Here is a 57,671-nt window from a genome sequence, read left to right on the forward strand (position 1 = left end):
GCATTGACCCCTTTATCAGTATTTTCCTGGTTTTCGCGCTTTTCCTGTTGATCGGTCGTGGGCTGGGCCCGCTGATATACCATGTCAGAACCAGCCGGTATGCCCGACCTGACCTGATGGCACTGGCCTTTACTTTCGGTATATTCCTGTTCATGCGTGGAGGCGCCCTCTGGCTCTGGTCCTACAACAGCCGCAGCGTCGACTCCGTATTGTCGGGTCAATTCCTGAGCCTGGGCCCCGTAACCATACCCTTGATGCGATTGTCTGCCTTTCTCCTGGCGATGCTATTCAGCCTGGGGCTGTTTATTCTGCTCTACCGGAGTCGCTTTGGCATGGCCGTCAGGGCGCTGGCACAAAACCACGACCATGCCGGCTTGATGGGGGTAGATGTAAAGCGGGTTTCCGCCTGGGTATATGGTATCTATACCGCTTTGACCGCATCCGCCGGAGTGCTGATTGCAACCATCTATTCCGTCAACCCCAGCGTCGGCATCCGCTACACACTCTTTGCATTCTTTGTCGCCGTACTCGCTGGTCTCGGTTCGGTTGGTGGCGTTCTGGTCGCCGGTCTGGCTCTCGGCCTGCTTGAAGCCTATGTCGCCACCTATATTGGGGCCCGATATTCCTTACTGATTGTTTTCGGAACCTTGTACCTTGTCCTTCTGGTTGCACCCAAAGGAGTTCTGGGACGTGGCATCTAAACCTGTTCTGACCCCGAAACTTATCGTCCGGGCACTCCTGATCGGCGCCGTGGTGATCGCCCTTACAGTACTGCCCGCCTTTATCGACTCTTACACTCTGAGAATTGCCACCGGCGCGCTTATGTGGGCCGGTCTGGCCTGTGCCTGGAACATTGTGGGTGGCTACGCAGGGTATATCAGCTTCGGGCACTCGGCATTCTTCGGAATCGGCGCCTACACCACGGCCATCCTGATGCAGTCCAATATTGGCGCCTCATTCTTTGTTACCCTGCTGCCTGCGATCATTCTGTCTATCGCCGTCGCTGTGGCCATTGGCGGGCCGACCATGCGGCTCAGGGGTGCCTATTTTGCCATCGCAACCTGGGCGTTCGCCGAAATGCTGCTACAACTGGCCACTGTGCTCGACTTTACCGGTGGCACAGCCGGGCTCTCCCTGCCGGCCTACCTGAATGAATTTTTCTTCTACTACACCATGCTGATCGCATCAGCAGCGAGCTTCATCGGCGTCTGGCTGTTAATCGAACGCTCACGCTTCGGATTCAGAATCAAGGCATTGCGGGATGATGAGCCGGCGGCCGAGTCACTTGGCATCCGGACAAACCTGGTCAAGGTCCAGTCATTCGCACTCTCGGCAGCGATCACCGCGCTTTTCGGAAGCATCTACGCCTACTGGACAACCTATATCGATCCCTATTCCGTCATGGGGCCGGAGATTACCGACCAGATGGTTGTCATGGTGCTTCTCGGTGGACTTGGAACTGTCTGGGGCCCGGCTCTGGGGGGTGTATTACTCTGGATCACCAATCGTTACATCTGGTCGACCTTCGGGGACACCGTCATTTACCTTCCCATCCTCGGCGTTATTATAGCGCTGGTGGTTCTGTTCCTGCCCAACGGATTGATCAGCCTTATCGTGGGACGCCAACGCGGCAAAGAACTTATTTCCCGAATTCTCGGCAAACTATAGGAGAGGGCTTCTGATGTCATCTGCGTCCCATAAAGCCGAGTCACCAGAGTATCCGCCACTGGCCATAGAGTCGGTTAGCAAGCACTTCGGTGGAATTACCGCAGTCGACGACGTTTCGCTCTCCGCCGATGCTGGTGAAGTCGTCGGGGTGATTGGTCCCAATGGCAGCGGCAAATCGACGCTGTTCAGTCTTGCGGCAGGCGGACAAAAGCCTGACACCGGAAAGATACGCTTGCAGGGAATCGACGTTACTGGCTGGCCCACCTGGAAAATCGCCCGTACCGGCATAAGCAGGACCTTTCAGATTCCCTCCCTGTTTCTCAACATGACGGTCAGGGACAACCTGCTGGCGGCCGCCGTCGAAGGGGACTGGAAGCGTGCCCGTGAGAGGATGGAAAGCACTCTGGAAATGCTGGAAATCAGTCACGTGGTCGACAATCTGGCATCGGAGCTTTCCGGCGGTCAGCAGAAACTTGTGGAATTCGGGCGGGTCTGCGTACGGGACCCGAAAGTGATTCTGCTCGATGAAGTCACCGCCGGCGTTCATCCGAACATTCGCCAGATAATTCTGGATGCCATACAGCGATTACGAAAAACCGGCATCACTTTTCTGGTGATTGAACACGACATGGAAATGGTAAAGGAAATCTGCGACCGACTTATGGTGATGGATCAGGGCAAAGTGGTTGCGGAAGGCGATTTCGACACCATCGCCAGCGACAGCAAGGTCCAACAAGCCTACCTGGGGCGCACATGAGCAACGAGCTGAGAGTCGACAACCTGGTTACCGGTTACGGCAAACAAGAGATAGTGCATGACATTACCGTCTCTGCACCGCCGGGGCAGATAACCTGTATTTTCGGCCCCAATGGCAGCGGAAAGTCCACTGTCATAAAGGCAATTGCCGGTCTCCTGCCAGCGTGGTCCGGGCGGATAACACTCGGCGGTACCGAGATCACCGGATTGCCGGTGCACACCATGGTGAGTAAAGGCATTGTGATGATGCCCCAGGGTGGGGGTGTGTTTCCGCGATTTACCGTCATGGAAAATCTCAGGATGGGCGGGTATGCGCTAAACAACAAGCAGCTCATCGAAGAGCGCATTGAATCCCTGATTGCCGATTACCCGAACCTGCAGCGCCGCAGAAATACCCCGGCCGGCTCCCTGTCAGGCGGGGAACAGATGATGGTGGCCATCGCACGGGCCCTGGTAACAGACCCTGCTTTCGTAATGCTGGACGAGCCATCCGCCGGACTCTCACCAGCGCTGGTCCACGAAACCATGGAGAGAGTCGTCGGCCTGAAGGAGCGAGGGGTCGGCGTCATCATGGTGGAGCAGAATATCCGTGAAGCTTTACCCGTCGCCGACAGTGTTTATATCTTTGCGGGCGGTAAACGTAAATTTGCAGGTACTCAAGAGGACATCAGAGACGATAATCATTTGATGTCAATCTATATGGGGGGCACCTGAAGGGAATCACTGCAATCTCTCCGAGACAATCTATTCCCATCAACACAGCGTACCATTCCTCATCCATATCTTTCGGTGAGGTTCTCTGATCTTGTCCACCCTCTACTGGTTTACACGGGACTTGCGACTTCATGACAACGCAGCCCTACTGGCCGCCTCGAAGTCAGACATGCTGCTTTGTGTGTATGTGGTGAACCCACGCTGGTTTAGCCCAGGCCCATTTCAGTGCAGAACCCTGGGCAGTCATCGCTGGCGTTTCATGTGGCAGAGTCTGATGGCGCTGGAGCGTAACCTGCGGCCACTGGGGCAACGGTTGCATATTGCCTTTGGTGATCCTGAAGAGGTGATTCCGGAACTGGTGCACAACCATCGTATCGGACGGGTGGTTCGCTCCCGCCTGCCCGGCACACGGGAAGCCGACCAATGGCGGGCCATCAGGGATAAGCTACCGAAAACCGTCTTCCAACAGTTCGAGACCCTGAGCCTGTTCACCGAAGGCACCCTTCCGATGGATCTGGAGGGCCTGCCGGATACCTTCTCCAGATTCCGCAAAGAGGTTGAAAAGGCCGGCGAGTGCAATTCTGAACGCCTGCGCATTCGCACACTGACAGCGCTGCCACCAGCGCCCGGTTATCCGGAAGACAACCGTGGTGAGTGCCCGGCAATTACCGATCCCCGGCACCCGGTCAGCTTCAGCGGCGGTGAATCGGCAGGCCTGGAACACCTGCACGACTATCTGTTCGTCAACCACCACATCGACCACTATAAGGAAACCCGCAACGCGCTGGACGCGGCCGGGGCATCGTCCCGTTTATCGCCCTGGCTGGCGAATGGCTCACTCTCTGCCCGCGAAGTCGCGGATACCATCAGCGAGTATGAGGAAAACCACGTTAAAAACGAGTCCACTTACTGGCTGTGGTTCGAATTACTGTGGCGAGAGTATTTCCACTGGTATGCACTGAAGCACGGCTCGGACCTGTTTCGCCGGGATGGCGTACAACAGAAAAAGCGCTCTGCTTCCTTCTATCCCCACCGTTTCAAGGCCTGGTGTGCCGGCAGCACGGAATACCCGCTGGTGAACGCAGCCATGAACCAGTTGCGGGAAACCGGTTATATCAGCAACCGCAGCCGGCAGATTGTCGCCAGTTGCCTGATCAACGAACTGGAACTGGACTGGCGTTACGGCGCTGCCTGGTTCGAAGAACAGCTGGTGGACTATGACGTCGCCAGCAACTACGGCAACTGGCAGTACCTGGCCGGTGTCGGCGCCGACCCCAAAGGCCCGCGGCATTTCAACCTGGATAAACAGGCACGCCAGTTTGACCCGGCGGGTGACTTCGTCAGACACTGGCGAGGCAATGCAGCCCAGCCGGTTGGTCTGCACACCGTCGACGCGGCAGACTGGCCCCTTTGATTCTCAGGAATCTAGAACGTGGACTTTACACAGTTCCTTCCGGACTCCTTGGCGTTGTAGAGTGCGGCATCGGCTCGCTGGATCAGCTCATGCGGCGTATCACCGGGCCGAAACGCCGAGACCCCCACGCTGACGGTGACCCGCTCGGGAATCGGGAAACGATGGCTTTCAATGCTGCCTTTCAAGCGCTCGGCAACCGGAACAGCAAGATCCAGGGAGGTTTCCGGCAGAATAATCAGGAACTCTTCACCTCCCCAGCGACCCGCAATTTCGGATTCACGAAGGCCGTTTCTGACCAGAGAGGAGACTCCCGACAGCACCGCATCTCCTTCATTATGGCCGAAACGGTCGTTAATGGACTTGAAGTGGTCCAGGTCAAAAATGATGAGGGAAAAGGTGCTGCCATACCGGGTACAGCGTGCTACCTCCTGGTCCATGAAACTTTCAATCTTGTGGCGATTGTACAGGCCGGTCAGTTGATCATGGACAGCCTGGTAGGTCAGCGAATTCAGCAACTGGCTGCGATCCAGCGCACTGCCAAACAGGTTGGCCATCAGTTCTGCCGTCTGCGCTCTCTGCGGCGTCCATGGGTTGACGACCGCGGTCATCTGAATCCCCAGGATGCCCGAGACCCTGTCGCCCCTGTGTACCACGGCCAGCAGTACCGACTGTTTCTGGCCCAACTCCAGCAGTTCCTGGAGAAACTCCAACTGTGGGGGAATCTCGCTTTCGTCCCGAAGTACGACTGTTGGTCTACCGTCGAAGACCTTATTCAGGCTGTTGGGAATCACCGGATGCTTTCTGACCGCCTCCTGACGCAGTGAACCAAAACCTTCACCTGCCCAATCGTGGCTGATCCAGAGCTGTCGGCTGACATCATCCAGCTGACACAGGAATACCCTGTCTGCCCGGTAGAATTCCCCCAGGGTCCGACAGGTTCTGGTCAGGCCCGTGTCGGTCTTGTCCGGATCCAGGGTCAATAAATCCGTACTGATGCGGCGAACCATTTGCTCGGAAAGCACCATCTGTTCCAACTGTACTTTCGCCTGGTGACGCTCAATGGCCAGACTCGCAATGGCGATAGGATCCGTCAGGGCGTCAATGTCGTCATCTCCCGGGGTCCATGGCTCATCGTGATAGACGTCAAAGGTACCCAGTAACTCGCCACCACTTCCAATAATCGGTTCCGACCAGCAAGCCCGCAATCCTGCGCTCTCGGCCTCTTCACGATACCCCTCCCAGCGGTCATCGGAATAGATATCCCGGGTTACTACCCTCCCGCGGATATACACCGCCGTTCCGCTGCTGGCTGCACCGAAAGCGACGGGCAACCCATCCAGGCTTTCCCGGAACGCTTCTGGAAGTAACCGCCCCCCAACCCAGCGCAGCCGGGCAGCCTCAACGTTATGTACCATGACGCCACAGCGTGCATTCGCCATGCGGGTTTCTGCCATCGCAGACAGGTGATCGAGAGTCACGTGCAAGCCATTGTCGTTGGCCATGGATATCATGGCCTTGTGGCGATAGTGGTCGGCTTTTTCGGCGTGTTTGCGGTCAGTGATGTTCACTCCGGTGAACATCAGTGCCTGACCGCCCTTATAGGAAATGATGGAGAGCGAGCTGTCGAGCCAGACCGGACGACGGCCTCGGGCTTCGAAATACCACTCGAATTTCTGCAGACCGGAACGGTCCGTCTTGTAAATGATGTCCTCGAAGTCCAGCAGGCTGAAGGGAGAACTCGACCAGGCGTCCGGCTTCTGCATCACCTCGGTCGTCAGTTGCTCTTCCGTTTTAACGCCAAAAGCCATCATGGCGGTCTCATTGGCGTACAGGACCGATTTGCTCGTTCTGTCCAGCAGCATTACCGCGATGGCAGACTGATCGAAAAGCGCCCGGAGATCCCGATCCGCATTGCGAAGGGACCGGCTGGCCGAACCCATTTCAAGGTTGAGCCCCTGAACCCGACGATTCAGGCGCCGGTACCCCAACAGGGAAAATACCAACAGCGCTGCCAGAATGGCCGTCAGAAGCAGAAGCGCAACTGCCAGGACATTCTCTGAAAATAGCGTCCAATAATCCGATACCGTTGAGCCCACGCGTGCGCCGTCCGTGCCTGAGAATGGGTTTATTGCTCCACTATAGACACATTTTCAACGAGTTGTGTTGTGTTTTGGTTAGCGTTCACAACCGTCACCGACATGTTGCCGGGATTCACACCGAGGGATGCCAGCAGGGGAGCAACCAGGCTTTCCACAACCTCACTGACAACATCGGTGACCGGTACCAGAAGGGTGTTCATCAGGGTAGTCAGATCACTGCTGCTGTCGCAGGTGAGGCTCAGTGAAGTAACCGTTACATCAGAACTGAACTCATCCGCAAAGCCATCGGATGTGGCTTTGCGGCTGGCACACTCTCCGTCCAGGCATTGAAGAGGATAGTTCTCAATCACCGACGGAGAAACACTCTCACTGTACAGATCAATGGCCAGCCCAACATCGGCACACAGCTTGGCCACAGATACACCAAGCAACTTGGCCTCCAGTATCTCTGCCTGAACCGGCTCGGGGTTCACCAGACCAGTAGCAGGATCCACCCTTCCCGTCTCGACATCCGCTGCGGTATCGATCATGTCAAAACCCAGGGAAACATCGTTGTCGTTGCCTCCAACGGCACACTCTCCGGAAACAAGACTGGCACTTCCGCCACCAGCCTGAACGGCCAGAGGGATAACAATGTTATCCAGAAGGTCGATGTCGACGAGACCGAGAGACAATGTCGAAACAAGGCTATTGATTCCACTCTTGCTCAGCCCTGCACTGACGATGGCCTCCAACCGGATATCCGCGGAACGGACACGGGTAACCCACTGCCCATCCGCGTCCTGGCGCGCCGGGCCGTACACCATTTTCGGGGCATCCGCCACATGCAGGCCCAGATCCACTTCCAGGTTTGCAAGTTCATCGGTTGAACTGACCAGGCCCTGCAACAGGGTCGATTCGGACGTATCGAGATCCAGCCCAAGAAGCGATCCGGAGCCACTCAAAACCCTGGCACTGTTCATGACAGTACTGATCACCAGATCGTACAGCGGGAAGCTGGCATCGGAGGACACATTTGTGCCCTCAACCACTTCAAGCACATCGCTCACATAAAGCCCGCTGATGCCAGCCGCAGCGGTCAGGTCATCCACAAGCATTCCGGCTGGCTGGGCCGACCCGCCAACAAGGCCTGTTACTTCCGTCAACAGATCAACGAGCGGTTCGTCGACCAGGTCAGCAACATCATTAACACCCATCCGTTCAAGCAGGTCTCCCACATTGATCAGGGTATCCTCGAGGCTATCCAGCTGCGTGGGGCTAAGGCTATAGGAGGGGTCGCCCAGCACCGCCCCGATCAGGCCACCCAACAACCCACCTTCTATATCAGCAGCAGAGCTGACTGCGCTGATCATGGCATTCACTTCCTTGCGCACAGCCGCGGACCTTTCCAGGGTAACAGTGCCGAACAGGCCGCCCGGGAAAAGCTTTGAAATGGGCTCCTCACGGGTTATGGAGACCCGGACACCATTGCTGCGATTCAGGGCCGATTCCGGCACACGGCGAAACACAAGATCCGTATTTTCGTCAGTGGACTCCAGCACACCGGGGATGACCGACAGCGCATCATCGGCTCCGTCGTATCCTGCGGCTTTGGCAGCGTCGAGGGCTCTCGACGATATGGTGGTCATTTCTACATCCGGGCCGCCACATGCCTGGGCTCCGTCTGCGGCCGCACTGGCAGCGGCGTTAACCTGGTTCTGCATTTCCGATTGCAGGGCCAGCAGACGAGCGCCATCCACCGCCAGCACCATCATCAGAACGATGACAGAAACAGCCAGTGGGGCGACAAAAATCAGCGCCCCACGCTGGCTCCGAAGGCTGTTAATCCTCACCACGGGCCGACCCCGCTATCCTGTCGGGAATAGCCCGGCGGAAGGTTTCAGCGATCCGTTCCTGGCTGTCCACATAGGACTGGACAGACAGTTCGCTTTCTTCCTGCGCGCCGGATTTTGCCTGGCGGTTCAGCCGGTCACGGGTTTCCGGCACCGGCTCATCCACAATAACAGAGCCAGAGAGACCATACTCCGGCTGGTCCTGGCTGAATACGGACAATGGCCACAACACCAGGCACAGCAATAACAGTGACTTCATTTTTCACTCCTGATTCTGGCGGCAAGTTTTTCAGCATGGGCAACTTCGTCCATGGACAGATCGTACTGATCCCTGAGCATGGCAAGACCAGAGCGGTCGTCGGTAATGATGTAGCCGGCTGCCAGGTTCTGGCGTACCGCCCCCTCGCCATTAGCCAGCTCAAACGCCGTACGCAGTTCGAACACTGCACTGTGGTATCCGCCGGTCAACAGGAGGGCGTATCCATAGTCGTTGCGAACGTCGGGTGATGATGGGCGCAACTTCCTTGCCTTCCTGAGTTCACTGACGCCTTGCTCGAATTTGTACTGCTTCAGGTAGACCAGCCCCAGCCCGTGATGCCCCATTGCGGAGTCACAGTTCGTGGCCAGCGCCTGGAAAACGTCTTCCGCTTCAGCAAGCTGATTGGTTGACGCCAGCAGTTGGCCACGCCTGATCCAGTGTTGCGCGGTCGCCAGACCTTCACTCTCCAGCTTCGCCAGCGCCGCGTACGGCTGGGACCGGGACATCAGGGAATCCACTGCATCCAGCTGCAGCTGGTGCTCCGGTTGCAGTTTTGTGGTGCAACTCACCGGTGGCAGCGAATCTCCGGATGGGCCGCCATCGGGTCCCAGTGTGGCGCAACCGGATACTGCCAGTGAGATAGCCAGCAGCAAGACTCCGCGACTGCTCGTGCTTTTGTGTGTTGCCATAATGTCTCCTGACAGGTTTCTTTTTCGCATTCGTTGAACTCGATCTGTTATCAGCGGTTTAACGTGTCGACTATCGACAGTACGGCCGGCCCGCCAATTAACAGGAACAGGCCAGGCAGGAGGAATACCATCATTACAATTGTCATCTTGGCGCCGACCCTGTTGGTCTCTTCGCTCAACCGGCTGCGTGCGGTCTGTTGCGCTTCCCGGATAATCTGGTCCAGGCTTGAAGTCACCCCTGCGCCCAGAGTTCCGCTCTGTTTCATCAGATTTACATAACTCCGCAACACCACGATGCGCCGGTTCCTGCCCAGCTCATCCAGTGCTTTTGAGCGATCCGCCCCGCTCTCCATCACCCGATTGAAGCGATCCAGCCGGCTCGCCAGATGAGGCATGATTGGCCTCGCCTGAACAGCAACCAGTCGCAGGGCACGCTCAATGGACAGGCCAGCTTCCATGAGCATCCGGGTCATATGGCACAGCTCAATGGCCTCAAGATTCTGTTTCTTTTCCGCGTTGGTCCCCATGGTGCGGATCACTCTGCGGGGCAGAAGAAACGCAGCGGCAGCGATGATCATTCCCGCTGCAGGGCCGGTAATCACAAACCCCAGCACAATCACAATCAAGGGAAGCAGCCAACACAGCATCATATAGGTTGCCTGGCTCTGTTGGCGGTTCCGTCCCGTGGTTTCCAGCGCAGCCTCCATATCCTCGTAGTCACCCTGTATTGCCGCCAGGCCGGTAAAGCTCTCCCCCAGTTCCGCCAGGAAACCGGAGATATCCTCGTCACCCGCCACCTTTACCCCCGCCCCCCGGTTTTTCAGGCGCTCATGAATCCGTGCCCTCAATGCCCAGCGCGGAGCCAGGTAGCCAGCCATCCAGAGCGCAAACAGGGCGGCTGCAGCGGATAGCAGAAACCAGAGATCAACCACGTCCCACCCCCTGTATCATTCGCCAGATCACAAACATGCCGATGAGCTGAAGAGCGCCAGCGGTTAACAGCAGCGAATGGCCGGTAGGCGTGTTCAGCAGCACATCGGAATACTCGTCATTGATCATTACCATGAAAGCCGCCAGCGCCGGAGGCAGAACGGCAAATGTAACCGCGGTAAAACGGGTTTCCGCGCTGGCCGCAAGGAACTCCCGCCTCATTGCCTGTTGCGACCTCAGGGATGCGGACACCTGCTCCAGCACGGGACGGATCGAGGAGCCAAATCGTGATGTGGTACGCAGGGCAATAGCCACCAGTACCATCGCAGGAACCTGATAGAGCTGGGCGAAATCCTCGAACAGGCGGGTGTAGTCCCGACCGGCCTCAACTGCGTTGCGCAGCCGGAAAACCAGGGGGTTGAAAACCGGCGATGATTCGTCGAAGGACGAGATCAGTGCATGCTCCAGGGACCGGCCAGCATCGATGTTTCTCATGACCGCGTCCACCACGCCGGGCAGTTCTTCATGGATGGTCTGGCGCTGCTTCTGGAAACGTATACGCCACCAGGCACCAATCGCAATGGCGACAAAGAAGACCACAACCAGTAACGCCACCATGCCCCGCGACATGGCGACAAACACCAGCGCCAACAGTAGCACCGTCGTCATCATGACCAGGCGCTGCATACTCCAACGGATATCCGCCTGCACCAATAGCCTTTCGACCGGCCCCAGATCCACCCTGGCTCCGCCCAGCCCGGCACTTTCAGTCGCCGGCATCAACCGGTTCCTGATCGCCCGGTTAATCTGCCGGTGACCACGCAGATACCCCCAGGCCAGCTGCACCATCACCAGCAGGGTAGCCAACGACCCCACGAACAGGGAGCCCGCGAACCAGATCTGGCTACTCACCTTACCCCCTCCCCGGTCAGTTTCACCATGCCATCGTCCGTCCCCTCTTCGGTGCGGTAGAGGGTCTCCATTCGGTAGGGATCATCCGGGGTGGCTTTCATCGCCACCACTTCACTGACGAACCGGCGGCCATTAGGCAGTCGGGAGAGCTGGACGATGACATCCAGTGACGAACCAATCAGGCGACCAATAGCCCTCTCTCCTGCGTCATACCCGTTCACCGCCAACAGGGTTTCAATCCGTACCAGCGCATCTTTGGCGCTGTTGGAGTGAATGGTACTCATGGACCCTTCGTGACCGGTGTTCATGGCCTGCAGCAACTCGATGATCTCGCCGGCCCGGACCTCACCAAGAATGATTCGGTCAGGGCGCATTCGCAGCGCATTGATCACCAGGTCCCTCGCGGTGATCTTTCCTGTGCCCTCGGTATTTGCCGGTCGCGTTTCGAGGCGGACAATATGGGGGTGATTGAGCTGAAGCTCTGCTGAGTCCTCAATGGTTACCACCCGCTCATCCCTTGGAATATACTGGCTCAGCAGATTCAGAATGGTGGTTTTGCCCGTGCCGGTGCCCCCGCTGATCAGGATATTCCGGCGGGTCTCAACCAGTGACGTCAGCACATCAAGACACTCCGCGGTCATGGATCCGCTGTTGACCAGATCCTGTGCAGTCAGGTGCTTCTGGGTGAATTTGCGGATGCTGATGGACGGGCCGTCCAGGGCAATCGGGGGAATAATGGCGTTGACCCGGGAGCCGTCCGGCAAACGGGCATCCACCATGGGGCTGGACTCATCCAGACGGCGCCCCAGGGGCGCCAGGATGCGGCGGATGACGCGGGTGACATGATCATCATCGATAAAGCGGGTGTGCGCCCGTTGCAGCACCCCTGCAATCTCAACGAACACGTCTTCAGGGCCATTAACCAGAATATCATTCACGCTGTCATCGGAAAGCAGGGGCTCCAGAGGACCAAAGCCGGCCACTTCGTCGAAGGTTTCCCGGGCCAGCAGAGTCAGGTCCTGAGCAGACAACGGCATCCGGTTCTGGGAAACAAAACTCTGCACATTGTCCTGAACGAAGCCATAAAGAGTTTCACGTCCGGACTTGCCGACTTCGACACCTTCTTCATCCAGCCGCTCCACCAGAAAATAGTGAACGCGCTTCTTCAGATCCTGGTATTCCTGGTCAACCCGGGTAGCCATCCAACCTTCTCCTTAACCAGCTCGCAGGAGCTTTCGTTTCGTAAGGCTTTGACCTTCCCTGTTTTCACCGGTCGCGTATCGCCTCATGATGGCTTCAAGCTGTTTCTGGTACTGGCTTCTCTGGGGCAGCTTATGCAAGGGTATACCGGCGTTGATGGACATCAGCCGGCTGGTCCAGTCCAGGGGCAGGTTGCCCATATAATCCACGCCAACCGCCCGCTCCAGCTCACCCAGTGCGGGGGAGCCTTTCTTCTCATAACAGTCGAGGACCAGCGATTTACGACAGTCCCTGGCCAGATGATCGCGCCAGCCATCCAGTTGCCGGCGCGCCTCGTGGGCCTGTTCGACAATAGGTTGAATAACCATCACCAGATCTTTGGCATGTAGCCCTACCGCACTGACCCAGAAGTCGGCAACCACCGGATCCACGTTGACGACGATGTAGTCGAACATGCTCATCAACTGGCTGACGGCAATGAACAGGTCCGCGTTGCGATCATCACCGAGGGCCTCAGGCGACAGATTGCCGGCCAGTAAACGCAGGTTCGGAGCGTACTCCTCCAGGGCAGTCTCGATCATTGCCTGGTCAAGTGATTCCGGGTTCTGCAACAGACTTTCCAGAGTGACCCGGTTATTACTGTCCAGGTAGAAGGCATGCCGATCCGTTGACGAGGTATCAAGAGCAAGAATGCGGGCCTCCGGAAACAGCTTATTGGTGGTAAAGGCCAGGTTCTGCGCGAAAAACCGTGTATCCACCACCGGGCTGGAGCTGGTCACCAGCGTAATCTTGTTCCGGGCATTTGCCGGCCGGGAATCAGCCGCCACCTCTACGGGTGTGGCCTGCAGGAATTGCTGGATTCGACTACGGAGTTCTTCACCGTCGCTGCTGACGATAAAACAGTCCCGTGCGCCAGCACGCATGCTCCGTAGCAGGAAATCCTGATTCACCCGACGGGCCAGTGAAACTACGGCCAGGTCTTCACGGGATTTGGTGAGAGCACTGATGATTCTGAGGGCTTTCTCAGCGTCATTTTCATCCGCCGCCACCATCACGAAACGACTACCGGTGGCTTCCACAAGCCGGCTGACACGGGAGAGGTCAGATGAAGCAACAAACTCCACCGGCCACATGCCGTCCAGCGCGCGCTCCAGCCAGGTCCGGATGCCAATATCGTCCGCCACACACACCAGAATGTCGTCTCTGTTCATAGGATTACCAGCTCAGTCCGTGTTTGATGGGGCGCTCGCCGGGGCTGGCGTCCGTCGCCATGTCCAGCCACCCGGTGCTGCTGCGATGATAGTCGCGGCCGATGGTTTCCAGCTTGCCACCACCCTGCTTGCCAGGGCTGACCAGACGGGGCGTTACCACCATGATCAGCTCACGATCTTCACGTGATACCCGGTCTGAACGGAACAATGCACCCAGTATCGGCAGATTGCCCAACCCGGGAACGCGGTCGCTGTTATTGAAGGTATTGCGGCTTACCAGACCACTGATAATGAAGGTCTCACCAGACCCCATGGCAACGGTGGTTTCAGTGCGACGAACCCGCAAACCGGGAATGGTGATGCCATTGGCGGTTACACCCGCCGTTTCATCCAGATCACTGACCTCCGGCGCAACCCGCAGAATAATCTGATCTTCGCCAACCACCGTTGGCGTCAGGCTCAGGCTGACACCGAATTCCTTGAACTCCACCTGAACACCGCTGTCGTCACTGCGCACCGGAATCGGGAACTCACCGCCCGAGAGAAAAGTGGCGCTCTGGCCACTCAGGGTGACCAGTGAAGGCTCCGCCAGGGTGTAAGCAAAACCGCCGGACTCCAGGGCATTAATGATGCTGAGAGAGTTTTCGCCAAACCGGAAAAAACTGAAGCCACTGGAGGTGATCGCCTGGCCCCTTCCGGGTATGGGTGCAGCCCTGCCTGTTCCCGCAAAAGACGCCTCAAAACGGCCGCCATCAAACAGTTTGGAGTAGTACATTCCCAGTTCATTCAATTCACTGCGGTTCACTTCCACAATGCGGATATCCGTCTGCACCTGGGTTCCGAACGGCAGCTTTTCCCCCAGGGTGGATGCAACCACAACGACGGAACGCAAGGGCTCAGAACGGCCCTTGAGCCAGACGGACAGAGTCGCTGTGCCCTGTGATTTGGCGGTCAGCAACAATTCCTTTTCTTCAGAAACCGACACACCGGCCACCTCAGGGTCAGACGTTGCCACCTTCGAAAGCACATCCGGAAATCTCAGCACCTTCTGTTCACCGTTACCCAGCTTGATCGGAGCGCCGTCCGCCATCTCATCGCCATGAGCCGCGGCGGGCAGGACCACCGCAATGCCACTCACCAGCAGCGCCACTAACCATACGGCGATCGGTTTACCGTACATAAACACTCCTTGATTGGGTTCCTTCAAAAACCTGTACGCGGGTAGAAGGTGGTGGCGCAGTGCGCCGGGTAGGCGCGGGCTTGGGTGGTGCCGGGAACAGATCTTCCAGGTAGACGGCCTTGATTGTGGAATCCTCTTCCTCTGCCTGTTCTGCTACCTCCTGCCTGGGAGAGACCGCCACAAGCCGCACACTGCCTTCACTGGAAGCGAGCAACAACCGCGATACTTTCGCTTCCGGAACGGATAACACCACCGTATTGTTGCGGCGGGGGTCATTGTCCTCCCCTGCTTCACCGTTATAGGGAACGCCCCTGACCGCCAGAACCAGCACATTACTCAACAGCTTCAGGGCTGCGGGTCTGTCGTTGTCAGCCCGACGAAATGACGCAGTCACGTCCACCCGGTCACCGGGCCGCAACAGGCCGCCCACACCCGACACTTCGTCCACGGCAACGGCCATGGCCTTATGGTCCTGCGGGACCAGGGTTTCCAACACACTGTCATTTCGCATGTTTGCTTCGGTCAGGGTCTGGCCGGCCGCCAGCGAGGTCTTGATGGTCTGTCCGAAAGGGGCGTCATCGGCACGAATGGCATCAGGGACAGGATCCAGGGACGACACCGAAACAAAGCCGTCTTTTTCCATCGTGTCCCCGGGAGACAGGGCCTCTATGGCCACCAGATAGCGATATTCCGGTCTCTCGGGCACCTGTTCCGCCGCGGCCACGGGATTCTGTGTCGGTTTGTCAGGCTGACCCTTTGCCGACAGAAGACCAACGATGGCAAGGCCAAGAGCCACCAACGCCAGTACCGTTGCCGGAAGTGCGTATATCAGTCTTTTATTCATTCTTGTGCCCTGTTAACAGAACTAGAAGGCCATGGTTGCTTCCGCACGCATGGCGTCGGGCATGGGGGGAAACTTGCCCAGAAAACCGAACGTCAACTGCGGCACCATGGGCGCTTCCTGATTATTGCGGGATATGACGCAGGTCAGGAAACTGATGCCGGCTGAGTCAACCACCTCGCAATCCCGGGAATCCGTTCCGGACGTCAGACTCTCGGATTTTGATGCCCAGCCCTGTTCCAGAGTCGCTTTGGCCGTGGCCACGATCTGGCTGGAAAGATCGTTTTCCGAGAGGCGGGATCGATCCACCCGCAATGCGGACGAAGCGGCCTGATCCACAACACTCTGCATTTCGTATTTCCCGAAGAAGAGCATGCCGTAGGCCGCCGCCGCATATAACATGGCTATCACCAGCGGAAAGAGGAACAGAAACTCCAGGGCTATTGCCCCCTTTTCCGATCTCATCAAGACGGCCCTCCAGTCCCGGGAGCTGTGCTCTAATCAGGCCCCGCCAGAGCCAGTGAGGTCATTCAACAGTGTGTCGAAGAAACCGCTCACATCGTCGCCGAACGCGGCAGCAGCAATCGCAATAACGACGGCTATCGCACCGGCAAGAACAATGTATTCAAGTGCGGAAGCGCCTTTCTGCTTCGACTTGAGTGACAATTTCCTGACCTGAATGTGGGCTGCAACGCGGACTGGTAAATCTTTGATGCTCATGGCTGGATTCCTTATATTTGTCTTTTATTTGATTTCAACCTAACGATATATCGCCTTCACAGCGACAGATTTTGTTTTGTTTTTTGTTACTGACAGTCACGTTTGTTTTCGGGCATTGATTAATGCAGTTGAAAAACACCAATCAAATCCGGTACGGGATCTGTCACCTCGCACAACAGTAATACCAGAGAGCTTTCCGAATATGGTTGCCCGAAATGACATGTAAGCTGGATATTCGGGCCAACCGGATGCGGTGGACTTGTGCCGGAAGCTAATGCAACTCCCTGAATGCTCGACTTATTGCCTTTGCGCAGTGGCCAATGGGATACTGGCCTTTAAATCCGACCCGGACCGTCTTATGACTACGCCCCATCAGGCCGTCGCTCGCATAGTGGACGCTATCGAGCCAAATACACTGCTGGTTTGCGGTAACCTGGCAGAAGAGGTGGGAAGGCTCTGGCAGTTACACAATGACACCACACGCCTGACGACCCTGTCAGAAACCACCCTCAGTACCGCATTCCCCCTGCCAGAAGTTCAGGACCTGGCACTGGTTACCGGCGTGCTTGAACAACTTCCGCGGGACGAGGGTGAGCTTCTTCTGGGCCAACTGAGAAACTATGGCACGCACCAGATTGCGGTGTTGGTGGAATCTGACGGGGGCTGGAGTTTTACCGACTTTATCGCCCTGGGCTTTCGCCGTCAGGCTGAGCTGACTAATAATGGCAAAACGTCGACGCTCTATACCTACAATATCGATAACTATAACCACAAACGGGCGTGGAATAATCCGGATAACTGGGCGAACCCGGAGATGTGGGACAAGGCCCGGTGGTAGCCGCCACCCTCACATCGCTTCAAACACCCTCAGATTTCGCTGACAGGCATCGAGGTAGGACGCTCCGAAGAGATTATAGTGATTGAGGGTATGATAGAGGTTATAGACGGAACGCTTGGTGTTGTAGACCCCGGTTCTTGGATAAACCCGGTCATAGGCGCGATAGAAGGCCGTTGAAAAACCACCAAACAGTTCCGTCATGGCAATGTCCGCTTCCCGATCACCATAATAGACCGCAGGGTCAATCAGCCAGGGGCCGGAGTTGTCGAATAGCACGTTACCGGACCACAGGTCGCCATGGAGCAGGCTGGACTGCTCACAGTGCTCGTTCAGGAATTGTCTGAGAGCGGCGCTGCTGCCTGCAAGCACGGCCTCGAACTCTTCCCGTACCTGCCGATCGCGGATCATGCTTACCTGCACCCGCAGGCGGTTTTCCAGAAAGAAGTCGCCCCAGTCGTCTGTCAGGCGATTTTTCTGTGGTGACAAACCGATCATATTGTCACTATCAAAACCGTAGTGCGGCTGACGGATGGCATGCATCCGGGCCAGTCCCTCACCCAGGGCCACCATGGCGTCCTCGCTTGCAGGGCCGGGGTTTATACGGGGAATCACCAGTTCCCGCTGTGACACGGACTTCACGTCCGGAACACGCAACTTGCTGACACCGGCCAGCCTGAGAGTCTCTGCCAGTAGTTCAAGCCCGCGGGCCTCGCACAACAGAGCATCGGGAAAAGACGTGGAATTGTGCTTGATGAAATCAGCCATGCAACCAGTATAACCGTGATTACGAAGCCTTCTGCAAACCCTCTTGGCTTTGTCACCGGCTTAGTGGATCATGGAAACTGCACGGCTACTCAATACGGGAAACAGCCTATGGCAACGTTCAGTGATCGCAAGGCAAACGAACAATTGAAGACCGAAGCCAGCAAGGTCCACGGCGACGATGTGGCGGACCTGCTCGCCCGCCAGAAAGCCATAGAGGACAAAGTCAGGAACAGCGGCAAACTGCGGCGGTTCGGCACGGATATCCGCCTGATGTTTGCCATGCTGCGGGACTACTGGCAGGGCAACTATCGCAACGTACCATGGAAGAGTATCGCCGCCATTGCCGGTGCACTGATCTACGTCCTTAATCCCCTGGACCTGATTCCTGACGTGCTGCTGGGCATCGGTTTCCTGGATGACGCTGGCGTGGTCGCCGCATGCCTGGCCATGGTGGAATCCGACCTGATTCGCTACGCTGCCTGGAAAGATCACGAAACAGCGACACAAACGCCTACGAATAGCGATTGACTAAACAGCAGCCTGCTTTGACAGCCCACCACATTGGTGCGTTTCCACTTCCCGTGCACCATTTATAGGCACCAACTCCCCTCAGAGCACCCACGAATGCCCATCTTTTGGGCAAAAGAATTACCTAATCCATTCTCAGTCCTGGCATTGCCTCAATCCGGAACACTCCTTGCTTATTGTGCACGCTATCAATGCACAACCCGCCCGTGACCGGTGGATAAAACCAGAAAATCAGGAGCAACCAACCCGTGGATATCACGAGTGCAGTACACACCCTGACCGAAAGCGCCAACACGCTGTTCATTCTTATCGGTGCCATCATGGTACTGGCCATGCACGCCGGCTTCGCCTTCCTGGAAGTAGGTACGGTACGCCACAAGAACCAGGTAAATGCGCTGGTAAAGATCATGACCGACTTCGGCATCTCCGCTGTTGCCTATTTCTTCGTCGGCTACTACATCGCCTACGGCAGCCACTTCATGGCCGGCGCGTCAGAGCTGACCGCCGCCAATGGCTACGATCTGGTCAAGTTCTTTTTCCTGATGACCTTCGCCGCCGCCATACCTGCCATTGTTTCAGGCGGCATTGCCGAGCGCGCAAAGTTCTACCCCATGCTGATTGCCTCGGGCCTGATCGTGGCGTTCGTGTACCCGTTTTTTGAAGGCATGATCTGGAACGGCAATTACGGCTTCCAGTCCTGGCTGGAGAGCCAGTTTGGTGCAGCGTTCCATGACTTCGCCGGCTCCGTTGTAGTGCACGCCGTTGGCGGCTGGATCGCACTTGCGGCGGTACTGTTGCTGGGTGCCCGTAACGGACGCTATCGCAACGGTCGGGTGGTGGCGTTTGCGCCTTCCAACATTCCCTTCCTCGCCCTGGGCGCCTGGATTCTGACTGTGGGCTGGTTCGGTTTTAACGTGATGTCGGCCCAGACACTTGACGGCATCAGCGGTCTGGTGGCGGTGAACAGCCTCATGGCCATGGTTGGCGGCGTTCTGGTGGCCATGCTGGTGGGCCGCAAGGACCCGGGCTTTATTCACAACGGGCCGCTGGCTGGCCTGGTGGCAGTATGCGCCGGTTCGGACCTGATGCACCCGGTTGGTGCGCTTATTACCGGTGGCATTGCCGGTGCCATCTTCGTATACATGTTTGAATGGGCCCAGGACCGAATCGAACGCCTGGACGACGTACTGGGTGTCTGGCCACTGCACGGTGTCTGTGGTGTATGGGGTGCCATCGCGGCCGGTATCTTTGGTCAGGAAGCCCTTGGCGGCCTGGGCGGCGTGAGCCTGATGTCCCAGATCATCGGCGCCATTGCCGGCGTTGTGGTGGCCTTTGCGGGCGGCCTGATTGTCTATGGCATTGTCAGTGCCATCTCTGGCCTGCGTCTGACTGATGAAGAAGAGTTCAACGGCGCGGATGTCAGTATCCACCGCATTGGCGCCACGTCGATGGAGTAACTGTTTTCAGTCTCTGGGACATCAGGGAAGGCCGGATACAGTGCTTAATGACTGTATCCGGTCAGTTCCATATAGCCCACGCCTTCATGGGACCCGGTTACCGACACCGGGCTTTCCCAGTATGGGTAAAGGCCGAGGTTCCAGTAAGTACCCGGTGGCGCCTTGATGGTCAGGTCCACCTCACGGGACGGAATGGTCAGTCGCCAGGTCACTGGCACCCTGCCCTGCTGCGTTTTTTTCCAGTTGACTGCGGTCAGGGTCAGTTCGTCATTGCCCAGCACCTCGACCACGCCGCTGGTATTAATCCAGCTGCCGGACAGATAGGTGTCGTCGTCTTCCAACAGCCGAAACGCCATCAGCTTCTGGCCGTCTTCCAGGTGCAGGGCAAACCAGTCCCAGCCCTGTTGACCGGTCTTGAGAAACTGGCTGCTCCATTCCCGGTCAAACCAGCCCTTGCCGGACACGTCCAGGGTCTTTTCCCCCAGCGTCACCGTTCCATCAACCTGTAAATCCACCAGACTGAAATACATGGAGCCGTCACCGCTGGCTGACTTGGCGCTGAAGCCCTCCTCGCCGTGAGCTACCACACCCCCTGTGTTACCCAGCCGCAGGTCATAGGACCAGCCATCCCCTTCCACCTGCAAGCGCCACTCCGCGGATCCCGGCAATGCTTCCAGCCGCCAGTCATCCAGCCACACCCGGAATGGCTCCGCCGTGGCGCCGGCATGACCCACATCGCCCCGGGCAAGCTTTTCGACGAACCAGTGGTCGCCCTCAAATGACACTGCCCCGTGGGCCATCCAGGCAGCGTCCAGCGGCCAGGTTTCCGGATCGGGAGGATCACTTTCAATCGGCCGGGGCTGCAACGCCTGACGGAACTGGGTCCACTGCACGCCCAGCGGGCTACCATCCGCTGTTGTCAGATTGGCCGTCAGATACCACCACTCGATGCGGTGCTGCGGGTGGGGACCCCAGTCTTCGGGGAAATTCAGGGTATCACCGGGCTGCGGCTGCAGGAACCCGGAACCGTCCGCCTCCCCTGCATACTGAGCCAGGCCCGCGAAGCCGGTCTCTGGTGCCGAATCAGAGCAACCGGTGAACGCCGCAGCAACCAACAGTGCAATGAAGCCGGTATGCGTTCTCATGTCTCCACCTGCTTTCTGTCTGCCCTGTGCACCAGCTGCCTGCGCATCAGGTGCGCAACAACCATGCCTGTTGCCGCCGCTACCACACCGAGTTCCAGCCAGAACTGGGGATACAGTTCCATGGGTAACGACCAGCCAAAGGCAAGCGGATTGATGCGGCTGACCAGCACCCAGGTCAGCCAGATACCCAACGGCAGGGCGGCAAGAGTCACCGCCAGTGTGAGCAGGACCGACAGGCGCCGGAGCTGCCCCCTGACCACTCGCGCCGGCAGCCCCCAGATACTCAGGAGCTGGAAATACCAGGCCCGGGTGGTGAAGAAGACCCAGCTCATGATCAGCAGGGCAACTGCAGCCAGCACCAGTGTCAGAAGGCTGATGGCGCGGGTCAGCAGGAAAGTCTGATCGAACACCTGCGAGGCCAGGGCGCGGATGCTGGCGTTATCCCTTATCGTCACCTCGGATATATTCCAGACATCCGCCAGCTGTTCGCTGATGTCAGCCATGGTCAGGTCGCCGGGATTCACCGAAAAGCTCTCGAAACCGGGGCTGAAATTCTCCGGCAATGCAGCCCCGGAGACCATCACCTCCCCCGCCGGGCGGCCATAGTCCGCATAGATGGCCACCACATTCGCTTCGGTTGAAGTACCGCCTATGCCGATCTTTAACGTGTCACCCACTCCAAGCTGGTGCCGTCGGGCAAGCTGTTCATTGATCATCACTCCGCCCTGCTCAAGTTTTTCCCAGGGCCTGCCGCTACTGGCCAGCAGGGACCAGTCCCTCACCAGATCACTGACGGGTGTCAGAGCGAACAGATCCGCCGGAACCTGATCGCTTTCCGGCTCAGCATCCTTGCCCGGCTCACCTGCCCTGATCCGTGCCTCACCACGGGCAACACGGTGCCATGGACCGATGCCTTCAAGTTCCTGCAACCGCTCTGCCGCCAGGCTCGCATCCGCGCCCCGTGGCACCTCGACATAGAACTCTGCCTCCAGACGCTGAGCCAGCCATTCCTCGAAGGTGCTCTCGAACGTTGTCACCAGTGCCTGAACCGCCAGCACGGTTGCCATGGCGAACTGCAGCGCCACCACCGGCAGCGCCAGATGCCGGAACATGGCCGCCAGCTCCCGGCGCCGCCAGCGTGCCAGTGGGCCGGTTCCATCCAGAGCGGCACGCTCGGACAGCGTCTGCGCCGCCAGTGCCAGTAATCCCGGAGTGAGCCAGCCGGCACCGGCGAAAACCAGCGCCGTGCCAGCAAAGGCCCAGGCCAGATCCACCGCCAGCGCTACAGTCGCCAGCCCGACAAACAGAACCAGGGCTGCAATCACTCGCCCATGACGGGAGCTGATGACACCCTGCCAACGCTGTGGAACCAGCCAGTCCACCAGGCAAGCAGTCAGCACCAGCAACAGCATGACCGCGGCGGCCTGCCACGGCAAAGATGCTGCGGAGCCTGCGTAGAGAGTGACATCAAACAGGCTGTCGAGAGCCTGTCCAAACCCACCCCCCAGCATTGCGGCAAGCTGTGTTCCCAACCAGAGTCCCGGAACCACACAAAAACCGGACAGCACCACCAGCTCCAGTGCCAGCAACTGCTGGACCCGACGGCGGGGCACACCAAAGCGGTACAACAATTCAAAGCTCTGCCGGCGCTGAGCGACTCCGAGGCGATGGACACTGCGTACCAGCAATCCGGTGATCAATAGCACCAGCAGGCTCAGGGCATCCAGATTAAGCAGGAAGCTGTCCGCCAGCTCGCCGGTTTCCGGCGCCAACGAAAACGCGCGCAGGGCGTATCCTTCTGGCAGCGCCACACTCTCGTTCGCCGCCAGCAGGTATAGCCGGCTTTCGTATCCCTCGCGGGAGAGCCTTATGGCGTCGCTGATATCAACAAACGGTGAGCCGTCCAATGAACCAGTGGCCCCACCTGGAGCGGATTCCCCAAAACAACCCATGGCCAGGGGATCGATACCGATCACCCGTCCCTCCGGCGGCGGGCGCTGGATTTCCAGCCAGGGTGCAACGCACAGGCCAGCCATACGCAGATCGACAAAGTCATCAACACTGACCCGCTGGCCATCGGCGCGAACCACATGGACTTGGGCCGCTACCGCTTCCTCACTCTGAAACAGACTATGTCGGGCCTGTTCGGTTAGCAGGGTAACACCGGTCCAGAGCATGGTGGCCAGCACAATCATCACCGCCAACGCCGCAAGCTGGAAAGGATGGCGGCGATAATGGCTGACGAAGGCCCGCACCAGCATCATGGATTAACCGGTGCCACGGGCGGTGGAAGCACTGAGATCAAGCAGATGGTCACAGCGGGAAGCCAGCCCGGTATCGTGGGTGGCAAGTACCAGGGCACACCCGGTATCACGTTGCATCGCAAACAGACAGTCGGCCACCTCGTCGGCGGTCTGACGATCAAGGCTGCCAGTGGGCTCATCCGCCAGGATCAGCGCTGGCGACATGGCAAACACCATGGCCAGTGCGGCACGCTGGGCCTGGCCGCCGGAAACCTGGTCCGGATAGCGATCCGCTTCGGCGCCCACCCCGAGACGTTCCAGCCAGCCACGCTCGCCACCGGCCCCACGGCCAGCCAGATTCGCCCGCAGGCGCACATTATCCACCAGTGACAGGGCTGGCATCAGGTTCGCTTCCTGAAACACCACACCGATGGATCGCCTGCGCAGCTCCGCCCACCGTGCGTCGATGTCGTTATTATCAATTCCATCGAACGATTCGCCCATGACCGTGATGCGCCCCTCATCGGGCACCTGCAAACCGCACAGAAGATTCAGCAGGGTGCTCTTGCCCGACCCTGAACGCCCGACAACCGCCAGGGACTCGCCCGGGAAGACGCTCAATGTCAGACCACTGAGCACTGATACCCGCTGCCTACCGCTAGTAAACGCTCTGCTCAACCTTTCGACACTCAGCACCGGACTCGACATCAGACACTCCGCTGGATCGTGGGCTCAGGTTCCTCGCCCCGGCGGTAAGCCCGCCACTCCCGGAACTGCTCAAGGTAGGACAGCAGCGCCGGAATCACCGCCAGCACCAGCAAGGTGGACAATGCAAGGCCAAAGGCAATGGAGGTGGCCATCGGAATCAGGAACTGGGCCTGCAGTGAGGTTTCGAACAGCAGGGGAAGCAGTCCACCGATGGTGGTCAGGGAGGTCAGCAGCACTGCACGCACCCGCTGCACCGCCGCCTCGTTGAGCGCATCGGTAATACCAAGGCCCTTCTGTCGCTGCTGGTTGTAGAAGGCAACCAGGATAATGGCATTGTTTACCACAATGCCGGACAGACCAAACAGCCCGAACAACGAGAGAATGGTCAGCTGCAACCCCATCAACCAGTGGCCGATAAGCGCCCCCACCAGCGCGAAGGGAATAATGGCCATCACGATCACCGGCATGCTCCAGGAAGCGAACACCCAGGCCAGCACCACATACATCAGGCCGAGGCCGATGATCAGGCCGGTTTTCATGTCATCCATGGTTTCTCTCTGGTCGGCGGCCCGCCCCTCGAAGCTGTATCGCAGGTTGTACTGACCGGCCAGTGAGGGCAGCACGTTTTCCTCCAGGCTGGCGATGATCTGGTCTGAGGTACTGATACGGGTATTCAGGGAAGCGGTGACTTCTACCGCCAGCTCTCCTTCAGCATGTCGCAGGGCCTGGAAGCCCTGGCGATGGTCCAGGTTCATGACCTGGGTCAGCGGAACGAAGCGTCCGTCAGGCACCCGCACCGTCAGCCGTGAGAGGGTCTCCATGCTTTCCCGTTGCTCGCGGGGTAACTGCACCCGCACTTCCACTTCATCCCGCCCGTCCTGGTAGATCTGCGCAATACGGCCATCAAAGGCGGCCCGCAACTGACGGCCAAGGTCGTCCGTGGCCAGGCCCAATGCCTCACCATAGGCGCTGACCTGGTAGATGAGCTGTTCCCGCCCCCAGGGCATGTCATCCTCGGTATCCAGCACGCCGGGCAGGGTGCGCAGTGACTCATTGAGAGTTTCCGCAGCCTTCTTGAGGCTTAAGGCATCCTCTCCCGTGAGTCGCACGTTGACATCCCGGCCCGGGGGACCGGACTGGCGCTCGGAAATGGTCAGATTATCGAGGCCGGCTGGCCGGTTCAGTCGATCCCGCCAGGCGGTGATGAATTCAGGGTTGCGAACCGGGCGACGGTCCGAGGGCACCAGCTCCACCATGATGGACCCAAGCTCATCGCCGGTGCGCGTGGTGCCCTCCGCACCCTGGGTAGTGCCATGATTGGCGACAGCGTGCAGGATCAGGTCACCGCCCAGCGCTTTCTCGGTTTCGTTCAGCGCCCGTTGCATCTCAGCGACGAAATCGTCCACCGTTTCCCGGTTGGTACCGGCCACGAAACTGGCATTGGCATAAAGCACAGAAGGCTCCGGGGTAGGAAAGAAATTGAACCCCAACCGGCCGCCGACCAGCAGGCCCACCGTCACCAGGGCCACCGCCAACGCTGAAGCCAGGGTGATACCGCGGTGCTGAAGGGTGTAACGGGACGCTCTGCGGAAGGGGCCTTCGCGGAAGCGGTCAAAGCCTGTTTCAAACCGTTTGCGCAGACGTTCCACCGGCCCTGCCTGTGCCCGTTTGTTCTTACCGGGAGTGAAAGCATGGCGCAGGTGAGCCGGCAGTACGATAAAGCACTCCATTAACGAGGCAATCAACACACAGATCATCACCAGGGGAATATCCCCAAGGATGTTGCCAATCACACCCCCTACCACCAACAGAGGCATGAAAGCGGCCACGGTGGTGAGTGAGGACGCCAGGACCGGCCAGACCATCCGCTTGGCGGCTCCTTCCGAGGCATAGATCGACTCCTCACCCATGCGGGCATGAGCATCGGCGTCCTCCCCCACCACAATGGCATCGTCCACGATGACCCCCAGCGCCATGATCAGCGCAAACAGGGAAATCATGTTAATGGAGCCGCCAATTCCCCAGAGCACTGCCAGTGCCGCCAGAAAGGCGGTCGGTATCCCAATGGCCACCCACATCGCCACACGCCCCGGCAGGAACAGGTAAAGCAGGATAATGACCAGGACCAGACCACCCATACCGTTCTTGATCAGCAGGGAAATACGGTCGTCCAATAGTTGCCAGGTCTCATCGTAGACCTCCAGTTCAACCGAGGGCGGCAGCACGGGCCGGGTATCTGCAAGCCAGCTCTCGAGCACACCTGCGGCATCCAGGGAATTGCCATCCTCCGCTCGCTGGAGCTGCAACTCCACCGCTGGATGGCCATCACGGGTAAGCTTGACCTGGCTTTCCCGGGATTCCTGGCGAATGATGGCGATGTCGCCCAGGCGCAACCGGGTGCGTTCATCACTGAGAACCGGTATGGTTTCGAAGGCCTGTGGGCTGCGGCGCTGCTCAACCGACCGCAGCTCACGGGTGGCATCCTGTTGCCCCATCATGCCGGCGGGCAGGTCACGGGAAACTGACCCCACGCGCTCGGCAATCTGGTCCAGGGACAGGCCCAGGGCTTCCAGGCGTTCGACAGGCACATCAATGCTGATCTGTTGCTCCGGCAACCCCCGGATGGACACCCGGTCAATGCCCCGCGACAGCAGTTCGTCCTCAAACCGGTAAGCCAGCTGACGCAACTCGGAGCGGTCCATGTCGCCGTAGATCAGCAATCGGCCAACCGGTTCGTATCGCTCAAACCGGGTCACCTGCGGCTCTTCCGCCTCCGCCGGCAGGTTGGTGAATTCATCCACCTGCTGCCGCACATCATCCAGTGCCTGGATCGGGTTGGTATTCTCGGTGAACTCCAGGGTGATCGACGATATCCCCTGGGCCGAGGTGGAAGTCATCTTCTTCAGCCCCTGAACACTGCGAAGACGCTGCTCCAGGGGATTGGTGATGCCCTGCTCCACATCCTCCGCGGAAGCGCCGCTCCACACCACCCGTACGCTGACAATATCCAGGGCAAAGTTGGGAAAGAACTGGATGTTCATACGGGTCAGCGCCAGGGTGCCGCCAAGCAGCATCACCAGCATCACCAGGTTGGCAGCTACCCGATGGTGAACAAAAAAACCGATCACCCCCCTGCGGCGCCTCATTCGCCGGCCTCCGGCCCGGTTTCCGCCAGCTCCACCTTCAAACCGCTCATGGCATTGGGCAGATGAGTCGTAATCAGGGCATCCCCCGCTTCCAGGTCCTCAGCCGATACCAGAACCTGGCGCCCACCGTTGGCGTCATTTGCCTCCCCCAGGCGCTTCACCGTGACACGCTGCATGCGGAAGTCATCGGTCATCCGGTACACGCTGTCGCTGCCGTAAAGGGCGCTGTAAGGGATAGCGATGGCGTCTTCTCGTGGAGGTCTTTCCAGAGTGACCGGAAGCAATCCACCCGGGCGCAGGCCACCGGCATCGCCGTCCAGGGTAAGAATTGCTTCAGTGCCTGAAGGATCACTGGTGCCGGCGAAACGGGACAGGATAAAACGGTGCAGGCCGTCTTCGGTCAGTGCCTGCAGATGTTCACCGGCATTCAGGGCATCCAGCAGCTCCTGCCGGAAAACATCCGGAACTCTGGCTCTGAGCTCCAGCCCCTGGTCAGGGTAGACGGAAAGTAGCTGCGCGTTCGGTGACACGCGATCACCCTCCGCCACCCTGATGTCGGTCACGACACCATCGAATGGCGCTGTCACTGTTGCTCTTTCGGCGTCCCGTCGCGCGGAAGCCAGGCTTGCCTGCGCCCCGTCGAGCCGGGCTTCCAGGCTTTGCACGCGGGAGGGGTGTTCGTCCACTGCCCGCTGCCGGGCCGTAACCGTCAGACGGGCGCGCGCCAGGGCATCAGAGGCAGCATCCAGCGCTTCCTGAGAAGACAGGTTGCGACTGACCAGAGACTGAGTTCTCTCAAACTGCCGCCGGGCGTTACTCAGAATGGCCTTCTCTCCCTCTAGCGCCTCCCGGTCGTTCGCATGGCGCACCTGTTCCGCTGCCAACTGGGCCTGGAGATCCTTGACCTCTGCTTCGGCGCGGGTTACCAGCGGCCCGATATCAGCCTCATCCAGAGCGACAAGGAGATCCCCCTCAGTCACACGCTGCCCCTCCCGCACCGGTCGACTCCCGATCCGCCCTGCCAGGGGCGCGGCAATCGTTGTCTGCTCAGGTGCCACAAGCTGGCCATACAGAGACAGCACCGGTGTGTGGACTCCGGGTTCGACGATCATCACCTCAATCAGCCAGCTGCGCTCCTGGGCGCTAACTGCTTCTGGTTCGGGCCGGGTGACCTTGAGCAGAATAAAGCCGGCAACACCGAGTGCGAATATGAGTATGGGAATAATTCGTTTTGACATGGTTCTCTGGCCGCTTGCGGTGTGTCAATCTGGATAGCGTCTGGGTTCTTACTATACAACCCGAACCCGGTTTTGGATCCGGCCAAGGAATGGCGCGTCAATATAACGCATGCCGGATCATTGCAAAAAGACCTACAACTTTAGTCTTAATAGGTATCACTTTCTGTCGAAAACCTGATCTAATTCACACTTCTCTTGTGTTTATCTTGTCTACACATATTACGGCTCGGGCTCAGCCCGTTCATCGCCGACAAAGACCTCACAGCATGGATAGCTATAAAGATTCCCTGAAAGAACTGGCACGGCCTTACCGCAAGGCGGTACTAAAGGCACTGCTGGTGCTGACCATCATTGGCGCCATCCTGTTCTCATCAATGAACCTGCTCAAAGGCAGCTACCCCCTTGCGCTCGTTGAAGTCGCAATGGGCGTCTATTCCATCGTCGTTTACCGGGCAATCCGTCATACCCGGCATCTGGAACGATGGATCATTGCCTACCTGATACCCTTCTTTACCGCCATGATGTTTGCAATGGCCACCCCCCGGGCTACATCCGCTGTACACGCATGGGTGTTGCTGATCCCCATTATCTCCCACCTGCTGATGGGGCGCCGTCTCGGGCTGGCGGTTTCTGTTTTCTACATGGGAGTCGCAGCGGTCATTTTTCTCTACAGGCACCTGGACCAGCCAGAAATGATGCAGGCCCTGCCGATTACCAACATTGCCGTGATTTCTCTCTGCATCCTGGTGTTTTCACATGTTTACGAAGTCACCCGCGAAACGTCCGAGCGCCGACTCATGAAAATGGCACAGACCGACCCGCTTACCGGGCTCGCCAACCGTGCGCGGCTCAGCGATATTTTTGAACGGGAAAAAAACAGGGCGCAACGATACAGCACACCCGTATCTGTCCTGGTCCTGGACCTGGACCACTTCAAGAGCGTTAACGACGACCATGGTCACGAAACCGGCGACCTGGCACTGCAACACGTTGCCCGCATTTTCAGAGAGTGCCTGCGCGCCACTGATCTGCCAGCTCGGCTGGGGGGCGAGGAATTCGGCATCCTGCTTAGCAACACCAATAGCCAGCAGGCTCTGGAAGTGGCTGAAAAAATCCGTCTGGCGGTCGCATCCACTCCACTTGCCATCAACAGCAATGCGGTTCGCCTGACACTCAGCGGTGGCGTGGCTGAACTCGGGATCGACGGTGACACCCTGCGCGACCTGGTCCGCGAAGCAGATACCCGCCTTTACACAGCCAAGGAATCCGGTCGCAACCAGATAGTTCCCGCGCTCTCGGTATCGGCTGCGGCAGCCCGGACCTGATCAGACCCATCGGCAACGGGCAAGAGTATAGTAAAGCAATGGCACCACAACGACCGTAAGCAGGGTGGACATGGCCAGACCAAAGATCAGCGAAATAGCCAGACCGTTGAATATCGGATCGTTCAGTATGAAGTAAGCACCCACCATCGCTGAAATCGCTGTCAGGGCAATGGGTTTTATGCGCACTGCTCCGGCCAGAACCACGGCTCTGTCCAGCTCCATACCCTCATCGATCAGTTGCCGGATAAACACCACCAACAGGATGGAATTGCGCACGATGATGCCCGCGAGGGCAATCATGCCGATCATACTGGTCGCGGTGAATTCACGGCCCAACAGGGCATGGCCGGGCATGATTCCGATCAGCGTCAGCGGGATTGGCGCCATGATAACCAGCGGCAGAATGTAGGAACGGAACTGCGCCACCAGCAGCACGAAAATCATGAATATGCCCACACTGTAGGCCGCGCCCATATCCCGGAAGGTTTCGTAGGTAATCTGCCATTCGCCGTCCCACTTCAGGGTACCTTTTTCCGGCAGCGGTGGCTGGTCAATAAAGTACTGTTCCGGCGCGCCCTCCTGCTGCTTCAGGCGATCCACCATGGCAAACATGCCATAAAGCGGTGAATCAATATCACCGGCCATATCCGCCGTCACATAGGTTACCGGCAGCAGATCCTTGTGGTAGATAGCTCCCATCCAGTCTGCCTCCCGAACCTCGGCAATACTTGCCAGCGGTACAAGATTACCACTACGGCTGCGCACATTAAGGGACAGCAGAACCGATGGCTGGGCCTTGTCGCCCTCGTCCAGTATCACCCGGATGGGGACAGGATACTTGGCGTGGTCATCGTGCAGAAAACTGACGCCGCTGCCACCGAGGGCTGTCTGCAAGGCGCTGACCACCTGTGCCTGGGAAACCCCCAGCCGTGCAGCTCGATCCCGGTCCACGACCACTTCCCATTGCCGGGTTGGAGCTTCCAGGGTGGTATCAATATCCACCAGCCCCTCAACCTCGGCCATGCCCTCGGCCACATTGCGGGCCAGTTCTGCCCGACGGAATTCGTTCACCGCATAGATCTCGGCCACCACGGGCGACAGAACCGGTGGCCCCGGCGGCACTTCCACGATCTTCACGCTGGCACCGTACCTGTCGCCGATTTCCGTCATCGGTGCCCGAAGGGACTGGGCAATGTCGTGGGACTGGCGGTCGCGATTGTCCTCGTGACTCAGATTGATCTGAATATCGCCCTGATAGGGGTCGCCGCGCAGATAATACTGTCGCACCAGTCCGTTGAAGTTGATGGGGGAGGCGGTACCGGCATAGGTCTGCCAGTTGGCCACTTCCTCGACCGTTTCCAGATAGCGGCCCATTTCCATCAGCACCCGCTGGGTCTGTTCCATCGGGGTTCGCTCGGGCATATCCACCACCACCTGCAACTCGGATTTGTTGTCGAACGGCAGCATTTTGAGGATGACAGCCAGGAATACCGGCAATGATGCTGCGGCAATGGTAAGACCAACCACGCCCAGCCCAAGCAGTCGACGTCGCCAGTGGTGATCCCCCAGAAAAGGACTCAGTACCGTCTGGAAAATACGCAGCGACAATGGGCTGACACCGTCTGCGGAACTGGAGGCTTCATCCGCTTCTGCGGCCATCTCTCCTTTCTTGTGCTTGAGTAACCGGAACGCCAGCCAGGGCGCCACTACGAAGGCCACAATCTGGGACAGCACCATACCCGCAGAGGCATTGATCGGAATCGGACTCATGTACGGGCCCATCAGGCCACTGACAAACGCCATGGGAATCAGCGCCGCCATGATGGTCAGGCTCGCCATGATGGTAGGCGTGCCCACTTCGTCTACCGCCAGTGGAATGATGTCTTTCACCGGCAACCGGGAGTTGCGGATCCGCCGGTTGATGTTCTCGGTGATCACGATGCCGTCATCCACCAGTATGCCGATGGAGAAAATCAGCGCGAACAGTGAGACCCGGTTGAGGGTAAAACCCCAGGCCCAGGAAAACACCAGGGTCAGCAGCAGGGTAATCAGGACAGCGAGCCCCACTATCAGGGCCTGGCGCCAGCCCATGGCGGCAAGCACCAGCAACACCACGCACAGGGTGGCGGAGATCAGGTCGGTAATCAGCTTGCGGGCTTTCTGGGAGGCCGTAACACCATAGTCACGGGTGACCAGAACCTCTATGCCCTCTGGTAATGCGCGATTGCGCAACTGCTCCAGTCGCTCTTCAATCGCTGTGGTGATATTGACGGCGTTTTCACCGGGCTTTTTGGCGATCGCCAGGGTGACTGCAGGATAAACGTCACCGGGCTGACCCGCTGTCCCGTCTTCCTGGGCAGGCCCGAAACCGGTCATAACGCTCTGGTCAGGCACGGTACCACCCCGACTGATGTCGGCGACATCCTCCAGGTAAACCGCCGCACCATTATGCATGCCCACCACCAAGCGGCGGACGTCGCCGACCGACTCCAGCAGGGTGCCGGCCTGAACCGGAATAGAAAGATTATCCCGGGTCACCCGGGCCTCCTGGCTGCTGGCATTGGCAGCGGCCAGGGCGTGACGAATATCCTCAACGGTGAGATTGAAGCCTGCCAGCAACGCAGGATCAAAGCGGATATCGACCCGGTCCGGGATGCCACCGGTGGTGTAGATGTCCCGGGTGCCCGGAACCCGCTTGAGGGCGACTTCCAGCATATGGGCAAGACGGGTAAGTTCTTCACCGGTGTGCCCATTAACCGGATCATAGAGCGTCAGAGTCATGACAGGCACATCGTCAATCCCCTTGGGTTTGATCAACGGCTGGGTTGCGCCCAGGTTGGCTGGCAGCCAGTCCTGATTCGAATAGACCTGGTTATAAAGCCGGACCAGCGCCTCCTGTCGTGGAATACCCACTTCGAACTGGACCGTGATGACCGCCTGCCCCTGCCTTGATACCGAATAGACATGCTCCACGCCCTTGATTTCGCTCATCACCTGCTCGGCCGGCGTGGCTATGGCGCTTTCCACCTCGCGGGTACTGGCGCCGGGAAACGCCACCATGATGTCGGCCATGGTGACGTCAATCTGGGGCTCTTCTTCTTTCGGAGTAACGACCACCGCCAGAACACCGAGAATAATCGCCAGAATGCCAAGCAGGGGCGTCAGATGGTTGTTCTGGAAAACACGGGCGATGGCGCCAGACGGGCCGACAGGCGGTAGGTCCCGGCTCACGGATTCGCCTCCCCGCCTGACTCAATAACAGGATTCAGTCGGTCGCTGCCGACCAGCTCCGAAGGGTTGTTAACCACCCGCTCACCCTCACTGAGTCCGGCGAGGATCTCAAGCCGGCCGTTGTCCCGAATCCCTGTGCGCACCTGACGCAGCCGGGGCCGATCCTGATCATCAAGCACAAACACCGCCCTCAGTTCGCTGCGATGAATCAGGCTGCTCACAGGCACCCAGAGAGCCTCACGGCTGGCCACCGGAACGCCGACTTTCACAAGCATGCCGGGAAACAGGGACCCGTTAGGCTCACTCAGGCGCATCCGTAGCCGAAAGGTATGGGTTTGTGGATCGGCGTAGGGGTAGAACGTCATTTCACCGGTTTCCAGCACCCGGCCGTCTGTGAGGGTAACCATCGCCTGGCGCTCGGTGCGCGCCAGTTCTGCGTACTTCTGTGGCAGGTCGACCACAACCCTGAGCTGCTCCAGGGACAGCCCGCTGAGCAGAGGCTGACCGGGGTTTACAGACTCACCCACTTCCACATGGCGTTCGGTAAGAATGCCGCCGTAGGGCGCCACCACCCGGGTGTAGGACAACTGCTCCTGTGCTTCGGAAACCGCACCTCTGGCGCGCTCCACTCTTGCCTGGGCGGCAGCAAGATTGTTGCGGGCCTGGTCAAACTCCTGGCGGGAAACCAGCCCCCGCTCGTGAACCGCCTCGATGCGCTCAAATCGTTGCCGCGCATCCGAGAGCACGGCTTCCGCCTCTTCCAGCCCCGCCTCGGCCTGACGTAACCGGGAGCGTTGCTCACTATCCTCGAGCTGGACAATCAGGTCACCGGCGGCCACCGAGTCGTCAACGTCAAATGGCAGTCTTTGCACCGTACCGCTTGTCTGGGCCGAGACGGTGCTTTGCTGAACGGCTTCAATGACGCCATCCAGATGAACGGTTTCGTGGAATGAGCTTCTCTCGACTCGTTCAAAGACGAGTTCCGCGGCAGCCAAAGCAGGCATCAGGAGCAACAGGGTGACAAAAAGGCGACCGGGATGACGCATGCCGACCTCGCAGAAAGGTTATAAGAATATTCCATTCGTTAATCGAAGTTTAACAGGGAGCCATTGATCTTACATTGAGTAAGGACAAAAAAACCCCGGGTGGAGGAGTTGGTTCCACCCGGGGCAGAATGTCACCCGCCGGCTATGAGCAGCGGGTAACCGCCATAATCATGATTTACCAACGTGCCGTGAGGGCTGCACGAACGGTACGGCCAGGCTCGTTGACCTTGAAGAACTCCTCGCCCAAAGCATCGGACTTACTCACGTGGGGCGCCCAGGTCTTATCGAACACATTGTCCAGGGCCCAGGTAAAACTCAGGTTCGCCATCACAGGGTGGGTCCCGGACAGGTTGAATACGCCGTAGCCAGGAGAAGTCCCGGGGTCAAGGTCTGACTCTTCATCAATACGATCCTGTCGCCGCGCCACTTGCCACTCGGCTGCCAGGGAGTGCCCCTGATGAGTCCACGCCAGAGTCTGAATAAACTGAACCGGTGGAATTCGGGGCAGAGGCTTGTCGGCATCGCGGTTCTCACCACGCACAGACGCCAGCTTGCTGCTGGTGCTCCAGGGGCCATTACCCCAGCCCAACTCACCCTCTACGCCAAACAGCCGCGCACTGATATTGGTGTAGCGATCCTGCGAACGCAGCACGTAGTCATCCACCTGATCCATCCATAGGGCCGGACGCCAGCTCCAGTTGCCTTCGCGACCGGAGACACTGATCTGCAGTTTGTTGTGCTTTTCTGTATCCAGACCCGGATTACCAACCCATTCATCCTTCTTGTTGACGTAGCGTTCCGTCACACCCGGGCTGCGAACACTGTGGCTTGCCAGAACATCCAGGCTTCTGCCCGGAGCATAACGCCACTCGCTGCTTATGAAGCCACTGAAGTTATCGTCCACGGCCTCGGTATTGGTGGTCTGATACTCACTTTCATACCGGTCCAACGCACTGGCCCCGCCCATTGCGGAAAGATGGGCCCTGGCTGCATCCATTTCCACCCGGTCGTATCGGATACCACCACCCAGTTGCAGGCCTGGCTGGATACGGGTGAACTGCTCAAAAAACACACCTGTGCGATCCCGCTTAACGTCGGGCCACAGGTATGACACCACAATACCCTTGCCCACATTGTTCAGTGTCGCATCCCAGTCATTGGTCTCGTGATCAACGCCAAAGGCCCAGTCGGTCCGATCACTCGCCCGCTGATCCAGAGTCAGCCGGACACCCTGGGTACGTGTTTCAGAGGCCGTCAGCATTTTCATGGGCATCCCCATCTTCACCGGCGGCTCGCGAAGGCTGAAGTTGTCCATTACATGATCAACATCCGCCTGCCAGGTCATCAGGTTCCAGTCACCATCAGCAACCGGCCCACCCAATTCCAGGCGATACAGATCCGTGTCGGTTTTCGGCGCATCCATACCCCGGCCCGGAAAACTGACATCCCGCTCTTCCTGCCGGCTGGTCATGCCCCTGATATACAATCCATTATCCGCAGTCCAGGCGGCATCCAGACGACCTTCGGTATTTTCGTAGGAGCTGCGAATTTCCCTGCCATCGCCGTCTTCGTAATCGTCGGCCTGGTCATGGCCGCCAGCCATGCGTATGTATGCGTTCCTGTCACCTGCAGCCACGCTGCCATTGACCAGCCGGCCGTCACCATTATCGGAGCCGCCCAGAGTCAGGTGTCCAGTTGTGCGGTTGTCATCAGCAAAGGAAGGCGCCGCTGTGGTCGACACGATCTGGCCGCCGGCGACTGGTCCCCAGCGCAGGGTGTGGTTACCGGTGCGAACGTCGAGCACGGGAGCCAGTGCCGTGCTCAGACGACTGGTCGGAGGATCCATTCGGCTCGGACAGGCCCCCTCAACGCGCATACCATCGAGCAAAACATCCACCCTCTCTTCACTCTGGCCACGGATCACCGGTTCCAGGCCCCGTCCTCCCATACGGGACAGCGATACCGAGGCGCTGGAAGACAAACGCTCAACCGGTTCAGACTGAACCGCCGCCTCGGACAGCCGGGCCGCCTCAGCTGACTGGCCTTCAGTCACCCGGATCAGCAAAGCGCCGTCTTCTGTGTCACTCTGCCCATAGGCAAGGGAGGTGGCGGCACAACCAGCCAGAGCCAGGCTGATACAACGTGCCAGAGGGTTCTTTATCATGGGGGTGGATCCTTGCTACTGCATTCATCGTTGGGGGTCAGAAACACTGGTGAGAATTGTATGGTGCGGAACCCAGTCTGGCTTGAGACACAATGCCGCACCCACTTGGAGGTAGGCCACACGAGAGCCCTGGCGGCCCGAAGAACTCCCTTGCCAAAATACGCACCTCTGTGGTGCAATCATGGCCCTTTTTTCTTGCTCGCCGTTTTTTTGCGGCATTCAATACGCTTATCCCAAGGGCCAGACTGGCATGACTGTAAAACTCGATGAAAAACTGGAACCGATCTTCCAGGACGTGCTCCACCGCAACCCCGGTGAAAGTGAATTCCATCAGGCCGTCCATGAGGTTCTGGAAACCCTGGGCCCCGTTCTCGTGAAATACCCCGAGTTCGCCGACAAAAAAATCATCCAGCGCATCTGTGAGCCCGAGCGCCAGATTATTTTCCGGGTGCCCTGGCAGGATGACAGTGGCGAGATCCACATCAACCGCGCCTTCCGGGTTGAGTTCAACAGCGCTTTGGGGCCCTACAAGGGCGGCATGCGGTTCCATCCGTCGGTGTACCTGGGCATCATCAAGTTCCTGGGCTTCGAGCAGATTTTTAAAAACGCCCTGACCGGACTGCCTATCGGTGGCGGCAAGGGCGGTAGTGACTTTGACCCGAAAGGTCGGTCCGACGACGAAATCATGCGTTTCTGCCAGAGTCTCATGACTGAGCTGTATCGCCATCTGGGCGAATACACCGACGTTCCGGCGGGCGACATCGGCGTGGGCGGCCGCGAGATCGGCTATCTCTTCGGTCAGTACAAGCGCATCACCAACCGTTACGAGTCCGGCGTGCTGACAGGCAAGGGGCTAGAGTGGGGCGGCAGCCGTGCCCGTACAGAAGCCACCGGTTACGGCACCGTATTCTTCACCCATGAAATGCTCAAAGCCCGGGGCGATTCCCTGGATGGTAAAACCGTGGTGGTTTCCGGCTCTGGCAACGTGGCCATCTACGCCATAGAAAAGGCCCACGAACTGGGCGCCAAAGTCATTGCCTGTTCCGACTCCAGCGGCATCATCGTGCACGAGAAAGGTCTCGACCTGCAGACCCTCAGACGCATCAAAGAAGTGGAGCGTCGCCGCATCAGTGCCTACACTGAGTTCCACAAAGACGCGAAATACGTGGAGGGCGGCAATATCTGGAACGTGCCCTGTGACGTGGCCCTGCCCTGCGCAACCCAGAACGAGCTCAACGGCAAAGACGCCAGGACTCTGGTCGAGAATGGCTGCATTGCAGTGGCAGAAGGCGCCAACATGCCCACCACGCCGGAAGGCATCGATATCTTCCAGAATGCCCGACTCGCCTATGGCCCGGGTAAGGCTGCCAACGCCGGCGGTGTCGCAACCTCTGCCCTGGAGATGCAACAGAATGCCAGCCGCGACTCCTGGAGCTTTGACTACACCCAGAAGCGCCTTGAGGAAATCATGATCGAGATCCACAAGAACTGTCATGAAACCGCCGCCGAGTTTGGTGCGGAAGGCAACTATGTGCTGGGTGCCAACATCAATGGTTTCCTGCGTGTTGCCAGGGCCATGAACGCCATGGGCGTCATCTGATCCTGCCATGACCAGCAAAGAACCTCTCCAGTCCTCAGACCGGGTATCCACCGGACTGCCCGGACTGGATGAGGTTCTGGATGGCCTGCGCATTGGCGATAATGTGGTCTGGCGCGTATCGGACCTCAACGATTATCGTCGCTTCGTGTTCCCCTTCCTGGATGCCGCCGCCGAAACTGGCCGTCAGATCATATATCTCCGCTTCGGCCAGCATCCCCCAATCATCGAGCAGCACCCCGCCGTTCGCACTATTGAGATCGATGCTCTCGGGGGATTTGAGAGTTTTACCAGCCGGGTCTGGCACCTGATTGAACAGCATGGCCGGGGCGCGTTTTACGTATGCGACAGTCTCAGCGAACTGCTTAATGCATGGGCCACCGACGCCATGGTGGGCAATTTCTTCCGGGTCGTGTGCCCGCTCCTGTTTGAACTGGACACCGTGGCCTGGTTTGCCCTGCATCCGGACCGGCACTCCCGCATGACCCTGGACCGCATCCGCGAGACCACGCAGGTCATGATCGACATACATCGACATGGCGAGAACGTCCAGATTCACCCCATCAAGGCCTGGCTCCGGCAATCCCCAACCATGTTCCTTCCCCACCGGGAGCAGGACGGCCAGTTCCAACCCATTACGGACAGCAGCGATGCCACACGGCTTCAGGCCAGCCTGGAGCTGGAACACCTGCATCGCCAGCCACTGCTGGATTACTGGGACCGCCTGTTCCAGGAAGCCAGCCGGGCACTGTCGGAACAGGATGCAGACTGCATTGCCGACCTGCAGGAGCAGGTGTTACAGGTGCTGATCAGCCGGGAGCCACAGATTCTGGCGCTGGCACGGCGCTACCTGTCACTGGAGGACCTGCTGGGCATCCGCAGCCGGCTGGTGGGCAGTGGCTACATAGGCGGCAAGGCTACCGGCATGTTGATTGCCCGCAATATCCTGCTCAAGGAAGCACCGGAGCTGTGGCAGCAGAACCTGGAACCACACGACTCCTGCTATCTCGGAACCGATGCCTACTACGCCTTTCTGGTACACAACGGACTGTGGCCGGCAATCATGCGCCAGCGCTCGAAAGCCGGCTATCTGACAGAGGCCCCGGCGCTGAGAGACGGCATACAGGAGGGCCGGTTCCCCGATGAAATCCGCTCCGAGCTGGAGCGGCTGCTGGATCATTATGGCCAGTATCCCATTCTGGTGCGCTCTTCGAGTCTGCAGGAGGACGGTTTCGGCAATGCTTTTGCCGGAAAATACGACAGTGTGTTCCTGGTTAACCAGGGCGCCCCGGAACAAAGGCTGGAGGCTCTGGAAGATGCCATTCGGCAGGTCTATGCCTCGTCGATGAGCGAGGATGCTCTACGCTACCGGCAACAGCGCGGTCTGGACCAGCGCGAAGAACCCATGGCTTTGCTGATCCAGCGGGTCAATGGTCGCTTTCATGGCCGTTACTACCTGCCGGACGCCGCGGGAGTTGGGGTGTCCCGTAATACATTTGCCTGGGATAGCACCATGGACCCGAAGGCCGGCATGGTAAGGCTGGTGATGGGGCTGGGCACCCGGGCGGTTGACCGGATTGAAGGCGATCATGCCTGTGTGATGGCTCTGGACCATCCCAACCGGCAGCCCTTCCGCAACCAGGACGAGTCCTACCGATACTCCCAACACCTGGTGGACCTACTGGATCTCCAGCAAGGCGCGCTGGAAACACGCCCCCTCAGTGAGGTGCTGGAAAATACAACCGACCTGCCTGTGGAACATCTGGCTGAAGTGGACCGGGCCGCCACCACACGTGCCGAACAAATCGGGCTGAAGGGGCCGGTCTGGCGCCTGACGTTCCGGCCACTGGTGCAAAAGGGGGCCTTCATTTCAAGGTTATCCGATCTGCTACAAACACTCGAAGCTGCCTATCGACACCCCGTGGATGTGGAATTCACCCTGCACCTGGACGAACAGGGCGACCCGGCTTTCAATCTGGTGCAATGTCGGCCGCTGGCCACCGTGGGAGAAGCCGGGCCGGTACCTATTCCGGACAGAGTGCCAGAGGAAAGGATTCTGTTCCGCACGGAAGGCCACTTTATGGGAGGCAATATCAACCTTGCCATTCAGCGTGTGATTCGAGTGGATGCGGCCATCTATGCCACCCTCAGCACCACCCAGCGCTACGAGGTGGCCCGGCTGGTGGGCGAGCATGTCCGCTCATCCAAAACCCCGACAATGCTGATCGGCCCCGGACGCTGGGGCACTACCAGCCCGGAGCTGGGGGTTCCCGTGCGTTTTTCAGACATTGCTGGCGTAGCCGCCCTGGTGGAAGTGTCGGAGAAGGCGGGCCATATGGTGCCGGATCTGTCCTACGGCTCGCACTTTTTCCAGGACCTGGTGGAAACCGGCATTGCCTACGCCGCCCTGTTTCCTGAAAACAGCCATTGCCAGTATCATCCGGAGCACCTGGATAGCCCATCGCTTCCGGCAGGGCAACCCCCCTCACCGGATGCCGCATTGCGGATTCATGATCTCGACCACCGACAGCTTCAACTGAGGGGAGATATCGTCCGCCAGACACTGATCTGCTTTTTCACAGATTGACCCCGGACAATCAAAAACACAGTTTCTGACCGATTTCCGGCGCCTGCTGTTAAAATCCCGGCCATGGAATGGCTCACCCACTCACAAACCGGTTTCCAACAGTCTGCCCGCTATCTGCTGGGGATGCGACTGGCCCTCGTCGCCCTTCTGCTGATTGCGGTTGCCGTTGCTGAAACCATGGTACCCCTTGCACATCGGGCCGAGGCCCTGATCGTGTGCCTGGCTTATGCCGTTGTGGCAACGCTGGGCTGGCTCTGGTTTACCCGGCGGCCACCCCGCTCCGCCACGACGGTCAGTCTGGCCCTGACCACCGATCTGCTGCTGATTGGCGCCTGGCTATACCTCACCGGTGGTTATACCAACCCACTGGTTTCCCTGTTGCTGCTGCCGATTGCCGTTACCATCATCCTTGTACCTCTGGTCCAGAGCATCGCTGTTACCGTTGCCGGAGTAGCGATCTACACCTCTCTGGTAATCTGGCATACGCCGGTTGCCCATGAACAGCATGGTGCCGATCTGGCGCAACTGCATCTGGTGGGTATGTGGATTACCTTTGCCATCACCGCTGCCATTCTACTCCTCGTTGTCGGCACACTCGCCCGGCGGATGCGCCAACAGCAGTCCCAGCTGGCACAGATACGGGAAACCCGACTAAGGGACGAGCAGATCATCGCCCTGGGGCTTTCCGCCGCTGCCGTTGCCCACCGTCTGGGCACGCCTCTGAACACCATGAGCCTCCTGATCGAGGAGATGAAATCCGTCCTGTCTGGCAATAACCTCTGCGCCGACGACCTGTCCCTTATGGAAAGCCAGCTTGGGCTGTGCAGCAACCACCTGCGCCAGCTGTCCACTGCTGCCATGCAGGCCAGGGCCGCCCAACTGGAAACGCTTCCGCTCCATTTCTGGATGATGCGCCTGAGGGAATCCGCCACCCTGCTTTGGCCATCCGCTCCGATTCACTGGCAGGCTCCGTTTCCTGATACACCGGTTGCTGTCGATGCCACCCTGGACCAGGCAGTCCTGAACCTGCTGGCCAACGCTGTCACCGCCAGCCCGGAATGGGTATCGGTCAGTGCCCATGCAATTGCCGGCAAGCGGATCGAAATCGTTGTGGAGGACCGTGGTGACGGGCTGGATATGTCCCTGCAGGAAACCGCTGGCGATCACGTCGTCAAGTCAGAGAGAGGGCTTGGCGTTGGCCTGTTTCTCTCCAATGCCACCATCCAGCGTCTTGGCGGCACTCTGAAAGCCAGTGCCGATGAACATGGCACCACAATGATCATAGAATTACCGGCGGCAAAGGAATCGGAAACACCCCATGAATGACCAACCACCATGGCTACTGATCGACGATGATGAAGCTTTTCTGCAGGTGCTCCAGCGCTCTCTCGGGCGCCAGGGCATTGGGGCTTTATGTGCCCACAACCCCGAAGAAGCCAAAACGGCACTGGACACCCAGACTGTTCATAAATGCGTGCTGGACCTGAACCTTGCCGGGGAAAGCGGGCTGCAGCTGTTGCCGGAACTGCTTTCGCTTGAACCGAATCTGGAAGTGTTGGTACTGACCGGTTACGGGAGCATCGCCACGGCGGTTGAGGCAATGCGCAGAGGGGCTATCAACTACCTCTGCAAACCGGTTACGCTAAACCAGCTGATGGCGGGTTTTGAGCCACTGAACAACCAACCGGATCTACGCAGGAAACCTCCGTCGGTTGAGGAGATGGAGCGAGAACACATTCAGCGGGTTCTGAACGAACATAACGGCAACGTATCCTCAACAGCAAGAGCCCTTAACATGCACAGAAGGACTCTGCAGAGAAAGTTGCAGAAACACTCGCATTGGCGAAACTAGCTGGTGATTATGTCCCGACCCCCTGATACAGCAAATCTGCCGGAACCCGTCGATAATAACCGGCTGGCACTGGTTGCCGCGACTACGCCGGACATGGTTGTGATCCTCGACGAAGCTGGCCGGATTGAATGGGTCAATGCCAGTTTCGAAAAACATACCGGCTACCTGCTGGCAGACGTCCGTGGGCGGATAGTCAGGGACTTTCTGTACGGTCCCGACACAGATCCCGCCACCATCAAGCGGATCAACCAGAACCTGCATCGATGCGTCGCATTCGAGGAAGACATCCTTCATTACGCTCGGTCCGGAATGCCATACTGGGTGCACACCTACTGCACCCCGATCGGTGAAGAACAGGGCGTCGCTCCGGGCTTCATTGCCACCATGACCAACATCTCCGACCGCAAGCATAGCGAACGGGGCCTGCGCATTGCAGCCAGTGTGTTTGATCGTAGTCACGAAGCCATCCTCATTACCGACCGCAACAACCGTATCCTGGACGTGAACCCGTCTTTCTCTCGCATCACCGGGTACCAGCGGGAAGAGGTACTTGGCCTGGCCCCGTCCATACTCAGCTCCGGGCGCCACTCCCGCGAATATTATGAGTCCATGTGGCGGTCCATAGAAAAAACCGACCACTGGCGCGGTGAGATCTGGAATCGCCGAAAAGACGGCGAAGAATATGTGGAGCTGCTGTCCATCAGTCGCGTTCACCTGGATGAGCCGGGGCAGTATTACCACGTTGCCGCCTTCAACGACATTACTGCGTTGAAGAACCACGCCAAAGAGCTGGACCGTGCGGCGAACTACGACGATCTGACCGGCCTGCCCAATCGGCAATTGCTGGAAGAGCGGATGCGCACCGCAAGGGCCCATGCTGATCGCCAGAACCGGGGACTGTCGGTATGCTATCTGGATCTGGACGGCTTCAAGGGTATCAACGACCGGCTGGGCCACGCTGTCGGCGACCAGGCCCTGAAAACCCTGGCGGAACGCCTGACCAGGACCCTGCGCAGCGGCGATACGGTCGCCCGCATCGGCGGCGACGAGTTTGTCCTGTTACTGCAGAGTGACGGCCACGAAGCCGTTTATCAGCGTATTCTGGCTGTCGTTGGCGAACCCATCGCTGCCGACGGTGAAACCATTAACCTGACCGCCAGCCTTGGTATCACCCGCTACCCTGATGACAACACCGATGAGGAAGGCCTGATCCGCCACGCGGACCAGGCCATGTATTCCGCCAAGGAAAAGGGCCGCAACCAGTTCCACTTTTTCGACCCGTCACTGGACGCCCACCGGCGGGAACGCCGGGAAAAACTCACGGCCATAAGCCGGGCCTTGGAGAATCAGGAGTTTGAACTGCATTTCCAGCCCCAGATCCGCATCAGCGACTGCACCGTTGTTGGTTTCGAGGCCCTGATCCGCTGGAACCATCCGGAGAAGGGCATGATTTCTCCCGCCGGATTCCTGCCCACTGTAGAGAACAGCCATCTGGAGGTCCCCCTCGGCCAATGGGTAGTGCGGGAAGCTATCCACCAGCTCAACACCTGGCTACAGGCCGGCGAGAACCTTACGGTAAGCATTAATATCAGTGCCTGCCACCTGATGGACCGGAGCTTTGCTGACTTTCTGACCAGTTATCTGCACAGCCACTCGGAACTGGACCCCGGCCTGATCACCCTGGAAGTTCTTGAATCCACCGCCCTTGAGGACATAAACCGGGCCAGCAATGCATTGGAGCATTGCCAGAAGTTGGGTTTGAAAGTGGCGCTCGACGACTTTGGCACCGGGTTTTCATCACTGACCTACCTGCGAACGCTGCCAGTGGACCTGATCAAGATCGACCAGAGCTTCGTGCGCAACATGCTGAACGATGCCAACGATCGGGCTATTGTGGAGAGCGTAATTTTTCTGGCCCAGCGGTTTTCCTATCCCGTGCTGGCGGAAGGCGTGGAAACCATGGAGCAGGCCCGGAATCTGCGCCACATGGGCTGCAACTACGCCCAGGGCTACGGGTTCGCAAGGCCGATGCCTGCCAGGGAGGTGCTTGAATGGCTCAGCCACTGGAAAAGTAGCACCGGGGCCGGTAGCCGGGCAGACCTTGCCAAGCTGATATCTGCGGCTCAGCGATAACGGCGCTGATCCAGCGTTGTCAGCCGGTCAGGGTGGAACACCATCAGCCCGGTGACGAAGGCACCGTTGACGAATCCCTCGGGAAGCATGAACAGCGGCAGGTACCTCAGGTACTCGTGGACCAGTTCGCCGAAGGTATACACCCCGGCGGACCACAACATCAGACACATCACCACGCCTGCTACGGCAACAGAGATGCCAGCGCCAAAGAATCCGCAGAAGAAGATATAGGCGAAAAAATTCCGAAAATTCCGTTTTCGCTCCCAGAGCATGATGCCATGACTGACCAGGGCCGGCACCATAACCGTCACCAGCCCGTTAGCGGCAAAAGCAATCAGAGGTTCACGCCCGGTGATAACGGTAATCACAAGGGCAAGCAACCCGGACAGTACCGCCAGCCGCCACCCCATCATCAGGGTGATGAGGGTCATACCGAACACATGGATAGACAGCCCGGGAGAGATGCCCGCTCGCAACTGCCAGACAAACCCCAGAACCACGGCAGCCCCGAAGAAGGTATGTTGCAGGGTCTGGTCGCTGCGAAATTCCGACCAGTCGATACCCCGCGCGGCATTAACCAGAATCGCGAGGAATATCAGGCCAGTGACGATCAACTGACTGGCAGAGAGCAGGTTCTCTGTCATTCCCATGGTGTGAATGCTCCGCTTCCGGACGTTGAGCAGGCGTGGCACAGGGTCCGGCCAACGTCTGCCAGGCCTCGTAGGCACTCAGATAAACCTGCCCTCCCAGGTTCGCCAGCAGCTCAGTGCCTCTGAGGCGATCCATAACAGGTCCTTTTACGTCCGAAAGATGCAGGCGGACCCCTGCGTCCGTCAACCGTTCATTGATCGCCTCCAGGCTTTCAAGGGCTGATGCGTCCACCAGGTTGACCGCCGGGCACACCAGCACCAGGTCCTTCAGTTCGGGTTGTCTGGTCACCAGGTCCATTACGGTTTCCTCCAGGAAACGGGCATTGGCGAAATACAGGCTTTCATCCACCCTCAGGAAGGTCACCCTGGGGCACAGCTCCACGTCGTGTCGAAGCACGTTGCGGAAATGCTCGGTTCCCGGCACACGTCCAATTACGGCACAGTGTGGGCGGCTTGTCCGGTACAGGAACAGGCCAATGGACAAAGCCACACCTGCAATAATACCGGCCTCGACACTGTGTACCAGCGTCAGAAAGATGGTTGCAAGCATGGCACCGAAATCCGGGCGGGAATACCGCCACGTGCGGGCCAGGGCAGGAAAATCAATGAGGGTGGAAACGGCCACAATGATGGTCGCCGCCAGAGTCGCCTGGGGCAGGTACGCAATGGCCGGCGTCAGGAACAGGGTGGCCAGGGCAATACCCACCGCTGCGTAGGCGCCGGCTGCCGGGGTTTCGGCGCCAGCGTCAAAGTTGACCACAGAGCGGGAGAAACCACCCGTTACCGGCATGCCGCCGGAAAACCCGGCGCCCAGATTGGCGGTGCCAAGGCCGATGAGTTCCTGGTCTGGATCAATCCTCTGTCGGCGTTTGGCGGCCAGGGTCTGGCCCACGGATACCGACTCCACAAACCCGACCACGCTGATCAGCAACGCACTGACCGCCAGTTGCTGCCATAAGCCCATATCCAGACTGGGCATGGTGAACTCGGGCAACCCCCGGGGCACATCGCCCACCAGGCGCACACCCTGCCCATCAAGCTGGAACTGCCAGGCCGCCAGGGTAGTCACCAGGACTGCCAGTATGGGGGCCGTTTTGGTCAGGATATCCGCCATCCTCGGCGCCAGCCCCGTAGCCATCAGCAGAGGTTTCAGCTGCTTGCGGGCGAGGATCAGGAACAGCAAAGCCCCGGTGCCCACGGCAAGGGTCGCAAGGTTGGTATCTCCGATCGACGCGATCAGGGACTGGCCAATCGTCAGCAGGTTATGGCCGGAGGCCTGGATACCGAAAATATGCTTGAGCTGACTGGCGGCAATAACAATACCGGAGGCTGTGATAAAGCCGGAGATCACCGGGTGGCTGAGAAAGTTGGCAAGGAAACCGAGCTTCAGAATACCCATCAGTGTCAGCATCAAGCCTGACATGACCGCCAGCAGCACCGCCCCGGCTATATATTCCGGGGTACCTGCGTCTGCCAGCGGTGCAAGGGCGGCCGCTGTCATCAGGGAAGCAACCGCCACAGGTCCCACAGACAGTGTCCGACTGGTGCCGAACACCGCATAGATCACAAGGGGCAGGATACTGGCGTACAGACCCACGTGGGCAGGCAAACCCGCCAGCAGTGCATAGGCCAGTGACTGGGGTATGAGCATTACGGTCACGATAACCGCGGCCACCAGATCGCTGGTGGCCTGGCCGTGGCCGTATTTTGGCGCCCACTGCAGGATGGGCAGATAGCGTTTGAGATTCATCAGGAATCTCAGAACAGGTTAACCGGCACTTTGAGGTAGACCTGCCCGTTATCTTCCGCAGGCGGCATGTGCCCCGCCCGCATGTTGACCTGTACGGAGGGCAGAATCAGCCGGGGCATGTCCAGTGTTGCGTCCCTCTCGGTCCGCATCTTCACAAACTCTTCCTCGGATATACCTTCATGAACATGGATATTGGCCTCACGCTGCTCGGCCACGGTGGTCATGTGCTGATATTCATCGCGCCCTGGCGCCTGGTAATCATGGCACAGGAAAATGCGAGTCTCTGGTGGTAACGCCAGGACCTTCTGGATCGACCGGTACAGTGTTCGTGCGTCGCCCCCGGGGAAGTCACATCGGGCTGTGCCGAAATCCGGCATGAACAGGGTATCCCCGACAAAGGCGGCATCTCCGATAACATAAGTCAGGCAGGCGGGGGTGTGGCCCGGCGTGTGCAGTACCCGCCCCTCCAGATTACCAATCCTGAAGCTGTCGCCGTCTTTGAACAGGGCGTCAAACTGGCTGCCATCGCGCGCAAATTCAGTACCGGCATTGAATGCCTTGCCAAAAATTTCCTGTACCTCAACGATGTGGGCGCCTATCCCGGTTTTGCCGCCGAGTTCCGTGTGCAGGTACGGAGCTGCCGACAGGTGATCCGCGTGAACATGGGTTTCGATGATCCACTCCACCTTCAGGTCCTTCTCCTGAATATAGGCAATGATCTCGTTGGCGGAGCGCACATCGGTTTTTCCTGCGGCGTAGTCGAAATCAAGAACAGAATCGACAATTGCACAGGTGTTACTGTCAGGGTCACTGACCACATAGCTGAAGGTATTGGTCGGTTCGTCAAAGAAGTGCTGGACGAGGGGATTGGCCATAGTACTCATCTCCCGGTTATTCACAATTGGTTCTAAGCATATACTAAAAGGAAATATTAAGGGAAATGAAGTTTTGTTATAGCCGTCATTTTCCTGATGCATTAACAGAGCAGTCACGTCTGCAGTACAGACTGGGGGCTGGGCATTCGCCAAAATAACGGCCACAATCACGGCACGGATGTCCCTTGCAAGGATCAGGAGTTCAGCCGAACATGCCACCTCAATTGCCTCCCGCCCAACCCCAGGGCAACCAGGAAGACAAGCGCGCGCTGTGGTCATGGGCCCTTTACGACTGGGCCAACAGTGCTTTTTTTACCATCATTCTGACCTTCGTCTTTGCCCAGTACTTCAGCGTTTCGGTAATGCAGGATGAAGTCGCCGGCACCGAGGCCTGGGGCAACATCGTGGGCATTTCCGGCGTGTTTATCGCTATCCTGGCGCCAATTCTCGGGGCCATTGCAGACCAGTCAGGTCGCCGCAAACCCTGGTTTATCAGCTTCACCCTGTTGTGTGTTATCGCCTGCGCCATGCTCTGGACAGTCACGCCGGACCAGGATCAGTTCTGGAAAGCCGCCCTGTGGGTTGGCCTGGGTACGCTTGGGGCCGAATTCGCTTTCATCTTCTACAACTCCATGCTGCCGGACCTGGCCAGTCAGGAACGCACCGGGCGATGGTCCGGCTGGGCCTGGGGGCTTGGTTACGTTGGGGGCGTTCTGAGCCTGGTAGTGGCTCTGTATGGATTTATCGAAACCGATGCCAATCTGTTCGACCTGAACCGTGACGAAGCAGAGCACGTGCGCGCTACCTTCATTCTGGTGGCCGTATGGTATCTGGTGTTCGCACTGCCAGCCTTCATCTTTATCCCGGACCGCCCACCCACTGGCCTTAACCTGGCCGCTGCCACCCGTGCCGGGTTTGCCCAGCTGAAAGAATCCATCGCCCACGTCCGTCAGTACCGGGATATTGTGCGTTTCCTTATCGCCCGCATGCTTTACACCGATGGCCTGGCCACCATTTTCACTTTTGGGGGAGTATACGCAGCAGGCACTTTCAATATGGATTCCACGCAAGTACTGCAGTTTGCCATCACCCTGAATGTAACGGCTGGGTTGGGTGCCCTGGGGTTTGCCTGGGTGGATGACGCCCTGGGCGGGCGCAATACCATCCTGCTCTCGCTGGTGGGGCTTGGCAGCAGTGCCCTGGCCATCCTTCTGGTGGACGGCGCCACTGCTTTCTGGGTGTGGGGCATGATCCTGGGCATTTTCGTGGGGCCGCTGCAATCTGCCAGCCGGTCACACCTGGCCCGCATTGCGCCACCCCACCTGCAGACCCAGATGTTCGGCCTGTTCGCCTTCTCCGGCAAAGCCACCGCCTTCGCCGGCCCGCTGCTGGTGGGATGGGTCACGGCAATCACCGACAGCCAGCGCTGGGGCATGAGCACCATTCTCGCCTTCCTGCTGATCGGCTTCCTGTTGATGTTGACCGTGCCTGCAACCGAAGTCCGGCAGACACAGAAAGACCCAGGCCTTTCCTGATGACACCAGCACAGGAACGCTGGTCCGTACGCAGCGCTTTTTAAAGCTCAGCGGGCTCCTGATGCAGGAGTTCCCAGAACTGAACCGCCTGTTTCCTGGATGCTCCCCAGCGGTACCCGCCCAAGGCACCGCTCTGCTGGATAACACGGTGGCACGGAATCAGCATCGCAACAGGATTCGCACCAACCGCATTACCGACGGCTCTTGATGCCTTGGGGTAGCCCAGTGCCCTGGCAATCTGGGAATAACTGGCCAGTTTCCCCGGCGGAATTCTCAGCAAGGCCCGCCATACCGCTATCTGGAAGTTGGTACCTTCTACATGAAGTGAAAGGGGACCGCGCTTCCAGTCTGCCGGTTTGCTGAACAACGCATCAATCACATAGCCCGTAGCTTCTTCGCTCCTTGCAAGGTTCCCCCTGGGCCAGTCGCTGCGCAGGCAGGAAACCACTTCATCGGCGCCTCTGTCGTCCGAAAACTCAACTCGGCATACGCCTCGCCGGGTAACCGCCACAAACATTTCCCCGAGAGGCGTGTCGTGAAATCCGTACTGAATAGCAACACCACTGCCGTGGTTCCTGTACTCACCAGGTGTTACTGCCTCCAGTTGCACAAAGTGATCATACAGCCGCGAGCTGCCACTCAAGCCGATGCTATGGGATATATCCATCAGGGAATGCTCGTCTTCCAGCATTCTTTTACCGCGCTCCAGCGTCAGCGCCTGCAGGAAACGCTTGGGCGTCGTGCCGGCCCACTGGCAGAACATTCGCTGAAAATGAAACGGACTGAGGTGAACATGAGCAGCCACCTCCTCCAGGGCTGGCTGCCTGGAAGCATGTTCCGACATGTAGGTCAGAGCCTTTTCGATGCGGTTGTAGTCAGACATTGCCTGCCCCTCATCCTCTGCTTCAGGTAAACACAAACTCCCCAGCCAACAGAGACAATCATAAGAAGTTATTTACCTGATGCCGACCCGGATCTTGCTACATTATGCCGGCGCCACAGGGATGATGCTAAACTGCCTGCGCAACCGACGTGATCCGCAATAGCAGGATAAGCCATTGAGCACTATCAGACCGACCATCGTCAGGGAATGGCAGGCCTTTTGGCTCGCCATCGGATTCCTGACCCGTATTCCCATGCTGGTGCCTATCGACTATTCCCCCCGCCTGATGAATCAGTGCAGTGTCTATTTTCCACTTGTGGGGCTGGTGCTGGGCGTGATCTATGCCGGGCTTTATGTAGCTCTTGCAGAGCTATGGAGCCCGCTGGTATGCCTGGTTCTGGTGACGGGGTTTCACCTCTGGATTACCGGCGCCTTCCACGAAGACGGCCTGGCCGACAGCGTGGATGCGCTGGGTGGCGGATATTCCCTTGAGGCAAGGCTGGGGATCATGAAGGACAGCCGCATCGGCACCTACGGCACCGTCGTTCTGGTGATTGCGCTGGCGCTGAAGGTCGCTTTGCTGGTCGATGCATATCCGGTCTGGCTAGCTCTGGTTCTGGCCCCCATGGTGTCCCGCCTCGCCCCCCTGCTGATCATGGGGTACCTGCCCTATGTGACAGACCCGGACAACAGCAAGAGCAAGCCCGTGGCGGAAGACTTTTCGCGACCCCGGCTTGCCATCGCCGCCCTGTTCACGGCTCTTGCCACGCTTTTTCTGACCGGTCTTCAACTCGGGTTAATGTTGTGGGGTATAACAGCTGCGCTGGGCGTGGCTTTGGTGTGGGGTACCTACCTGCACCGGCAACTGGGCGGCTATACCGGGGACACCCTCGGCGCCAGCGTGGTGTTTGCTGAGCTGGTCATGTTGCTCGGCCTTGCCATCTGAGCCTTTCAGCTTCACTCCGGGATTTTCAGTGCCGTCTTGAGTTGCATATTCTCCAGTGGCTGAGCCCAGCGGTTCCCATGCACAAGGTCCTCCAGCGGCAACCGTGACCGCCAACCTTTGGCCTGCAATTCCGGCTGGTCGAGGAATTCACTGACATAACCCAGGCAAAGGTAGGCGAGAGGATAGACTTGTTCCGGAAGCTGTAGGGTGCAGGCAAGCTTCTGCTGGTCCAGGATGCTGACCCAGCCCACGCCGATGCCCTCTGCGCGGGCAGCTAACCACAGGTTCTGGACCGCCAGGCAGGTGCTGAACAGGTCGGTTTCAACGATGGAGTTGCGCCCCAGTACATGGCTGCCCCCCCGGCTTCGGTCGCAGGTGATACAGAGATTGATGGGGCTTTCGAGGATGCCCTGGAGTTTCAGGCTCTTGTAGCGGGTATTGCGCTCGCCGCTGTAGTTATCCGCAGCCTTGCGGTTCTCTTCCTCGAAGATGTCGAGGACGGACTGGCGCACCTCGATGCTGTCGATGACAATAAAGTCCCAGGGCTGCATAAAGCCCACGGAGGGGGCATGGTGGGCTGCGGTGAGCAGGCGAGCCAGAACATCTGCCGGGATCGGGTCGGGCAGGAACTGGGAGCGGACATCCCGCCGTTCGTGGATGGCACGGTACAGGCCTTGGCGTTCATCCTCGCTGAAGGGGCGATTATGGTCGGTCATTGATTGTGGGGTCCAGTTTGGGTGTCGGGTTACGCTTTGCTAACCCGACCTACGTTGTGGTCAGCCGAGGTCCAGCAGTTTGCGTAGCCAGTCCGTGTCGAGATGGTCTTCCACCAGGTCTGCGAGCCGGTCCAGTTGTTGTTGGCGATGATTCTGGTAATTCACGGCCTCGCCGGCCAGTTGGGTGTCTGCACCCAGGCCGGCCCAGTGCAGAATAGCGCTACAGGCTTCGGGTTCATCGAAGATGCCGTGAACGTAGGTGCCTGCCACCTGACCATCCCCGCTGACGGCGCCGTCCGGTCTGCCATTCAGTTCAGCCATGGGGGATGCCAGAGCTGGCCCAATGGTGACACCGTTATGCATTTCATAGCCGGTGAAGGCGGCTTTATCTGTGCCGATGGTGAGCGTGCCGCTCACGTTCTTCAGCTGTTTGCCGTCCACCATGCGCGTGGTCATGTCCAGCAGGCCCAAACCTTCGGTGCTACCGGCCTCGCCTTCCAGTCCGTTCGGGTCTAGTACTTCGGTGCCGAGCATCTGAAAACCACCGCAGATGGCAAAAACTTTGCCGCCGTATCGAAGGTGCTTACCGATCGCCTCTGGCCAGCCCTGCGACTTCAGCCATTGCAGGTCGTGACGGGTGCTTTTACTGCCGGGCAGGAGAATCAGGTCCGCCGGGGGAATGGGCTGATCGGGGCCGATAAACTGGAGGTTAACTCCGGGGTGCAGGCGCAGGGGATCGAAGTCGTTGTGGTTGCTGATGCGAGGCAGGACCGGGACAATTACATTCAGCGCGCCGGCCTCGCTGCGGCCGCTGGTGCCCACGCTGTCCTCGGCGTCGATCACCAGCCCGTGCAGGTAGGGCAGCACCCCGGCCACGGGTTTGCCGGTGCGTTCGGCCAGCCAGTCCAGGCCAGGCTCCAGCAGGGCGATATCACCCCGGAAGCGGTTGATGATAAACCCTCTGGTGCGGGCCCGTTCGCTGTCGGAAACCAGTTCCAGGGTGCCCACCAGCTGCGCGAACACGCCGCCCTTGTCGATATCGCCAACCAGCAATACTGAGCAGTCCGCCACTTCGGCGAAACCCATGTTGGCAATATCGTTGGCGCGTAGGTTGATCTCGGCGGGGCTGCCGGCGCCTTCGGCGATGATCACGTCGTAACGGGCACTCAGGGCACGCCAGGCGTCCATCACCGAAGCCATCGCCTCTGCTTTGTAGGCATGGTAATCCAGCGCATCCATGTTGCCGTGGACCCTGCCGCGCAGGATGACCTGAGCGCCACAGTCACTCTGGGGCTTGAGCAGCACCGGGTTCATATCGCTGTGGGGCTCCAGGCCACAGGCCAGTGCCTGCAGGGCGGTGGAGCGGCCAATTTCACCGCCATCCACGGTAACTGCGCTATTCAGGGCCATGTTCTGTGGCTTGAAGGGCGCCACGGACACGCCCTGGCGTGCCAGCCACCGGCACAGGGCCGCCACCACCGTGGTCTTGCCGGCGTCGGAGGTAGTGCCCTGGATCATCAGTGTGGTCATGGTTTCCGGCCTTTACAGCTCTACGCCTTTCTGGGCCTTCACGCCCTGGTCCTGGAAGGCATGCTTCACCACGCCCATTTCCGTCACTGTGTCCGCCAGATCTATCAGCTCCGCGGGTGCCGAGCGGCCGGTGACCACCACATGCTGCATTTCGGGACGTCCCTGCAGATCATCCAGCACCCGGTCCAGGTCGATGTAGTCATACTTCAGGGCGATATTGAGTTCGTCCAGCAGAATCAGGTCATAACTATCGTCCTTGAGCATGGAAGCGGCCATATCCCATGCGGCGTTAGCTGCTTCCACATCCTGCTCGCGGTTCTTGGTTTCCCAGGTATAGCCCTGGCCCATTACGTGGTAATCCACATTGGGCAGTTCGTGGAAGAAAGCCTCTTCACCGGTGCTGAAAGCACCCTTGATGAACTGAACAATACCCACCTTCATGCCATGGCCCAGGGCGCGGGCCACCATGCCAAAACCGGAGCTGCTCTTGCCCTTGCCAGGGCCGGTGAGCACCAACAACACACCCTGCTCTTTCTGGGCGCGAGCGATACGCTCCTGCATGATTTTCTGTTTGGCTTCCATGCGGCGGGCATGGCGTTCGGGGTCTTTGGCGCGTTCACGCATGAGATTGCTCCTTCGCAGTCGAGACCGGGGTCAGAGATTCACCCCGGAAAATAGCCGCCACCAGTGTCGGTGCAGACGGAAAATAGCCATGGAAATAGCTCGCCACCAGGCCGTTATGGCAAAACACCGGCTCGGCCTCAGTACCTGCCAGTTTGCGGGTCCGGGCCCACGGGGCCCAGTCGGTGTCCAAGCGGGAATGATGATAGGTGTGGCCTCGCAGTTCGCCCTGCTCCGTTGCCAGGCTTTGTAACCCCAATGCCTGCAACTTGCCGGCCATTTCCACACGGCCGGGCATCAGGCCCAGCAGATGGTGGCTTTCGCCGTCTTTGTCGACCAGGGATTCACAACAGGCCATCAGGCCTCCGCACTCGGCCAGGATCGGTTTGCCAGCGGCGTTATGGGCGCGAATGGCTTCCAGCATCGGCTGGTTGCCAGCCAGGGTGGCACCGTGCAGTTCAGGATAGCCGCCCGGCAGCCAGAGGGCGTCGGTGTCCGGCAACGCCGAATCCGCAAGCAGCGAGAAGAACGACAGTTCCGCCCCCATGGCCCGCAGCAGGTCCAGGTTGGCGCGGTAGATAAAACTGAAGGCCGCGTCTTGCGCGATGGCGATGCGAACGCCTTCCAGTAACAATGGCGGGGGCTCCGGTGTTTCTGCTTCCAGCGTCACCGGCAGCGGTAAGCCGTCCAGCCCGGCTTCGGCCAGCACTTCAGCGGCAGCATCCAGGCGCTGATCCAGATCCCTCAGCTCACCGGCCTGAACCAGCCCCAGGTGCCGGTCCGGGATATTCATGGCTTCGTTACGGGGAATGGCTCCCAGCAGGCTGATACCTTCCGGCAGGCTTGCCCGCAGCATGTCACCATGGCGGGAGCTGCCGATGCGATTGGCGATCACCTGTTTAACCGGCAATTCCGGGTCGAAACTTGCTAATCCCAGAGCCACCGCACCGAATGTCTGGGCCATGCCCCGGGCATCTATCACCGGTAAGGCAGGAATTCCCATGAGTTTGGCCAGGTCCGCACTGGAAGGATCACCATCGAATAATCCCATGGAGCCTTCCACCAGGATGAGATCGGCCTCCTGCGCTGCTTCCGCCAACCGCCATCGACATTCTGCTTCTCCAGTCATCCACGGGTGCAACTGGTACACAGGCTGACCTGAAGCGACCTCCAATACCATCGGATCCAGATAGTCCGGCCCGTGCTTGAATACCCGCACTTTCCGTCCGGCATTCCTGTGTAGCCTGGCCAGGGCTGCCGTCACCATGGACTTTCCCTGGCCGGAGCCGGGAGCGGTTATCATTGCAGCTGCTACAGTTGCTTTCATATCGTTTGTAAATCCAAAGTTTGCCTAACTCGGAATCCGGGCGGCCGGTGGCGGGTACAGCCTTCCGGGACTGTCAAAAACATGGATGTTTTTGTCGAGCGTACATGGACGTATTCACAGCGTGTCCCGGAAGGCTGTACCCGCCATCGGTCGCTACTCCCAAGCTCAAGATTTAACAGGCACAAACACCGGTGCCCCATCCGCTTCCACCGTAATCAGTTTCTGGCCATAGAGCCGCTCAAGTGCTGCCGGCACCAGCATCCGCTCCGCAGGTCCCCAGCAGGCATCGCCATTGGGGTAAAGCAACAGCAGATGGTCACACCACCGGGCCGCCAGATTGAGGTCATGCAGGCACATAAACACAGAGCGCCCCGAGCGAGCCTGTTCGGTCAGCAGTTGCAGCACTGACACCTGATGGTGGAGATCCAGATGGTTGGTGGGCTCATCCAGCAACCAGGTATCGGGCGCCTGCGTCAGTACCGTGGCGATGGCCACGCGCTGGCGTTCGCCACCGGATAGGGTGCTTACCAGGCGGTCACTCAAATGGCCCACATCCAGTTGATCTAGGGCCTGACGTGCAAAACGCTCATCATCGCCGGATTCCATCTGCCAGGGCGACAGCCACGGGTGGCGGCCAATCAGCGCGGTTTCCAGTACCGTGGCCGGAAAACCATCCTGTCGCTCCTGGAACACCAGCCCCAGTTGTTGGGAAATCCGCCGGCGCCGGAGTTCCGTCAGTGAGTGCTCACCCAGGCAAACCGACCCGTGTCGCGGCGCACGAAGGCCGGCCAGGGTGTGCAACAGCGTTGTCTTGCCGGCACCGTTCGGGCCCAGCACGCCCCACGTCTGCCCCGGCTCCACCGTGAAATCCAGCGGCTGTCCATCGTCCCGATCAGGGATATCAATGACCAGTTCGTTCGCCCGTAACGGATTCATCAGCGGCTCCGGTACAGCAGGTAAAGGAATGTGGGTACGCCCAGCAGCGCGGTAATTACCCCCACCGGCAGCTGCTCCGGCGCAATCACCACCCGCGCCAGGGTATCCGCCAGCACCAGCAATGTACCTCCGGCCAACGCGCAGGCGGGCAGGATCAGGCGCTGGTCGTTACCCAGCACCAGGCGCAGCATGTGGGGCACCACAAGGCCGACAAAACCGATACTGCCGGCCATGGTGACAGCTGTCGCGGTCAGCAGGCTGGCAAGGACGTAGATCGTCCACTCCAGTGGTCGCACAGCCACTCCCAAAGCGGCTGCCTGCATGGGACCGCGCGCCAGCACATTGAGGCTACGGCCCAGCGGCACCACCAACAGGCAAACCAGGAAAAGGAGCCCCAGCGCCGGCCAGGGAGAGCGGGCGTAGGACACATCGCCCATCAACCAATACAGCATGCCTGGCAGGCGCTGCGCCGGACTGATGGCCAGCATCAGGGTAATCACGGCGCCCCAGCCGGCGGCCACAACCACACCGGTTAACAGCAATCGGGACGGCGTCCAGCTGCCCGTACCATGAGCAAGGCCGAAGACCATAAGAGTTGCCAGCATCGCGCCGGCAAACGCAGAGCCTGATACGATCAGGCCACCCAGGCCCGCCAACATTGCCAGCAGGGCGCCAACAGCCGCACCACCAGACAACCCCAGAACGTAGGGGTCGGCCAGCGGGTTGCGTAGCAACACCTGCATCAGGGCCCCCGCTACTGCCAGTAGCCCACCGGTGGCAAATGCTGCCAGGGTACGGGGCAGGCGCAGCTCCAGAACCAGGGTCTGCTGCAGGTTACTGCCCTCACCCAGAATCACTGCCAGCACCTGTCCCGGCGCAACACTGACGCTTCCAGTACCTATGGACAATACCATTGCCACCAGACTGGTAAGCGCCAGAACCAGCAGCGGCTTGATCAGGGGCCGGCTCACAGGTGCAGTCTCCGGTCAGCGTTTGGCACGGGCATCATCCAGTTTCTTACAGAACAGCCTTGACCCATCCAGCATGCGGGGTGTGGGGCGCTGCACCAGGGAGGGCGGGATGAAGAAAAGATTATCCTTCGCGGTGGCCTCAATACCCGGGAACGTTTCCCAGTGGGCCAGCCAGTGCCGGTTCTCTTCCCCCATGCCGCCAGCCAGGATGGCTTCCGGGTTGGCACCGATCACTGCCTCGGTACTGATCCGTGGCACGAGTCGGTCCAGGTCGCCGAAAACATTGACCCCACCACACAGGGTGATCACCTTGCCGATCAAGTGTTCATCATTTACGGTCATGAGCGGTTCGTCCCACACCTGATAGAACACCGGCACCGGCTCCGCATTGCGGTATTGGCGTTCCAGTCTGGCGATGCCCCGGCGGAAACGCTCAGCTTCGGCAAAGCCTTCTTCTTCGGTGCCAGCCAGGGTGGCCAGCCGTTCAATGGTGTGGGACACCG

Annotated in this window: 48 protein-coding genes (2 of these 48 only partly in view); 16 read left to right on the forward strand and 32 right to left on the reverse strand. The window is 58.9% G+C overall.

The features are described from left to right. The 5 genes from QPM17_RS12030 to QPM17_RS12050 form a co-directional block, all read left to right on the forward strand. Window positions 1-701, forward strand: partial view of a branched-chain amino acid ABC transporter permease gene (locus QPM17_RS12030; RefSeq protein ID WP_285390997.1) — the 3' portion only. The gene continues 172 nt to the left of window position 1, outside the view; 701 of the gene's 873 nt are visible here — the last part of the coding sequence; the start codon falls outside the window, past its left edge; its stop codon occupies window positions 699-701. Continuing rightward, on the forward strand, window positions 691-1,668 hold the full coding sequence (locus QPM17_RS12035) for a branched-chain amino acid ABC transporter permease (protein ID WP_285390998.1): 978 nt from the start codon (window positions 691-693) through the stop codon (window positions 1,666-1,668). The genes QPM17_RS12030 and QPM17_RS12035 overlap by 11 nt, the downstream gene beginning before the upstream one ends. 13 nt (window positions 1,669-1,681) lie before the next feature. Next, on the forward strand, window positions 1,682-2,425 hold the full coding sequence (locus QPM17_RS12040; protein WP_285390999.1) for an ABC transporter ATP-binding protein: 744 nt from the start codon (window positions 1,682-1,684) through the stop codon (window positions 2,423-2,425). Next, complete coding sequence (locus tag QPM17_RS12045) at window positions 2,422-3,138, forward strand: ABC transporter ATP-binding protein (RefSeq protein ID WP_285391000.1); 717 nt, start codon at window positions 2,422-2,424, stop codon at window positions 3,136-3,138. The genes QPM17_RS12040 and QPM17_RS12045 overlap by 4 nt, the downstream gene beginning before the upstream one ends. 91 nt (window positions 3,139-3,229) lie before the next feature. Next, complete coding sequence (locus tag QPM17_RS12050) at window positions 3,230-4,552, forward strand: DASH family cryptochrome (RefSeq protein ID WP_285391001.1); 1,323 nt, start codon at window positions 3,230-3,232, stop codon at window positions 4,550-4,552. Between the two features lie 11 nt (window positions 4,553-4,563). Here QPM17_RS12050 and QPM17_RS12055 read toward each other — a convergent pair whose 3' ends face one another. The 12 genes from QPM17_RS12055 to QPM17_RS12110 are packed head-to-tail and all read right to left on the reverse strand — an operon-like array spanning window position 4,564 to window position 16,425. Next, entirely contained in the window at window positions 4,564-6,648 is a 2,085-nt protein-coding gene (locus tag QPM17_RS12055; protein WP_285391002.1) for a sensor domain-containing diguanylate cyclase, read from the reverse strand. A 29-nt stretch (window positions 6,649-6,677) separates the two neighbouring features. After that, window positions 6,678-8,486: a Tad domain-containing protein gene (locus tag QPM17_RS12060; protein ID WP_285391003.1), complete on the reverse strand. Its 1,809-nt coding sequence runs from the start codon at window positions 8,484-8,486 to the stop codon at window positions 6,678-6,680. After that, window positions 8,473-8,742: a hypothetical protein gene (locus QPM17_RS12065; protein ID WP_285391004.1), complete on the reverse strand. Its 270-nt coding sequence runs from the start codon at window positions 8,740-8,742 to the stop codon at window positions 8,473-8,475. Before QPM17_RS12065 ends, QPM17_RS12060 begins: the two co-directional genes overlap by 14 nt. Next, entirely contained in the window at window positions 8,739-9,431 is a 693-nt protein-coding gene (locus QPM17_RS12070) for a tetratricopeptide repeat protein (RefSeq protein WP_285391005.1), read from the reverse strand. Before QPM17_RS12070 ends, QPM17_RS12065 begins: the two co-directional genes overlap by 4 nt. A gap of 50 nt (window positions 9,432-9,481) precedes the next feature. After that, window positions 9,482-10,363: a type II secretion system F family protein gene (locus QPM17_RS12075; protein ID WP_285391006.1), complete on the reverse strand. Its 882-nt coding sequence runs from the start codon at window positions 10,361-10,363 to the stop codon at window positions 9,482-9,484. After that, the gene (locus QPM17_RS12080) at window positions 10,356-11,273 is read right to left on the reverse strand and encodes a type II secretion system F family protein (protein ID WP_285391007.1); all 918 of its coding nucleotides are present in this window, start codon (window positions 11,271-11,273) and stop codon (window positions 10,356-10,358) included. Before QPM17_RS12080 ends, QPM17_RS12075 begins: the two co-directional genes overlap by 8 nt. Continuing rightward, a complete protein-coding gene (locus QPM17_RS12085) occupies window positions 11,270-12,475 on the reverse strand; it encodes a TadA family conjugal transfer-associated ATPase (protein WP_285391009.1) in 1,206 nt (401 codons plus the stop codon). Before QPM17_RS12085 ends, QPM17_RS12080 begins: the two co-directional genes overlap by 4 nt. 12 nt (window positions 12,476-12,487) lie before the next feature. Continuing rightward, on the reverse strand, window positions 12,488-13,684 hold the full coding sequence (locus QPM17_RS12090) for a CpaE/TadZ family protein (RefSeq protein ID WP_285391010.1): 1,197 nt from the start codon (window positions 13,682-13,684) through the stop codon (window positions 12,488-12,490). A gap of 4 nt (window positions 13,685-13,688) precedes the next feature. Beyond that, window positions 13,689-14,864 carry a type II and III secretion system protein family protein gene (locus QPM17_RS12095; RefSeq protein ID WP_285391012.1) on the reverse strand — a complete coding sequence of 392 codons (1,176 nt, stop codon included), beginning with the start codon at window positions 14,862-14,864 and terminating at the stop codon, window positions 13,689-13,691. Continuing rightward, window positions 14,854-15,708, reverse strand: a complete 855-nt coding sequence (gene cpaB / locus QPM17_RS12100) for a Flp pilus assembly protein CpaB (protein ID WP_285391013.1) — start codon at window positions 15,706-15,708, stop codon at window positions 14,854-14,856. The genes QPM17_RS12095 and cpaB overlap by 11 nt, the downstream gene beginning before the upstream one ends. Before the next feature lie 21 nt (window positions 15,709-15,729). Continuing rightward, window positions 15,730-16,170 (reverse strand): TadE/TadG family type IV pilus assembly protein, encoded by a 441-nt coding sequence (locus QPM17_RS12105; protein WP_285391014.1) that lies wholly within the window; start codon window positions 16,168-16,170, stop codon window positions 15,730-15,732. A gap of 36 nt (window positions 16,171-16,206) precedes the next feature. Continuing rightward, entirely contained in the window at window positions 16,207-16,425 is a 219-nt protein-coding gene (locus QPM17_RS12110; RefSeq protein ID WP_285391015.1) for a hypothetical protein, read from the reverse strand. A gap of 358 nt (window positions 16,426-16,783) precedes the next feature. Here QPM17_RS12110 and QPM17_RS12115 point away from each other — a divergent pair, with 358 nt between their 5' ends. Next, window positions 16,784-17,263 (forward strand): DUF6231 family protein, encoded by a 480-nt coding sequence (locus QPM17_RS12115; protein WP_285391016.1) that lies wholly within the window; start codon window positions 16,784-16,786, stop codon window positions 17,261-17,263. A gap of 9 nt (window positions 17,264-17,272) precedes the next feature. On the opposite strand, the gene QPM17_RS12120 is transcribed toward QPM17_RS12115, so the two are convergent. Then, window positions 17,273-18,028 (reverse strand): fructosamine kinase family protein, encoded by a 756-nt coding sequence (locus QPM17_RS12120; RefSeq protein WP_285391017.1) that lies wholly within the window; start codon window positions 18,026-18,028, stop codon window positions 17,273-17,275. 108 nt (window positions 18,029-18,136) lie between these two features. Here QPM17_RS12120 and QPM17_RS12125 point away from each other — a divergent pair, with 108 nt between their 5' ends. Further along, window positions 18,137-18,556 carry a YkvA family protein gene (locus QPM17_RS12125; protein ID WP_285391018.1) on the forward strand — a complete coding sequence of 140 codons (420 nt, stop codon included), beginning with the start codon at window positions 18,137-18,139 and terminating at the stop codon, window positions 18,554-18,556. 248 nt (window positions 18,557-18,804) lie between these two features. After that, a complete protein-coding gene (locus QPM17_RS12130; protein ID WP_285391019.1) occupies window positions 18,805-20,013 on the forward strand; it encodes an ammonium transporter in 1,209 nt (402 codons plus the stop codon). 44 nt (window positions 20,014-20,057) lie between these two features. On the opposite strand, the gene QPM17_RS12135 is transcribed toward QPM17_RS12130, so the two are convergent. Genes QPM17_RS12135 through QPM17_RS12155 form a run of 5 tightly spaced genes read right to left on the reverse strand, consistent with a single transcriptional unit; the run spans window position 20,058 to window position 28,493 of the window. Beyond that, window positions 20,058-21,158, reverse strand: coding sequence for a lipocalin-like domain-containing protein (locus QPM17_RS12135; protein WP_285391020.1), 1,101 nt, complete (start codon window positions 21,156-21,158; stop codon window positions 20,058-20,060). Continuing rightward, window positions 21,155-23,422, reverse strand: coding sequence for an FtsX-like permease family protein (locus tag QPM17_RS12140; protein ID WP_285391021.1), 2,268 nt, complete (start codon window positions 23,420-23,422; stop codon window positions 21,155-21,157). Before QPM17_RS12140 ends, QPM17_RS12135 begins: the two co-directional genes overlap by 4 nt. Window positions 23,423-23,425: 3 nt before the next feature. Continuing rightward, window positions 23,426-24,109, reverse strand: a complete 684-nt coding sequence (locus QPM17_RS12145) for an ABC transporter ATP-binding protein (RefSeq protein WP_285391022.1) — start codon at window positions 24,107-24,109, stop codon at window positions 23,426-23,428. Next, a complete protein-coding gene (locus QPM17_RS12150) occupies window positions 24,109-27,255 on the reverse strand; it encodes an efflux RND transporter permease subunit (protein ID WP_285391023.1) in 3,147 nt (1,048 codons plus the stop codon). Before QPM17_RS12150 ends, QPM17_RS12145 begins: the two co-directional genes overlap by 1 nt. Continuing rightward, on the reverse strand, window positions 27,252-28,493 hold the full coding sequence (locus QPM17_RS12155; protein ID WP_285391024.1) for an efflux RND transporter periplasmic adaptor subunit: 1,242 nt from the start codon (window positions 28,491-28,493) through the stop codon (window positions 27,252-27,254). The genes QPM17_RS12150 and QPM17_RS12155 overlap by 4 nt, the downstream gene beginning before the upstream one ends. A 266-nt stretch (window positions 28,494-28,759) precedes the next feature. Between QPM17_RS12155 and QPM17_RS12160 the strand changes: the two genes are divergently transcribed. Continuing rightward, complete coding sequence (locus tag QPM17_RS12160) at window positions 28,760-29,818, forward strand: GGDEF domain-containing protein (RefSeq protein WP_285391025.1); 1,059 nt, start codon at window positions 28,760-28,762, stop codon at window positions 29,816-29,818. Here QPM17_RS12160 and QPM17_RS12165 read toward each other — a convergent pair whose 3' ends face one another. The 3 genes from QPM17_RS12165 to QPM17_RS12175 all read right to left on the reverse strand — a co-directional run bounded on the left by QPM17_RS12165 (window position 29,819) and on the right by QPM17_RS12175 (window position 36,259). Further along, complete coding sequence (locus QPM17_RS12165) at window positions 29,819-33,049, reverse strand: efflux RND transporter permease subunit (RefSeq protein ID WP_285391026.1); 3,231 nt, start codon at window positions 33,047-33,049, stop codon at window positions 29,819-29,821. Then, window positions 33,046-34,095 carry an efflux RND transporter periplasmic adaptor subunit gene (locus QPM17_RS12170; RefSeq protein WP_285391027.1) on the reverse strand — a complete coding sequence of 350 codons (1,050 nt, stop codon included), beginning with the start codon at window positions 34,093-34,095 and terminating at the stop codon, window positions 33,046-33,048. Before QPM17_RS12170 ends, QPM17_RS12165 begins: the two co-directional genes overlap by 4 nt. A 175-nt stretch (window positions 34,096-34,270) precedes the next feature. Further along, on the reverse strand, window positions 34,271-36,259 hold the full coding sequence (locus QPM17_RS12175; RefSeq protein WP_285391028.1) for a TonB-dependent receptor domain-containing protein: 1,989 nt from the start codon (window positions 36,257-36,259) through the stop codon (window positions 34,271-34,273). Between the two features lie 250 nt (window positions 36,260-36,509). Here QPM17_RS12175 and gdhA point away from each other — a divergent pair, with 250 nt between their 5' ends. The 5 genes from gdhA to QPM17_RS12200 all read left to right on the forward strand — a co-directional run bounded on the left by gdhA (window position 36,510) and on the right by QPM17_RS12200 (window position 44,428). Then, on the forward strand, window positions 36,510-37,859 hold the full coding sequence (gene gdhA, locus QPM17_RS12180) for an NADP-specific glutamate dehydrogenase (protein WP_285391029.1): 1,350 nt from the start codon (window positions 36,510-36,512) through the stop codon (window positions 37,857-37,859). 7 nt (window positions 37,860-37,866) lie between these two features. Next, entirely contained in the window at window positions 37,867-40,443 is a 2,577-nt protein-coding gene (locus tag QPM17_RS12185; protein WP_285391030.1) for a PEP/pyruvate-binding domain-containing protein, read from the forward strand. A gap of 63 nt (window positions 40,444-40,506) precedes the next feature. Then, complete coding sequence (locus QPM17_RS12190; RefSeq protein WP_285391031.1) at window positions 40,507-41,769, forward strand: sensor histidine kinase; 1,263 nt, start codon at window positions 40,507-40,509, stop codon at window positions 41,767-41,769. After that, a complete protein-coding gene (locus tag QPM17_RS12195) occupies window positions 41,762-42,295 on the forward strand; it encodes a response regulator transcription factor (RefSeq protein WP_285391032.1) in 534 nt (177 codons plus the stop codon). Before QPM17_RS12190 ends, QPM17_RS12195 begins: the two co-directional genes overlap by 8 nt. A gap of 9 nt (window positions 42,296-42,304) precedes the next feature. Continuing rightward, entirely contained in the window at window positions 42,305-44,428 is a 2,124-nt protein-coding gene (locus QPM17_RS12200) for a putative bifunctional diguanylate cyclase/phosphodiesterase (RefSeq protein WP_285391033.1), read from the forward strand. Here QPM17_RS12200 and QPM17_RS12205 read toward each other — a convergent pair. Genes QPM17_RS12205 through QPM17_RS12215 form a run of 3 tightly spaced genes read right to left on the reverse strand, consistent with a single transcriptional unit; the run spans window position 44,419 to window position 47,703 of the window. After that, a complete protein-coding gene (locus QPM17_RS12205; protein ID WP_285391034.1) occupies window positions 44,419-45,078 on the reverse strand; it encodes an energy-coupling factor ABC transporter permease in 660 nt (219 codons plus the stop codon). The two genes, QPM17_RS12200 and QPM17_RS12205, sit on opposite strands and share 10 nt — an antisense overlap. Beyond that, the gene (locus tag QPM17_RS12210) at window positions 45,002-46,828 is read right to left on the reverse strand and encodes a SulP family inorganic anion transporter (protein ID WP_285391035.1); all 1,827 of its coding nucleotides are present in this window, start codon (window positions 46,826-46,828) and stop codon (window positions 45,002-45,004) included. Before QPM17_RS12210 ends, QPM17_RS12205 begins: the two co-directional genes overlap by 77 nt. Before the next feature lie 8 nt (window positions 46,829-46,836). Further along, complete coding sequence (locus QPM17_RS12215) at window positions 46,837-47,703, reverse strand: MBL fold metallo-hydrolase (RefSeq protein ID WP_285391036.1); 867 nt, start codon at window positions 47,701-47,703, stop codon at window positions 46,837-46,839. A 212-nt stretch (window positions 47,704-47,915) separates the two neighbouring features. On the opposite strand from QPM17_RS12215, the gene QPM17_RS12220 reads away from it, so the two are divergent. After that, complete coding sequence (locus QPM17_RS12220; RefSeq protein ID WP_285391037.1) at window positions 47,916-49,238, forward strand: MFS transporter; 1,323 nt, start codon at window positions 47,916-47,918, stop codon at window positions 49,236-49,238. A 40-nt stretch (window positions 49,239-49,278) separates the two neighbouring features. Here the strand turns inward: QPM17_RS12220 and QPM17_RS12225 are convergent, their stop codons facing one another. After that, on the reverse strand, window positions 49,279-50,121 hold the full coding sequence (locus QPM17_RS12225) for a methylated-DNA--[protein]-cysteine S-methyltransferase (RefSeq protein ID WP_285391039.1): 843 nt from the start codon (window positions 50,119-50,121) through the stop codon (window positions 49,279-49,281). 175 nt (window positions 50,122-50,296) lie between these two features. On the opposite strand from QPM17_RS12225, the gene cobS reads away from it, so the two are divergent. Continuing rightward, window positions 50,297-51,067: an adenosylcobinamide-GDP ribazoletransferase gene (gene cobS, locus QPM17_RS12230; protein WP_285391040.1), complete on the forward strand. Its 771-nt coding sequence runs from the start codon at window positions 50,297-50,299 to the stop codon at window positions 51,065-51,067. A gap of 11 nt (window positions 51,068-51,078) precedes the next feature. On the opposite strand, the gene bluB is transcribed toward cobS, so the two are convergent. The 7 genes from bluB to QPM17_RS12265 form a co-directional block, all read right to left on the reverse strand. Next, window positions 51,079-51,783, reverse strand: coding sequence for a 5,6-dimethylbenzimidazole synthase (gene bluB / locus QPM17_RS12235; RefSeq protein ID WP_285391041.1), 705 nt, complete (start codon window positions 51,781-51,783; stop codon window positions 51,079-51,081). Between the two features lie 60 nt (window positions 51,784-51,843). Next, window positions 51,844-53,313: a cobyric acid synthase gene (locus tag QPM17_RS12240; RefSeq protein WP_285391042.1), complete on the reverse strand. Its 1,470-nt coding sequence runs from the start codon at window positions 53,311-53,313 to the stop codon at window positions 51,844-51,846. Between the two features lie 12 nt (window positions 53,314-53,325). Continuing rightward, window positions 53,326-53,937 carry a cob(I)yrinic acid a,c-diamide adenosyltransferase gene (gene cobO, locus QPM17_RS12245; protein ID WP_285391043.1) on the reverse strand — a complete coding sequence of 204 codons (612 nt, stop codon included), beginning with the start codon at window positions 53,935-53,937 and terminating at the stop codon, window positions 53,326-53,328. Then, on the reverse strand, window positions 53,930-55,261 hold the full coding sequence (locus tag QPM17_RS12250; protein ID WP_285391044.1) for a cobyrinic acid a,c-diamide synthase CobB: 1,332 nt from the start codon (window positions 55,259-55,261) through the stop codon (window positions 53,930-53,932). Before QPM17_RS12250 ends, cobO begins: the two co-directional genes overlap by 8 nt. Window positions 55,262-55,426: 165 nt before the next feature. Then, window positions 55,427-56,197, reverse strand: a complete 771-nt coding sequence (locus QPM17_RS12255) for an ABC transporter ATP-binding protein (protein ID WP_285391045.1) — start codon at window positions 56,195-56,197, stop codon at window positions 55,427-55,429. Further along, window positions 56,197-57,111, reverse strand: coding sequence for a FecCD family ABC transporter permease (locus QPM17_RS12260; RefSeq protein WP_340366689.1), 915 nt, complete (start codon window positions 57,109-57,111; stop codon window positions 56,197-56,199). Before QPM17_RS12260 ends, QPM17_RS12255 begins: the two co-directional genes overlap by 1 nt. A gap of 72 nt (window positions 57,112-57,183) precedes the next feature. Further along, on the reverse strand, window positions 57,184-57,671 hold the 3' portion of the coding sequence (locus QPM17_RS12265; protein ID WP_285391047.1) for a cobalamin-binding protein. The gene runs 406 nt beyond the window's last position; the window shows 488 of its 894 coding nt (coding positions 407-894); its start codon lies beyond the right edge, outside the window; its stop codon occupies window positions 57,184-57,186.

It is taken from the genome of Marinobacter azerbaijanicus (assembly GCF_030250645.1).
Taxonomy (GTDB): Bacteria; Pseudomonadota; Gammaproteobacteria; order Pseudomonadales; family Oleiphilaceae; genus Marinobacter; species Marinobacter azerbaijanicus.

Excerpts from the sequence above, each read along its gene's own strand:
- QPM17_RS12040 (WP_285390999.1), top strand. The coding sequence starts at position 1,682 with ATGTCATCTGCGTCCCATAAAGCCGAGTCACCAGAGTATCCGCCACTG.
- QPM17_RS12045 (WP_285391000.1), top strand. The coding sequence starts at position 2,422 with ATGAGCAACGAGCTGAGAGTCGACAACCTGGTTACCGGTTACGGCAAA.
- QPM17_RS12065 (WP_285391004.1), bottom strand. The coding sequence starts at position 8,742 with ATGAAGTCACTGTTATTGCTGTGCCTGGTGTTGTGGCCATTGTCCGTA.
- QPM17_RS12070 (WP_285391005.1), bottom strand. The coding sequence starts at position 9,431 with ATGGCAACACACAAAAGCACGAGCAGTCGCGGAGTCTTGCTGCTGGCT.
- QPM17_RS12085 (WP_285391009.1), bottom strand. The coding sequence starts at position 12,475 with ATGGCTACCCGGGTTGACCAGGAATACCAGGATCTGAAGAAGCGCGTT.
- QPM17_RS12090 (WP_285391010.1), bottom strand. The coding sequence starts at position 13,684 with ATGAACAGAGACGACATTCTGGTGTGTGTGGCGGACGATATTGGCATC.
- QPM17_RS12095 (WP_285391012.1), bottom strand. The coding sequence starts at position 14,864 with ATGTACGGTAAACCGATCGCCGTATGGTTAGTGGCGCTGCTGGTGAGT.
- cpaB (WP_285391013.1), bottom strand. The coding sequence starts at position 15,708 with ATGAATAAAAGACTGATATACGCACTTCCGGCAACGGTACTGGCGTTG.
- QPM17_RS12105 (WP_285391014.1), bottom strand. The coding sequence starts at position 16,170 with ATGAGATCGGAAAAGGGGGCAATAGCCCTGGAGTTTCTGTTCCTCTTT.
- QPM17_RS12110 (WP_285391015.1), bottom strand. The coding sequence starts at position 16,425 with ATGAGCATCAAAGATTTACCAGTCCGCGTTGCAGCCCACATTCAGGTC.
- QPM17_RS12115 (WP_285391016.1), top strand. The coding sequence starts at position 16,784 with ATGACTACGCCCCATCAGGCCGTCGCTCGCATAGTGGACGCTATCGAG.
- QPM17_RS12120 (WP_285391017.1), bottom strand. The coding sequence starts at position 18,028 with ATGGCTGATTTCATCAAGCACAATTCCACGTCTTTTCCCGATGCTCTG.
- QPM17_RS12125 (WP_285391018.1), top strand. The coding sequence starts at position 18,137 with ATGGCAACGTTCAGTGATCGCAAGGCAAACGAACAATTGAAGACCGAA.
- QPM17_RS12135 (WP_285391020.1), bottom strand. The coding sequence starts at position 21,158 with ATGAGAACGCATACCGGCTTCATTGCACTGTTGGTTGCTGCGGCGTTC.
- QPM17_RS12140 (WP_285391021.1), bottom strand. The coding sequence starts at position 23,422 with ATGATGCTGGTGCGGGCCTTCGTCAGCCATTATCGCCGCCATCCTTTC.
- QPM17_RS12145 (WP_285391022.1), bottom strand. The coding sequence starts at position 24,109 with ATGTCGAGTCCGGTGCTGAGTGTCGAAAGGTTGAGCAGAGCGTTTACT.
- QPM17_RS12150 (WP_285391023.1), bottom strand. The coding sequence starts at position 27,255 with ATGAGGCGCCGCAGGGGGGTGATCGGTTTTTTTGTTCACCATCGGGTA.
- QPM17_RS12155 (WP_285391024.1), bottom strand. The coding sequence starts at position 28,493 with ATGTCAAAACGAATTATTCCCATACTCATATTCGCACTCGGTGTTGCC.
- QPM17_RS12160 (WP_285391025.1), top strand. The coding sequence starts at position 28,760 with ATGGATAGCTATAAAGATTCCCTGAAAGAACTGGCACGGCCTTACCGC.
- QPM17_RS12170 (WP_285391027.1), bottom strand. The coding sequence starts at position 34,095 with ATGCGTCATCCCGGTCGCCTTTTTGTCACCCTGTTGCTCCTGATGCCT.
- QPM17_RS12175 (WP_285391028.1), bottom strand. The coding sequence starts at position 36,259 with ATGATAAAGAACCCTCTGGCACGTTGTATCAGCCTGGCTCTGGCTGGT.
- gdhA (WP_285391029.1), top strand. The coding sequence starts at position 36,510 with ATGACTGTAAAACTCGATGAAAAACTGGAACCGATCTTCCAGGACGTG.
- QPM17_RS12185 (WP_285391030.1), top strand. The coding sequence starts at position 37,867 with ATGACCAGCAAAGAACCTCTCCAGTCCTCAGACCGGGTATCCACCGGA.
- QPM17_RS12190 (WP_285391031.1), top strand. The coding sequence starts at position 40,507 with ATGGAATGGCTCACCCACTCACAAACCGGTTTCCAACAGTCTGCCCGC.
- QPM17_RS12195 (WP_285391032.1), top strand. The coding sequence starts at position 41,762 with ATGAATGACCAACCACCATGGCTACTGATCGACGATGATGAAGCTTTT.
- QPM17_RS12200 (WP_285391033.1), top strand. The coding sequence starts at position 42,305 with ATGTCCCGACCCCCTGATACAGCAAATCTGCCGGAACCCGTCGATAAT.
- QPM17_RS12205 (WP_285391034.1), bottom strand. The coding sequence starts at position 45,078 with ATGGGAATGACAGAGAACCTGCTCTCTGCCAGTCAGTTGATCGTCACT.
- QPM17_RS12210 (WP_285391035.1), bottom strand. The coding sequence starts at position 46,828 with ATGAATCTCAAACGCTATCTGCCCATCCTGCAGTGGGCGCCAAAATAC.
- QPM17_RS12215 (WP_285391036.1), bottom strand. The coding sequence starts at position 47,703 with ATGGCCAATCCCCTCGTCCAGCACTTCTTTGACGAACCGACCAATACC.
- QPM17_RS12220 (WP_285391037.1), top strand. The coding sequence starts at position 47,916 with ATGCCACCTCAATTGCCTCCCGCCCAACCCCAGGGCAACCAGGAAGAC.
- QPM17_RS12225 (WP_285391039.1), bottom strand. The coding sequence starts at position 50,121 with ATGTCTGACTACAACCGCATCGAAAAGGCTCTGACCTACATGTCGGAA.
- bluB (WP_285391041.1), bottom strand. The coding sequence starts at position 51,783 with ATGACCGACCATAATCGCCCCTTCAGCGAGGATGAACGCCAAGGCCTG.
- QPM17_RS12240 (WP_285391042.1), bottom strand. The coding sequence starts at position 53,313 with ATGACCACACTGATGATCCAGGGCACTACCTCCGACGCCGGCAAGACC.
- cobO (WP_285391043.1), bottom strand. The coding sequence starts at position 53,937 with ATGCGTGAACGCGCCAAAGACCCCGAACGCCATGCCCGCCGCATGGAA.
- QPM17_RS12250 (WP_285391044.1), bottom strand. The coding sequence starts at position 55,261 with ATGAAAGCAACTGTAGCAGCTGCAATGATAACCGCTCCCGGCTCCGGC.
- QPM17_RS12255 (WP_285391045.1), bottom strand. The coding sequence starts at position 56,197 with ATGAATCCGTTACGGGCGAACGAACTGGTCATTGATATCCCTGATCGG.
- QPM17_RS12260 (WP_340366689.1), bottom strand. The coding sequence starts at position 57,111 with ATGGTATTGTCCATAGGTACTGGAAGCGTCAGTGTTGCGCCGGGACAG.